Genomic DNA, 56420 nt, shown 5'->3' with positions numbered 1-56420 from the left:
CCCTGGGCCTGGCGGCACTGGGCGGCGCACTGGAAATCTACGATTTCATCATCTTCGTGTTCTTTGCCCTGACCCTCAGCCAGCTGTTCTTCCCGCCTCAGATGCCCGAGTGGCTGCGCTTGCTGCAGAGCTTCGGCATCTTCGTCACCGGTTACCTGGCAAGGCCGTTGGGCGGCATTCTGATGGCCCACTTCGCCGACCATCTCGGGCGCAAGCGGGTGTTCAGCCTGAGCATCCTGATGATGGCCTTGCCATGCTTGCTGATCGGGGTGATGCCGACCTATGCCGACATTGGCTATGCGGCGCCGCTGATTTTGTTGGCGCTGCGCATCCTGCAGGGTGCCGCCGTAGGGGGTGAGGTGCCGAGCGCGTGGACCTTCGTCGCCGAGCATGCGCCAAACGGACGTCGTGGTTATGCGTTGGGCTTCCTGCAGGCGGGGCTGACCTTTGGCTACCTGCTGGGGGCGCTGACGGCCACAGCGCTGGCGCAAGTGTTCACGCCGCAGGAGATTCTCGATTACGCCTGGCGTTACCCATTCCTGCTCGGTGGGGTGTTTGGCGTGATCGGTGTGTGGCTGCGCCGCTGGCTCAGCGAGACGCCGGTGTTCCTGGCCTTGCGTGAGCGCCAGGAGCAACCCGTCAGGTTTCCGCTGCGGCGGGTGCTGGGCGAGCACCGCTCAGCGTTGATCCCGGCGGCACTGCTGACCTGCGTACTGACCTCCGCGGTAGTGGTACTGGTAGTGATTACCCCGACAGTCATGCAGCAACGCTTCGGCATGACGGCGGGGCATACCTTCGCCTTGAGCAGCGTGGGCATCGTCTTCCTCAATATCGGCTGTGTGCTGGCCGGGCTGCTGGTCGACCGTCTGGGCGCCTGGCGCGCACTGATGATCTACAGCGTGTTGCTGCCGTTGGGCATCGGTGCGCTGTACGCCAGCCTGGTGGGGCAGTGGGGCGTGACCTGGCTGGCCTATGCGCTGGCTGGGCTGGCCTGCGGTGTGGTGGGCGTGGTGCCGTCGGTGATGGTCGGGCTGTTCCCGGCCGAAATCCGCGTTTCAGGGATTTCCTTCACGTACAACGTGGCTTATGCCCTGTGGGCCAGCACCACGCCGCTGGCGTTGATTGCACTGATGCCGTGGAGCCCGTGGGTGTGTGTCGGTTTCTGTCTGATCATGGGCACGGTGGGGCTGTTGACTGCCTTGTATTTCGGGCGTCGTGAGCCATTGGCATTTGCTGCCGAGCCTATGCCGATCATGTGCGGTGACAAATGAGTCAGTAGGGGTGGCGGGGCGTTGAGGCAGACTTCCAGGCGGTGGTTATTGGAATAACCTATTAGCCAAATTTAACCTGGAAGGTTAATTTCTCATGGAAAAGAGAACGCCTCATTGCCCGCTGGAGCACGTACAGGCGCTTTTGAGCGCGGGCAAGGTACGTACTACTCGCGCTGCCACTCGCGGGGCGCAGGCGCTAGGGGTAGGCCCCTATGAAATGCTAAGCATCGTACGAAAGCTTTTGCCCAGTGATTTTTACAAGAGCATGACGACTTACACCGATCACCGTGTTTGGCAGGACGTCTACCGTGCTCAAACAACGGTTGGCAGGGTCTACCTCAAGTTGATGGTGGTTGACGATCTGCTCATCGTGTCTTTCAAGGAGCTGTGATATGAAATGTCCTCTGTGCGGAGGAGCGGAGCTGGTTGCTCAGTCCCAAGGCATGCCCTATCGCTACAAAGGCGAATCGACCGTCATCCCCGATGTTTTCGGTGATTACTGTCCGGCCTGTGGTGAGGCCGTCTTGAGCATGGAAGAAGCGCAGCGGATCAGCGACTTGATGTCGGCCTTCGAGCGAAGAGTCAATGCAGCCGTTGTCGATCCCTCGTTCATCGCATCCATGCGTAGAAAGTTCGACCTCGACCAGCGTGAGGCGGGTGAAATCTTCGGTGGCGGGGTCAATGCCTTCTCTCGTTATGAAAACGGCAAGACCACACCACCTGTGGCGCTGGTGAAACTGCTCAAGCTGCTGGATCGCCACCCAGAGCTGTTTGAGGAAGTGCGCACTGCCTGATGGTGCCAGGCAACAAAAAGCCCCCGGCTCGTGAAAGCCGGGGGCTTTTTTTGTTGCTGCAAGCAGCGGCCTTACATGTTCGGGTAGTTCGGCCCACCAGCGCCTTCAGGGGTGACCCAAGTGATGTTCTGGGCCGGGTCCTTGATGTCGCAGGTCTTGCAGTGTACGCAGTTCTGCGCGTTGATCTGGAAGCGCTTGCTGCCGTCTTCCTGGCTGACCACTTCGTACACGCCTGCCGGGCAGTAACGCTGGGCGGGTTCGTCGTACAGCGGCAGGTTGCTGGCGATCGGTACGTTCGGGTCGGTCAGCTTCAGGTGGCAGGGTTGCTCCTCTTCGTGGTTGGTGCTGGAGAGGAATACCGAGCTGAGCTTGTCGAAGCTGAGCTTGCCGTCCGGTTTCGGGTAGTCGATCTTCTTCGACTCGGCGGCGAGCTTGAGGCAGGCGTAGTCTGGCTTGGTGTCGTGCAGGGTGAACGGCAGCTTGCCGTTGAACCAGTTCTGGTCGACATAGTTGAAGGCGCCACCGAGCAGCGGGCCGAACTTGTGCAGTGCCGGGCCGAAGTTGCGGCTGGCGAACAGTTCTTCGTACAGCCAGCTGGCCTTGAACGCGCTGACATAGCCATCGAGCAGGTCGCCACCTTCGCGGCCGGCAGCCAGTGCGTCAGCCACTGCCTCGGCGGCGAGCATGCCGGACTTCATCGCGGTATGGCTGCCCTTGATCTTGGAGAAGTTCAGGGTGCCGAGGTCGCAACCGATCAGCGCGCCGCCGTTGAAGACCATTTTCGGCAGCGAGTTCAGGCCGCCCTTGCAGATGGCGCGGGCACCATAGCTGATGCGCTTGCCGCCTTCGAGGTACTGGCTCATCACCGGGTGGTGCTTGAGGCGCTGGAATTCATCGAATGGCGACAGGTACGGGTTGGCGTAGGAGAGGTCGACGATGAGGCCGACCACCACCTGGTTGTTTTCCAGGTGATAGAGGAACGAACCGCCGGTGTTGTCCTTGCTGGTCACGTCCAGCGGCCAGCCAGCAGTGTGCACCACCAGGCCTTGCTCGTGCTTGGCCGGGTCGATTTCCCAGATTTCCTTCAGGCCGATGCCGTAGTGCTGGACGTCGGCTTCGCTGTCGAGGTTGAAGCGCTTGATCAGCTGCTTGCCGATATGGCCGCGGCAGCCTTCGGCGAACAGGGTGTACTTGGCACGCAGTTCCATGCCCGGGGTATACAGGCCGTCCTTGGGATTGCCTTCGCGGTCGACACCCAGGTCGCCGGTGACGATGCCGCGAACCACGCCGTTTTCGTCGAACAGCGCTTCCTGGGCGGCGAAGCCCGGGTAGATTTCCACGCCCAGGTTTTCGGCCTGCTGGGCCAGCCAGCGGCACAGGTTGCCCAGGGAAATGATGTAGTTGCCGTGGTTGTGCATGGTCTTGGGCACGAACAGGTCGGGGACCTTGGTCGAGCTGTCGGCACTTTTCAGCACATAGATATCGTCGCGCTTCACTTCGGTGTTGAGCGGCGCGCCAAGTTCCTTCCAGTCGGGGAACAGCTCGTTCAGGGCGCGGGGTTCGAACACCGCGCCTGAGAGAATATGAGCACCTACTTCGGAGCCTTTTTCCACCACGCAGACGCTGATCTCGCTACCGGCTTCGGCGGCCTTCTGCTTCAGGCGGCAGGCGGCGGACAAGCCCGCAGGGCCTGCGCCGACGATGACCACGTCGAATTCCATGTATTCGCGTTCCACAGGTTCTCTCCTACTCATCAAGGCTCGTGCTGTTGCTTTGTCTTATGGGTGCTTGCGTGCAGCGGCGCTTCACTGGCGCGAAACTGTAGCTACGCAAAGGGCGGACTACACCGTTTTGTCTTGGCGCGCATTATATCTACACCACTTGGCGGGTCCAATACAAACGTTTGTTTGAATTTGCCGGAGCCCAGTAAAATCACTGGAACGCGGCTGGAAGGTGACCGATTTGCCGTATTGACCGGATTGGGTGTTGCGGTCAAGATACGAGCGGTTTTACGTTCGCCGTAGGCTTGCAGCCGGGCGCAGGTACACCTCTAAAGACCAGGTGTGGAGCAGGGTTTTGCGGCCTTTGGCCGGTTTGTAGTGGAGTTTACACGCCACCACAGAAAATGACCCGTGGGTATTTGCCGCAACAGTCGCGACAAGACTGTTCGGTCAGCATGAAGTTTGCCCCTCCCGGTACGTTTTCAGAGGTGCCCTTGTACCCACGCGCATCGCCGGGCTCTGCCCCAGGCGACTATCTATTCACCGGAGAGTAACGAGGAATCCATGAAGGTTCTTGTAGCTGTCAAACGAGTGGTCGACTACAACGTCAAGGTTCGCGTCAAGGCGGACAACTCCGGCGTCGACCTTGCTAACGTCAAGATGTCCATGAACCCCTTCTGCGAAATCGCCGTCGAAGAAGCCGTCCGCCTGAAGGAAAAGGGCGTGGCGACCGAGATCGTCGTGGTTTCCGTTGGCCCGACCACCGCCCAGGAGCAACTGCGTACCGCCCTGGCCCTGGGTGCCGATCGCGCCATCCTGGTCGAAGCCGCTGACGAGCTGAATTCCCTGGCCGTGGCCAAGGCGCTGAAAGCCGTTGTCGACAAGGAGCAGCCTCAGCTGGTCATCCTCGGCAAGCAAGCCATCGACAGTGACAACAACCAGACCGGCCAGATGCTGGCCGCGCTGACCGGCTTCGCCCAGGGCACCTTCGCCTCCAAGGTCGAAGTCGCTGGCGACAAGCTGAACGTCACTCGCGAAATCGACGGCGGCCTGCAGACCGTTTCGCTGAACCTGCCGGCCATCGTCACCACCGACCTGCGCCTGAACGAGCCACGCTACGCGTCGCTGCCGAACATCATGAAGGCCAAGAAGAAACCGCTGGAAACCCTCACTCCAGACGCGCTGGGCGTTTCCCTCGCCTCCACCAACAAGACCCTGAAAGTCGAAGCGCCGGCTGCACGCAGCGCTGGCATCAAGGTCAAATCGGTGGCCGAACTGGTCGAGAAGCTGAAGAACGAAGCGAAGGTAATCTAAATGACTATCCTGGTTGTCGCTGAATACGAGAACGGTGCCGTAGCCCCGGCCACCCTGAACACCGTCGCCGCTGCCGCCAAGATCGGTGGTGATATCCATGTACTGGTCGCGGGCGCAAATGTCGGTGGCGTCGCCGAAGCCGCCGCCAAGATCGCTGGCGTTGCCAAGGTGCTGGTTGCCGATAACGCCGCCTACGCCCATGTGCTGCCGGAAAACGTCGCGCCGCTGATCGTCGAGCTGGCCAAGGGTTACAGCCACGTACTGGCTCCGGCCACCACCAATGGCAAGAACATCCTGCCACGCGTCGCTGCGCTGCTGGACGTGGACCAGATCTCCGAGATCATCTCGGTCGAGTCCGCCGATACCTTCAAGCGCCCGATCTACGCCGGTAACGCCATTGCCATCGTGCAATCGAGCGCCGCCATCAAGGTCATCACTGTGCGTACCACTGGTTTCGACGCCGTGGCCGCCGAAGGTGGTTCGGCTGCCGTGGAGGCTGTCAGCGCTGCGCACAACGCGGGTATCTCGGCCTTCGTTGGCGAAGAGCTGGCCAAGTCCGACCGCCCAGAGCTGACCGCTGCCAAGATCGTCGTGTCCGGCGGCCGTGGCATGGGCAACGGTGACAACTTCAAGCACCTGTACAGCCTGGCCGACAAGCTCGGCGCTGCTGTCGGTGCCTCGCGCGCCGCGGTCGACGCAGGCTTCGTGCCGAACGACATGCAGGTCGGCCAGACCGGCAAGATCGTCGCACCTCAGCTGTACATCGCCGTTGGTATTTCCGGCGCGATCCAGCACCTGGCGGGCATGAAGGACTCCAAGGTGATCGTCGCGATCAACAAGGATGAAGAAGCACCGATCTTCCAGGTGGCCGATTACGGCCTGGTTGCCGACCTCTTCGAGGCCGTTCCAGAGCTGGAAAAGCTGGTCTGATCCGCCTGCTTCACTTATAAAGAAGCCCGGCCCTCGCACTGAGGGCCGGGCTTTTTTGTTGCAGGGCAAGGAGTGAAGGATGGTATTGCGCGAAGCGGGCAGGGTGCTGGCATGCATGGTGGCGCTGCTGTCGCAGACGGTGATGGCGGCAGGCAAATGCGAGCGCCTGGTGGCCACTGGCAGCCCGGACGCACCACCCTATTCCTGGCAGGACCCGCTCGACCCGAAACACCTGGTTGGCGCCAATGTCGACCTGTTGCGCCAGGTCCTCGGCGAATTGGGCGTGAAAGTCGAGGTGCTCAGTGCCGGTCGGCGCGATCAGGCGCTGGAGGAGGTGCGCAGCGGGCGCATGGATTTGCTGCTCGACACCCCCATGCAAGTGGAGCAGTTGACTGCGCTGGACTACATCCATCCGCCGTTGCAGCTCAATGAATACCTGGTTTGGACCCGCCACGATGCCACGCTGGAGTTCGACGGCCCGGCAGACCTGGCCAGGTATCAGGGCAGCCTCTCCGAACGCGCGCGCCTGACGCCGGCATTCACCGCTTTCGCCAAGGCCCAGCTGAAGCTGGATCCGGCGCAGAACCTCACCCAGGCCTTCCAGAAACTGGTGCTGGGCCAGGTCGATTATGTGCTGGCCGGGCGTTACTCGGGCATGGCAATGACCCAGAGCCTGGGCATGAGCAATAACCTCATCGCCCGCGGCTTGCCGGTCGACCGCCCAGGCCTGTACCTGGCCGTGTCGCATAATTCGGCTTGCAATGATGCGTGGCTGCGTGGGCAATTGGCGAAAAAACTGACAGAATTGCCGGTCTCCGGTGCGTCCGAAGCCGTGCTGCAGCGTAATGTCGAGCGCTGGAAAGCGCAGATGCAAGTGCAGGCGGACGCCCCAAAACATTAGGAAGAGTGCGTGAGAACCCAATCCCTTATCCTGGCCGTGGCCATGCTCGGCCTGGCAGGCTGCGCCAACGACCCGGCGCCCAATGAGCAGATGCGCATTACCGAGCAGGCGCTGGAGCAGGCCAAGGCAGTTGGTGCCAGCGACCAGGTCGAGGCGCTCAAGCTGGCCGAAGACAAGTTCGCCCGGGCCAAGACCAACATGCTGACCGAAGACTACCGTGACGCACGCATGCGTGCTGAGCAGGCCGAACTGGACGCCCGCCTGGCCGAGGCTCAGGTGCTGAACCAGAAGAGCGAGGAGCAGCTTCAGTTGCTGCAGTCGCGGGTCAAGCGCTTGCGCAAGCAGTTGGAGGTGCAGCCATGATCAACCTCAATGCGAAAGCCGTACTGGCACTGCTGGTGCTGTCGGCTGGCTTGCAGGGCTGTGCCAGCCAGCGCAGTGCGGCGGCGCTGGATGATGCGACGGTGGCCTTCCAGAAGGTCAAGGACGATGCCGACGTACTGCGCAGCGCCCCGCGTGACGTGCTTCGTGCCGGTGAATCGCTGTCCCGCGCCGAGCGCCTCTCTGGCTACATTGGTACGGGCAGCGACGTGCGCCACTATGCCTACCTGAGCCAGCGCTACAGTGAGATCGCCAGCGAGCATGCCAAGCTGGCGCTGAGCGAGGAGCGTCGGGCCAAGCTCGACCTTGAGCGCCAGCGTCTCCAGCTTGCCTTGCGAGAAGCCAAATTGGCCAGTGTGCAGCAGCAGGGCAAGTGGGTGGAGAACCAGATTGCCGCATTGGCCTCGGAGCAGGCCGACCGAGGTCTGGTGATGACCCTGAGCGATGTGCTGTTCGATACCGGCAGTGCCGACCTGAAGAACTCGGCCAGCCGCACCGTGCTCAAGCTGGTGCAGTTCCTCCAGCTCAATCCGCGCCGCGTGGTGCGGATCGAAGGCTATACCGACAGCACTGGCGCGCCTGAGGACAACCTCAAGCTGTCGCGCGATCGTGCCCAGTCGGTGGCTGACATGCTGGTCGACCTGGGGATCGATGAGAAGCGCATGCAGGTCGAAGGTTATGGCGACCAATACCCGATCGAGGCCAATGCGTCGGAGCGGGGCAGGGCGCAGAACCGCCGGGTGGAAATCGTCTTCTCTGACGATAAGGGCAGGCTTGCGCCAGCACGCTGACTTCGAAACACCAAGGGCCGCTTAGCGGCCCTTTTCGCGAGTGCGGGTCGGTCCTGAGGTTAATCATTTAGATGGTGGTCACACACTGTATTGTTGACTTACTTGCCATCTGTCCCAGTACACTTTTCAACTGTTACGGTATGCTCTACCGTCAGTAAGTCGTACAAGAACAACAGGCCGCCTGCGCATCGAGATACCGCCATGACCAACCTGCTGCTGTACCAGCGCATCGCCCAGCAACTGGCCGATGACATCCGTCGCGGTGTCTATCAGCCAGGTGAGCGCGTACCGTCCGTGCGCAAGATGAGTGCCCAGCTCAACGTCAGCCATGCCACGGTGTTGCAGGCCTACGCCAATCTCGAGGATCAGGGTTTGATCCGGGCCCGGCCGCAGTCGGGCTACTATGTGCACCAGACCCCCGCCCTGACTGCGCAGACCCCGGATATCGCTCGCGTCGAACGCCCTGGGCTGGTTACCCGGGCCAGCATCATTCAGCAGGTGCTGACCGAGGCGCGTCGCGATGGTGTGTTCCCGTTCGGTGCCGCCGTGCCGCACGTAGACTACCTGCCGGTGCGTGCGCTGCATCAGCAGATCGCCAAGGTCACCCGCTTTCACAGCCCTCGTGCCTTCAGCTATATGTTCAGCCCTGGCTTCGAGCCACTGCGCAGGCAGATCGCAATCCGCATGCGCGATGCCGGTGTGCTGGTCGACCCGCGTGAGGTGATCGTCACACATGGTTGTGTCGATGCCTTGCAGATGTCGCTGCGGGTACTGACCCGCCCGGGGGACCTGATCGCAGCCGAGTCGCCTACCTATTACGGGCTGTTGCAGTTGGCGGACCTGCTGGGGCTGAAGGTCATCGAAATCCCCAGTGACCCGTCCACTGGCATCAGCCTTGAAGCATTGCAGTTGGCCGCCAACCAGTGGTCGATCAAGGCCTTGGTGCTCACCACGCGCCTGAGCAATCCGCTGGGTGGTACGGTGCCTGAGGAGCGACAGAAACAGTTGCTGCGCCTGGCGTCGGACTTCGATATCCAGATCGTCGAAGACGACATCTATGGAGAGTTGATGTTCGAGCAGGGCAAGACCAAGGCGCTCAAGGCCTTCGACCGGCTGGACCGGGTCATCTATTGCTCGAGCTTTTCCAAGACCCTTTCGCCCGGGGTGCGGGTTGGCTGGATGGTGGCAGGGCGTTACCAGGATGAAATCCAGCGCCTGCAGACCTTCACCACTCATTCTGCGTGCAGCGTGACGCAGATGGGCGTGGCGGCGTACCTGGAGAACGGTGGCTACGACCGGCACCTGCGCTATATCCGCCAGGAGTACCGCAAGAACCTCAGCGCCTACCAGCTGGCGGTGCAGCAGCACTTCCCGGAGGGCACCCAGATGACCCGGCCAACCGGCGGTTTCATCCTCTGGGTCAGCCTGCCGGGGCGGGTCAATACCCAAGAGTTGCATGTGCGTGCGCTGGAGCAGGGCATCAGTATCGCGCCCGGGTTGATCTTCAGTAACACCGAACAGTTCAACCATTGCATCCGGCTCAACTGTGGCATTCCATGGAACAAGGAGGCCGAGCGAGCGGTTATCACGCTTGGCCTGTTGGCCCAGCAATTATGCAGAGAATCGCAGTCCTCACTTTTGTAGGCTTGCCAGCGGCGGGCGGAACGGGGAGCATACGCACTTTTCCAGCCCCGTCTGCCTGTCGATCTCCATGAACCTGTTGCGTAGTGCTGCCCTGCTTATCTGTATTGCCCCGTTCTGCCTGCCTTGTGGTGTGGTTCAGGCTGCCCAGCCTGCTGGCCAGGTGCAGGCGGGGCATGGCAAGGCAGCAGGCAAGGTGCCAGCGAAGCCGGCAGCAAAGGCCAAGCCGGCCGCCAGCAAGGCCAAAGCCAAAGTCAAAGCCAAGCCGGTCAGCAAGGCAGTCACGCAGCCGTTGCCCAAGGCCAGGCTGGACTTGAGCCTGCCGACCGACATGGTCAACAATCTCGAGCCTGAAGTCGGCGATCCAACGACTCGTCGCAAGCCGTTGCTACCCGCCATGTTCGCGGAAAAACCGGAATCCAGCGACAGTCCGTTCCAGCTCAATGGCCGTTTGATCAGCAACGAGATGCAGCTGCAGCTGCGCAACGATAGTCGCCACGATGTGGAAGGTGCGGCAATCGATTTCCAGTTCCGCAATTGATCAGGCGCAACTGACTGCTGGGTCACGGCAGATTTCATCGGGCCAGCAATTTCAAACGTATGTTTGAGCGGTTACTATCCAGGGACGTTCGTCCCGTTTTGTTCCAGGGAGTCCTGATTCAGCCATGAAGTGTCGTGAGGGTTGTGGTGCCTGCTGCATCGCCCCATCCATCAGCTCGGCGATGCCGCGCATGCCTCAGGGCAAGCCGGCGGGCGAGCGCTGCCTGCACCTGACGCCTGAAAACCTTTGTGACCTGTTCGGCAAGCCCGAGCGGCCGGCGGTGTGCGGTGGGTTCAAGGCCGATATCGAGGTGTGCGGCAGTAACCGCGACGAGGCAATCAGGATTCTGGGCTGGTGGGAGCAGATAACGGCGGCGTGAGAGGCTGGATCTTCGACAACAAGGATAAACATGATGAGATCGTTCAAGCGTATTGCACTGCTGTGTGGCATGGGTGTCCTGATGGCGCCGGCTGCCTGGGCCGAGAACTGGCAGGTGGCCAAGGACGAGGAGGGTATCAAGGTCTCGCTCAGTGAGGTGCCGGGCTCCAAGTACAAGGCCTACCAGGGCGTGACCGTCATCAAGGCGCCATTGGCCAAGGTGCAGGCGCTGCAGGAGGATGCGGCAGGGGCTTGCTCGTGGATTCACGAATGCAAGTCACAAAAGCTGCTCAAGCACGAAGGCGACCAGAGCTGGACCTATACCCAGTTCAATACGCCGTGGCCGGTGACGCCCCGGGACTCGGTGTTGCACGTGACCACGGTCAAGGGTGCGGATGGCAGCTTGACGCGAAACCTCAAAGAAGAGCCAACGTATATCCCGGAAGAAAAGGGCTTTGTGCGGGTGGCGAAGGTGGAAGGTTTCTGGAAGCTGGTGCCCAAGGGTGACAGTACCGAAGTGACTTACCAGGTGCACACCGAGCCGGGCGGCAGCGTGCCCTCGATGATCGCCAACAAGTTCGTGGTCGATTCGCCGTTCAATACCCTCAAGGCGCTGCGCGAGCGGGCCGAGAAGAACTGAAGCCTGGCGCGGTTCATGTGGGAGCGGGCGAGCCCGCGAAACAGGCGATGCAGTGCATCGCACCGGCTTTGCCGGTGTTCGCGGGCTCGCCCGCTCCCGCAGAGTCCGCGAAAGCGTTCAGATTTTGAACAATAAAAAAGGCTGCCCGAGGGCAGCCTTTTGCGTTCGGCTGGTAAGGCTTACTTGCGGTCCTTCAGTTCGACGATGTCGCGCTGCAGTTCGCCGGTGTAGAGCTGGCGAGGGCGGCCGATCTTGTACGGGCTGGAGAGCATTTCTTTCCAGTGCGAGATCCAGCCCACGGTGCGTGCCAGGGCGAAGATCACGGTGAACATGCTGGTCGGAATGCCGATCGCCTTCAGGATGATGCCCGAGTAGAAGTCGACGTTCGGGTACAACGAGCGCTCGATGAAGTACGGATCGGTCAGGGCGATCTCTTCCAGGCGCATGGCCAGTTCCAGCTGCGGATCGTTCTTGATGCCCAGCTCGCCCAGGACTTCGTCACAGGTCTTCTTCATCACGGTGGCGCGCGGGTCACGGTTCTTGTAAACGCGGTGACCGAAGCCCATCAGCTTGAACGGGTCGTTCTTGTCCTTGGCCTTGGCGATGTACTTGTCGATGTTCGAGACATCGCCAATTTCATCGAGCATGGTCAGCACCGCTTCGTTCGCGCCGCCGTGGGCCGGGCCCCACAGTGCGGCGATGCCGGCAGCGATACAGGCGAACGGGTTGGCACCCGAGGAGCCTGCCAGGCGCACGGTCGAGGTGGAGGCGTTCTGCTCGTGGTCGGCGTGGAGGATGAAGATCCGGTCCATTGCCTTGGCCAGTACCGGGCTGATCGGTTTGATCTCGCACGGAGTGTTGAACATCATGTGCAGGAAGTTTTCCGCGTACGACAAGTCGTTGCGCGGGTACATCATCGGCTGGCCCATGGAGTACTTGTAAACCATTGCGGCCAGGGTCGGCATCTTGGCGACCAGGCGCACCGCGGAGATTTCGCGGTGTTGCGGGTTATTGATGTCCAGGGAGTCGTGGTAGAACGCCGAGAGGGCGCCGACCACGCCGCACATCACCGCCATCGGGTGTGCGTCACGGCGGAAACCGTTGAAGAAGGACTTCAGCTGTTCGTGAACCATGGTGTGGTTCTTGACGGTGCTGACGAACTGGGCCTTCTGCTCGGCATTCGGCAATTCGCCGTTGAGCAGCAGGTAGCAGGTTTCCAGGTAATCCGATTGCTCGGCGAGCTGTTCGATCGGGTAGCCGCGGTGCAGCAGCACGCCCTTGTCGCCGTCGATATAGGTGATCTTCGACTCGCACGAGGCAGTCGCCATGAAACCAGGATCGAAGGTGAAGTGACCAGTGGCCCCCAACCCGCGGACGTCGATTACATCAGGACCAACGGTGCCGGTTAAAATGGGCAGCTCGACGGGGGCAGCGCCCTCGATGACCAACTGCGCTTTTTTGTCAGCCATGTGGCCTCCTATTAATGCTTGAAATCATCAGACAGCCCCCCACGCAGGGCCCGCACCACTATAGAGAAGTAAATTCGAATGTCAATTTGCCTAAAGGCTGGTTGAAACGGCCTTCGAGGCCTGATTTTTCACGAAATTCTCGCCCATTTACGCCTTTTGTTCGCTAAAGGCAATCCGCTATTTGGGCTACCCCGTCACGTTGTCATAAGCAGCCTAACTGTCTATACTCGGCACCCGACTCCCATGGGCTTGCAAGCCCGAACTGCTGGGGTCGCCGTTCCCTGGGTGGTGGGTACCTGACCAGTACACTTACCAACAACTTTGCCCTGATTCGCTAGGGGCTCTTCAGTGTGAAAAAAGCCGTGAAAAGCCAACGACCTGTAAACCTAGACCTAAGGACCATCAAGCTTCCTGTCACTGCGTACACGTCCATTCTGCACCGTATCTCCGGCGTCATCCTGTTCCTCGGCCTTGCCATCATGCTTTATGCACTGGGCAAGTCACTGGGTTCCGAGGAAGGCTTCGGTGAGGTGAAGGCGTGTCTGACCAGCCCGCTGGCCAAGTTCGTGACCTGGGGCCTGCTGTCCGCCCTGCTTTATCACCTCGTGGCAGGTGTACGCCACCTGATCATGGACATGGGCATCGGTGAGACGCTGGAAGGCGGCAAGCTGGGCTCGAAAATCGTGATCGTCATCTCCGTGGTGCTGATCGTTCTGGTGGGAGTTTGGGTATGGTAACCAATGTCACGAACCTGTCGCGTTCGGGCCTCTATGACTGGATGGCGCAGCGCGTATCGGCGGTCGTTCTCGCGGCTTACTTCATTTTCCTGATCGGCTACGTGGTCTGCCACCCAGGCATCGACTACACCCAGTGGCATGGTCTGTTCTCCAATAACGCGATGCGGATCTTCAGTCTGCTGGCCCTGGTTGCCCTTGGCGCTCACGCCTGGGTCGGCATGTGGACCATCGCCACCGACTACCTGACGCCGATGTCGTTCGGCAAGTCGGCGACTGCGATTCGTTTCCTGTTCCAGGCGGTATGCGGCGTTGCGATGTTCGCTTACTTCGTCTGGGGTGTGCAGATTCTCTGGGGTATCTGATCCATGGCTAGCATTCCAACCATTTCCTTTGACGCCATCATCATCGGTGGCGGCGGTGCCGGCATGCGCGCAGCGCTGCAGCTGGCCCAGGGCGGTCACAAGACTGCCGTAGTCACCAAGGTCTTCCCGACCCGTTCGCACACTGTATCCGCCCAGGGCGGCATCACCTGCGCCATCGCTTCGGCCGACCCGAACGACGACTGGCGCTGGCACATGTACGATACCGTCAAGGGTTCCGACTACATCGGTGACCAGGACGCTATCGAATACATGTGTCAGGAAGGCCCGGCTGCGGTCTTCGAGCTGGACCACATGGGCCTGCCGTTCTCCCGTACCGAAACCGGCCGCATCTACCAGCGCCCGTTCGGTGGCCAGTCCAAGGACTTCGGTAAAGGTGGCCAGGCCGCCCGTACCTGTGCTGCATCCGACCGTACCGGTCACGCGCTGCTGCACACCCTGTACCAGGGCAACCTCAAGGCCGGCACCACCTTCCTCAACGAGTACTACGCTGTTGACCTGGTGAAGAACCAGGACGGCGCATTCGTGGGTGTGATCGCGATCTGCATCGAAACCGGCGAAACCCTGTACATCAAGTCCAAGGCCACCGTACTGGCCACTGGCGGTGCCGGCCGTATCTACGCCTCCACCACCAACGCCCTGATCAACACCGGTGACGGTATCGGCATGGCCCTGCGTGCAGGCGTACCGGTACAGGACATCGAAATGTGGCAGTTCCACCCGACCGGCATCGCCGGCGCCGGTGTACTGGTCACCGAAGGTTGCCGCGGTGAAGGTGGCTACCTGATCAACGCCCACGGCGAGCGCTTCATGGAGCGTTACGCGCCGAACGCGAAGGACCTGGCCGGCCGCGACGTGGTCGCCCGTTCCATGGTCAAGGAAATCATCGCCGGCAACGGTGTGGGCCCGAACAAGGACCACGTACTGCTGAAGCTGGACCACCTGGGCGAGGAAGTGCTGCACAGCCGCCTGCCAGGCATCTGCGAACTGTCCAAGACCTTCGCCCACGTCGACCCGGTCGTCGCGCCGGTCCCGGTCGTTCCGACCTGCCACTACATGATGGGCGGCGTTGCCACCAACATTCATGGCCAGGCCATCACCATGGACGCCGAAGGCAAGGACCAGATCATTCCAGGCCTGTTCGCCGTAGGTGAAGTGGCGTGCGTATCGGTACACGGTGCCAACCGCCTGGGCGGCAACTCGCTGCTCGACCTGGTGGTGTTCGGCCGTGCCGCCGGCCTGCACCTGGAGAAGTCGCTGAGCGAAGGCGTGGAATACCGCGACGCCAGCGATACCGATATCGATGTGGCCCTGAACCGCCTGAACAAGCTCAACGAGCGTACTTCCGGTGAAGACGTTGCCAGCCTGAAGCGTGAGCTGCAGAGCTGCATGCAGAACTACTTCGGTGTATTCCGTACTGGCGAATACATGCAGAAGGGTATCGAGCAGCTGGCTGGCCTGCGTGAGCGCATCGCCAACGTCAAGATCAACGACAAATCCCAGGCCTTCAACACCGCGCGTATCGAAGCGCTGGAGCTGCAGAACCTGCTGGAAGTCGCCGAAGCTACCGCCATTGCGGCCGAAGCCCGTAAAGAGTCCCGCGGCGCTCACGCCCGTGAAGACTTCGAAGACCGTGACGACGAAAACTGGCTGTGCCACACCCTGTACTACCCGGGTGAGAAGCGCGTCGCCAAGCGTGGTGTCAACTTTGCGCCGAAGACTGTTCCAGCCTTCGAACCAAAAGTCCGGACTTACTAAGGGTGGCTGCTATGTTGAAAGTCGAAGTTTATCGTTACAACCCGGACACCGACTCGGCGCCCAAGATGGAGTCGTTCGACGTCGATACCGGTGGCAAGGACCTGATGGTGCTGGACGTGCTGGCGCTGATCAAGGAAAAGGACGAGGGCTTCTCGTACCGTCGCTCCTGCCGCGAAGGCGTTTGCGGTTCCGATGGCATGAACATGAACGGCAAGAACGGCCTGGCCTGCATCACCCCGCTGTCGGGCGTGGTCAAGGGCAACAAGCTGGTTCTGCGTCCACTGCCAGGCCTGCCGGTCATTCGTGACCTGGTGGTCGACATGAGCATCTTCTACAAGCAATACGAGAAGGTGAAGCCGTTCCTGCAGAACGATACGCCGGCTCCGGCCATCGAGCGTCTGCAGTCGCCGGAAGACCGTGACAAGCTGGACGGTCTGTACGAGTGCATCCTGTGCGCCTGCTGCTCGACCTCCTGCCCGTCGTTCTGGTGGAACCCGGACAAGTTCCTGGGCCCGGCCGCTCTGCTGCAGGCCTACCGTTTCCTGGCCGACAGCCGTGACACCAAGACCCAGGAGCGCCTGGCGTCCCTGGATGACCCGTTCAGCGTATTCCGCTGCCGCGGGATCATGAACTGCGTCAACGTTTGCCCGAAGGGTCTGAACCCGACCAAGGCAATCGGTCACGTACGTAACATGCTGCTGCAAAGCGGCACCTGATACAAAGCGTTGTAACTGCAGTAAGCCGAGGTGCGGGCGCTGAGCCCGCACTGAGGTAAAACCTGAGCAAGGACCCAAAAAGCCCGCGCTCGATACCTATGAAGATATGAGACCAGCAGGGGCTTTCCGGGCTGGTACCCGGAAAATCAGCAGGATCCAAGTGGCGTGGTTCAGTCGCTTTATTTGGACTTTTCCAGGTTTGCTGTGGCTCTCGCCGATCAGTCCCCTAACCGAGGGTGACCAAGCATGCAAGAAAGCGTGATGCAGCGCATGTGGGATAGCGCCCACCTTTCAGGTGGTAACGCTGCATATGTGGAAGAGCTCTACGAGCTCTACCTGCACGACCCTAACGCTGTGCCAGAAGAGTGGCGCACTTACTTCCAGAAGTTGCCAGCCGACGGCAGCACCGCTACCGATGTATCGCACTCGACGATCCGCGACCATTTCGTACTGCTGGCAAAGAACCAGCGCCGCGCACAACCGGTTTCCGCCGGGAGCGTGAGCACAGAACACGAGAAGAAGCAGGTTGAAGTTCTGCGACTGATCCAGGCCTATCGTATGCGCGGCCATCAGGCTGCCAAGCTCGACCCGTTGGGGTTGTGGCAGCGACCTGCGCCTGTAGACCTGTCGATCAATCACTACGGCTTGACCAATGCCGATCTTGATACGACCTTCCGTGCCGGCGACCTGTTCATCGGCAAAGAGGAGGCGAGCCTACGCGAGATCTTCGAGGCGCTCCAGAAGACATATTGTCGCACCATTGGCGCCGAGTTCACCCACATCGTCGATTCCGAGCAGCGCAGCTGGTTCCAGCAGCGTCTGGAAAGCGTGCGCGGCCGTCCGGAGTTCTCGGTCGACGTGCAGACGCACCTGCTCGAGCGCGTGACCGCCGGTGAAGGTCTCGAGAAGTACCTGGGCACCAAGTATCCGGGCACCAAGCGTTTCGGCCTCGAGGGCGGCGAAAGCCTGATCCCGATGCTGGACGAGATGATCCAGCGCTCCGGCTCCTACGGCACCAAGGAAGTCGTGATCGGCATGGCCCACCGCGGCCGTCTGAACGTTTTGGTCAACACCTTCGGCAAGAACCCGCGCGAGCTGTTCGACGAGTTCGAAGGCAAGAAGATGAACGAGCTGGGCTCCGGTGACGTGAAGTATCACCAGGGCTTCTCCTCCAACGTGATGACCCCAGGTGGCGAAGTGCACCTGGCCATGGCGTTCAACCCGTCCCACCTGGAAATCGTCTCGCCAGTGGTGGAGGGTTCGGTGCGCGCCCGTCAGGACCGTCGCAACGACACCGTGGGTGACAAGGTTCTGCCGATCTCGATCCACGGCGACGCTGCGTTCGCTGGCCAGGGCGTGGTCATGGAAACCTTCCAGATGTCGCAGACCCGCGGTTTCAAGACCGGCGGTACCGTGCACATCGTGATCAACAACCAGGTCGGTTTCACCATCAGCAACCCGCTGGACGCACGTTCCACCGAGTATGCAACCGATGTCGCCAAGATGATTCAGGCGCCGATCCTGCACGTTAACGGTGACGATCCGGAAGCCGTGCTGTTCGTGACCCAGCTGGCTATCGATTACCGCATGCAGTTCAAGCGTGACGTGGTCATCGACCTGGTCTGCTACCGTCGTCGCGGCCACAACGAGGCCGACGAGCCGAACGGCACCCAGCCGCTGATGTACCAGCAGATCTCCAAGCAGCGCACCACCCGTGAGCTGTATGCCGATTCGCTGATCCAGGCCGGTCGCATCGACGCTGAGCGCGCTCAGGCCAAGATCGACGAGTACCGCAACGCCCTGGACAACGGCCTGCACGTGGTGAAGAGCCTGGTCAAGGAGCCGAACCGCGAGCTGTTCGTCGACTGGCGTCCATACCTGGGCCATGCCTGGACTGCACGTCACGATACCCGCTTCGACCTCAAGACCCTGCAGGACCTGTCGGCCAAGCTGCTGGAACTGCCGGAAGGCTTCGTCGTCCAGCGTCAGGTCGCGAAGATCTACGAAGATCGCCAGAAGATGCAGGCCGGCGGCTTGCCGATCAACTGGGGTTATGCAGAGACCATGGCCTACGCCACCCTGCAGTTCGAAGGTCACCCGATCCGCATGACCGGCCAGGACATCGGTCGTGGCACCTTCTCGCACCGTCATGCGGTGCTGCACAACCAGAAGGACGCGAGCACCTACGTACCGCTGAAGAACCTGTTCCCGGGCCAGCCGCGTTTCGAACTGTACGACTCCTTCCTGTCGGAAGAGGCGGTATTGGCGTTCGAATACGGCTACTCGACCACCACGCCGAACGCGCTGGTGATCTGGGAAGCTCAGTTCGGCGACTTCGCCAACGGTGCCCAGGTGGTGATCGACCAGTTCATCACCAGCGGCGAGCACAAGTGGGGCCGCCTGTGCGGTCTGACCATGCTGCTGCCACACGGTTATGAAGGGCAGGGGCCGGAGCACTCCTCCGCGCGTCTGGAGCGTTACCTGCAGCTGTGCGCCGAGCACAACATCCAGGTCTGCGTACCGACCACCCCGGCACAGATCTACCACCTGCTGCGTCGTCAGGTCATCCGTCCGCTGCGCAAGCCGCTGATCGTGCTGACGCCGAAGTCGCTGCTGCGCCACAAGCTGGCCGTCTCGACCCTGGAAGACCTGGCCGAAGGCTCGTTCCAGACCGTGATCCCGGAGATCGACAGCCTCGATCCGGCCAAGGTCGAACGTCTGATCCTGTGCGGCGGCAAGGTGTACTACGACCTGCTGGAAAAACGCCGTGCCGAAGGCCGCGAAGACATCGCGATCCTGCGTCTGGAGCAGCTGTATCCGTTCCCTGAGGACGACCTGGTCGAAATCCTGGCGCAATACACCAACCTCAAGCATGCGGTCTGGTGCCAGGAAGAACCGATGAACCAGGGCGCCTGGTACAGCAGTCAGCACCACATGCGCCGTATCCTGGGCCGCCATAACAAGGCACTGGTCCTGGAATACGCCGGCCGCGACGCTTCCGCCGCGCCAGCCTGTGGTTACGCATCGAAGCACGCCGAGCAGCAAGAAAAACTGCTGCAAGACGCCTTCACTGTTTAATGCCTTCGCGCACCTGAAACCGAATTTAAGGAAACACAGATAATGGCTATCGAGATCAAAGCCCCAACCTTCCCGGAATCGGTTGCCGATGGCACCGTTGCCACTTGGCACAAGCAGCCGGGCGATGCCGTCAAGCGTGACGAGCTGATCGTCGACATCGAGACCGACAAGGTCGTCCTGGAAGTGCTGGCCACCGCCGATGGCGTGCTGGGCGCCATCGTCAAGGGCGAGGGCGACACCGTCCTGTCCGACGAAGTGCTGGGTTCGATCGTTGAAGGTGGTGCTGCTGCCGCTGCCCCAGCAGCTGCTCCGGCCGCCGCTGCCCCGGCTGCCGCTGCTACTGCCGATGCTGGCGAAGATGACCCGATCGCTGCACCTGCCGCACGCAAGCTGGCCGAAGAAAACGCTATCGACCTGGCTACCGTTGCCGGCACCGGCAAAGGCGGGCGCATCACCAAGGAAGACGTTGTCGCCGCCGTCGCCAACAAGAAGTCGGCCCCGGCCCCGGCGGCCAAGCCGGCTGCCGCCGCCGCTGCTGCCCCGGTTGTCGTTGCCGCTGGCGACCGCACCGAGAAGCGCGTGCCGATGACCCGTCTGCGCGCCAAGATCGCCGAGCGTCTGGTCGAAGCCCAGTCGAACATGGCCATGCTGACCACCTTCAACGAAGTCGACATGACCGAAGTCATGGCCCTGCGTTCGAAGTACAAGGACCTGTTCGAGAAGACCCATAACGGCGTACGCCTGGGCTTCATGTCGTTCTTCGTCAAGGCCGCCACCGAAGCCCTGAAGCGCTTCCCGGCGGTCAACGCCTCGATCGACGGCAACGACATCGTCTACCACGGCTTCGCCGACGTCGGCGTTGCCGTGTCGAGCGATCGTGGCCTGGTGGTTCCGGTTCTGCGTAACGCCGAGTCGATGAGCCTGGCTGAAATCGAAAACGGCATCGCCACCTTCGGCAAGAAGGCCCGTGACGGCAAGCTGTCGATCGAAGAGATGACCGGTGGTACCTTCACCATCACCAACGGCGGTACCTTCGGCTCGATGATGTCGACCCCGATCGTCAACCCGCCGCAGGCTGCCATCCTGGGCATGCACAACATCATCCAGCGCCCGATGGCCGTCAACGGCCAAGTGGTCATCCGCCCGATGATGTACCTGGCACTGTCCTACGATCACCGCCTGATCGATGGCAAGGAAGCGGTAACCTTCCTGGTCACCATCAAGAACCTGCTGGAAGATCCGTCTCGCCTGCTGCTGGACATCTAACCCTCTGGCTGCGTACCGTGCCGGCCCTGGCTTCGCAAGAAGCCGCGCCGCGCGGTCCGCGGCCTGTAGCTTGTAGCTGATAAGGAATCTTTTATGACCCAGAAATTCGACGTAGTGGTAATCGGTGCAGGTCCTGGCGGCTATGTTGCTGCCATCAAGGCTGCACAACTTGGTCTGAAGACTGCCTGTATCGAGAAGTACACCGACGCCGAGGGCAAGCTGGCCCTGGGCGGCACCTGCCTGAACGTAGGCTGCATTCCGTCCAAGGCGCTGCTGGACAGCTCCTGGAAGTACAAGGAAGCCAAAGAGAGCTTCAACGTCCACGGTATCTCCACTGGTGAAGTGAAGATGGACGTCGCCGCGATGGTGGGTCGCAAGGCCGGCATCGTGAAAAACCTGACCGGTGGCGTCGCCACCCTGTTCAAGGCCAATGGCGTGACCTCGATCCAGGGCCACGGCAAGCTGCTGGCTGGCAAAAAGGTCGAAGTCACCAAAGCTGACGGCACCACTGAAGTCATCGAAGCCGAGAACGTGATTCTGGCTTCCGGCTCGCGTCCGATCGACATTCCGCCGGCTCCGGTCGACCAGAACGTCATCGTCGACTCCACCGGCGCCCTGGAATTCCAGGCCGTACCGAAGCGCCTGGGCGTGATCGGTGCTGGTGTGATCGGCCTGGAGCTGGGCTCGGTATGGGCTCGCCTGGGTGCTGAAGTCACCGTCCTGGAAGCCCTGGACACCTTCCTGATGGCTGCCGACACCGCGGTGTCGAAAGAAGCCCAGAAGACCCTGACCAAGCAAGGCCTGGACATCAAGCTGGGCGCTCGCGTCACTGGCTCGAAAGTCAACGGCAACGAAGTCGAGGTGACCTACACCAACGCCGAAGGCGAGCAGAAGATCACCTTCGACAAGCTGATCGTCGCGGTCGGCCGTCGCCCGGTGACCACCGATCTGCTGGCTGCAGACAGCGGCGTGACCATCGATGAGCGTGGCTACATCTATGTCGATGACTACTGCGCTACCAGCGTACCGGGCGTCTACGCCATTGGTGACGTGGTGCGTGGCCTGATGCTGGCCCACAAGGCTTCGGAAGAGGGCATCATGGTCGTCGAGCGCATCAAGGGCCACAAGGCTCAGATGAACTACGACCTGATCCCATCGGTCATCTACACCCACCCGGAAATCGCCTGGGTCGGCAAGACCGAACAAGCCTTGAAGGCCGAGGGTGTTGAGGTTAACGTAGGCACCTTCCCGTTCGCGGCCAGCGGCCGTGCAATGGCAGCCAACGATACCGGTGGTTTCGTCAAGGTCATCGCTGACGCCAAGACCGACCGCGTCCTGGGTGTTCATGTGATTGGCCCATCGGCTGCCGAACTGGTACAGCAGGGCGCGATCGCAATGGAATTCGGCACCAGTGCCGAGGATCTGGGCATGATGGTCTTCAGCCATCCAACCCTGTCCGAAGCGCTGCATGAAGCAGCGCTGGCAGTGAATGGCGGCGCCATTCACGTGGCCAACCGTAAGAAGCGTTAATTATAAGAAACCACGGCGGGCTGCCCGTCGTGAGTCTTGCGTGCATGACTCACCGCGGAACGTCCGCCGGACCGGACAACACGGGAAAACCCGGGGTCAATGGTCACAGGTGGTGCGGCGCCAGCAATGGCGCAGCGCCGAAGCGCAGTACCTAACGAAGACGGTAAAAAGCATGAATCTTCACGAGTATCAGGGTAAGCAGCTGTTCGCTGAGTACGGCCTGCCAGTTTCCAAGGGTTTCGCAGTCGACACCCCTGAAGCTGCAGCAGAAGCCTGCGACAAGATCGGCGGGAACGAGTGGGTAGTCAAAGCCCAGGTTCACGCAGGTGGTCGCGGCAAGGCGGGCGGCGTCAAGCTGGTTCGCAGCAAGGAAGACGCCAAGGCGTTCGCTGCACAGTGGTTGGGCAAGAATCTGGTTACCTACCAGACTGATGCCAACGGTCAACCCGTCTCCAAGATTCTGGTCGAATCCTGCACTGACATCGCCAAAGAGCTGTACCTGGGCGCTGTAGTGGATCGTTCGAGCCGCCGTATCGTGTTCATGGCTTCCACCGAGGGTGGCGTGGACATCGAGAAAGTGGCGCACGACACGCCTGAGAAGATCCTCAAGGCTACCATCGACCCACTGGTTGGCGCTCAGCCGTTCCAGGGTCGTGAGCTGGCGTTCCAGCTGGGCCTGGAAGGCAAGCAAGTTCAACAGTTCGCCAAGATCTTCGTGGGTCTGGCCAAGCTGTTCAAGGATCACGATCTGGCCCTGCTGGAAGTGAACCCGCTGGTGATCAAGGCCGATGGCGACCTGCACTGCCTCGATGCCAAGATCAACATCGACGCCAACGCCATGTACCGTCAGCCCAAGCTGAAGACTTTCCACGACCCGTCGCAGGACGACGCCCGTGAAGCCCACGCTGCCAAGTTCGAACTGAACTACGTTGCCCTCGAAGGCAACATCGGCTGCATGGTCAACGGTGCCGGCCTGGCCATGGGTACCATGGACATCGTCAACCTGCACGGCGGCAAGCCAGCCAACTTCCTCGACGTGGGCGGCGGCGCTACCAAAGAACGCGTTACCGAAGCGTTCAAGATCATTCTGTCCGACACCAACGTCGCGGCCGTTCTGGTCAACATCTTCGGCGGCATCGTTCGCTGCGACATGATTGCCGAAGGCATCATCGGTGCAGTGAAAGAAGTCGGCGTTAAAGTTCCGGTTGTCGTTCGCCTTGAAGGCAACAACGCCGAACTGGGCGCTAAAGTACTGGCAGAAAGCGGTTTGAACATCATTGCGGCCACCAGCCTGACCGACGCTGCTCAACAAGTTGTCAAAGCTGCGGAGGGCAAGTAATGAGCGTCCTGATCAATAAAGATACCAAAGTCATCTGCCAGGGCTTCACCGGCTCGCAGGGTACTTTCCACTCCGAACAGGCCATCGCCTATGGCACCAAGATGGTCGGCGGCGTTACGCCAGGCAAGGGTGGCACCACCCACCTGGGCCTGCCGGTGTTCAACACCGTCAAGGAAGCCGTGGAAGCTACCGGCGCTGACGCTTCGGTCATCTACGTTCCGGCTCCTTTCTGCAAGGACTCGATCCTGGAAGCAGCCTTCGGCGGCATCAAGCTGATCGTCTGCATCACCGAAGGCATTCCTACCCTGGACATGCTGGATGCCAAGGTCAAGTGCGACGAGCTGGGCGTGACCCTGATCGGCCCTAACTGCCCAGGCGTGATCACTCCGGGCGAGTGCAAGATCGGCATCATGCCAGGCCACATCCACCTGCCAGGCAAGGTCGGTATCGTTTCGCGTTCCGGCACCCTGACCTACGAAGCGGTCAAGCAGACCACCGACGCCGGCTTTGGCCAGTCGACCTGCGTGGGTATCGGTGGCGACCCGATCCCGGGCTCCAACTTCATCGACATCCTGAAGCTGTTCCAGGAAGACCCGAAGACCGAAGCGATCGTCATGATCGGTGAAATCGGCGGTTCGGCTGAAGAAGAAGCGGCAGCCTACATCAAGGCCAACGTCACCAAGCCAGTCGTTTCCTACATCGCCGGTGTTACTGCCCCGGCGGGCAAGCGCATGGGCCACGCTGGCGCCATCATTTCCGGCGGCAAAGGCACTGCGGACGAGAAGTTCGCCGCGCTGCAGGACGCTGGTGTGAAGACCGTGCGTTCCCTGGCTGACATCGGTAAGGCCCTGGCCGAGCTGACCGGCTGGGAAGTCAAGAAGTAATACCTGCTACACCCCCCACGCGCACAGAGGCCACCTTCGGGTGGCCTTTGTCGTTTTTGGGTTTTGATTTTTCCTGTGCCGCCTTCGCGGGTTTACCCGCGAAGAGGCCGGAACAGGCAATAAAGAATTTTCGATGGGTTTGATAGGGATTTTCGTGCGGACGAAAGTTTCAATATGGTGATAATTCCTACTGTCTCCGGTCACACAGACGACAAACATGTACGCACATCGGACAAGCAGCACTGTATCAGTGCGTTTACCGGGTAAAACGGTTAATCTACGCGTTCACTCTGTGCCCGTACCCCACAAGGGAACGACACGCTAAACGGGTCTGGCCTACCAAGCCGGGCAGCATTTCCCCTCATCCAAAGGGAAATCCCCTCTCGAATCCCGATTTCAGCAGTGTGGTACTACCTTAAATGAAAGTTCTCAAAGGCCAGGATATCCTGGCGCTTGGCTTTATGACGTTTGCGCTTTTCGTAGGCGCTGGCAACATCATCTTCCCGCCTATCGTTGGTCTGCAGTCTGGCCCGCACGTTTGGATGGCGGCCCTGGGCTTCCTGGTCACCGCCGTGGGCCTGCCGGTCATCACCGTGGTCGCCCTGGCCAAGGTCGGCGGCGGCATGGATGCCCTGAGCAGCCCGATCGGCAAGTTCTTCGGTGGCCTGCTGGCGGCCGTGTGCTACCTGTCGGTCGGCCCGCTGTTCGCGACGCCGCGAACCGCGACCGTGTCGTTCGAAGTGGGTGTGGCGCCGCTGACCGGTGAAAGCCCGACCGCGCTGTTCATCTATAGCCTGGTGTACTTCGCCGTGGTACTGGCTGTGTCCATGTATCCGGGCAAACTGCTCGACACCGTCGGTCGCTTCCTCGCGCCACTGAAGATCATTGCCCTGGCGGTGCTGGGCATCGCTGCCTTCGCGCTGCCGGCCGGAACCATCGGTGAAGCTCAGCCGGCCTATGCCGCCGCTGCGTTCTCCAAAGGCTTCTCCGATGGCTACCTGACCATGGACACCCTCGGCGCCCTGGTATTCGGTATCGTCATCGTCAATGCCATCCGCTCGCGCGGTGTCGAGTCGCCGAAGTTGATCACCCGGTATGCCATCATCGCCGGCCTGATCGCTGGTGTTGGCCTGGCGCTGGTGTACATCAGCCTGTTCCGCCTGGGTGCCGGCAGCCACGAGATTGCCGCCGGTGCCACCAACGGTGCCGCTGTCCTGCATGCCTATGTGCAGCACACCTTCGGCTCGCTGGGCAGTGGTTTCCTCGCCGTGCTGATCGCGTTGGCATGCCTGGTGACTGCGGTCGGCCTGACCTGTGCCTGTGCCGAGTACTTCAGCCAGGTCCTGCCGCTGTCGTACCGTGCTCTGGTGGTGATCCTGGCAGGCTTCTCGTTGCTGATCTCCAACCTGGGCCTGACCAAGTTGATCATGTTCTCGATCCCGGTCCTGACCGCCATCTATCCGCCCTGCATCGTGGTGGTGGGGCTGAGCTTCGTGAAGGAGCTTTGGCATTCGCCGACCCGCATCCTGGCCCCGGTGATGCTGGTATCGCTGGTGTTCGGTATCGTCGACGCGATCAAGGGCAGCGAGATTGCCCATGTGCTGCCAGACGTTCTGGCGCATTTGCCGCTGAGCGATCAAGGCCTGGCCTGGCTGGTGCCTTCGGTGGTAACCCTGGTTGGCGCAGTGGCCTGCGACCGCCTGCTCGGCAAGCCGCGCGAAGCCTTGGCCTGATGGCATAGGTTGAAGCCTGAGGGCAGCACCGGTCACGAGCCGCAGGGTGCTGGCCATGGGTCGAAACCCGCAAGCCCCGTATCCGTATGGATGCGGGGCTTTTTCGTTTCAGGTTGTGCCTTTTGCCGCTCGTGGGCGTCGAAACCCGGTCACTATCCTTTGTGCACCTGGCCCTCGGGAATCCTGCATGAACTTCATCCAAAGCAATCTACACAACCTCCTGGCCGTCTGCTGGTTCGCCCTCTGCTGGGGCGGCTACACCCGCTATGCCATCTGGAAAGGCCGAGACACTGCCTGCCTGGCCAGCGTGCTGCATCTATACCGGGAAGACTGGATGCGCCGCATGCTGCTGCGCGACAACCGCATCGCCGATGCCAGCGTGATTGGTAACCTGGAGCGCAACGCCTCGTTTTTCGCCTCCAGCACCCTGATCATCCTTGCCGGTATTCTCACCGTGCTAGGTGCTTCGGATCGCGCCCTGTCGCTGCTTGCAGACCTGCCGCTGGTGCAGCAGGCGTCCCAGGGTATGTCGGAAATCAAGCTGCTGTGCCTGGCAATGGTCTTCGTCTACGCCTTCTTTACCTTCAGCTGGTGCATGCGCCAGTACAACTTTGCCGCGGTATTGGTGGGGTCCGCACCAATGATTGGTGAACGCCAGGTCAACGAACTGGAACGCAAGGCGTTTGCCTCGCGTGCGGCGCGGGTGCTTTCGCTGGCGGCCAACCAGTTCAACTTTGGCCTGCGCTCTTATTACTTCGGCATGGCCATGCTCACGTGGTTTATCAGCCCGTGGCTGTTCATGATCGTGAGTGTCGGTGTAGTGCTGATTCTGTATCGCCGAGAATTCCATTCCGACGTATTGGACGTCATGGTGTTCACCCCCACCGAAAGTGTTCAGACAGAGGTGCTCAGTACCAGGACTGAAACGATTAACTCGTAAGTTGCAGGTACAAAAAAACCCGACAATGTCGGGTTTTTTTGTACCTGTCGTTTACTGCTTGGCAGGTTCGGCAGGCGCGGTGGCCGGTGCCGGAGTAGTCGGGGCAGCCTCTTCGGCGGCCTTCTGCTCGGCTTCGGCCTGATCTTTGGCGGCTTCGGCGTTTTCCTTGGCAGCGTCGTTCATCTTATCCTGAGCATCACCCATCTTTTCTTGGGCTTGTTCACGGTGTTCTTGTGCGTCCTGGGCTTTGTCTTCGCTCGCTTTATCGCAAGCAGCCAGGCCCATGGCAGCAGCCAGCATCAGAGCAAAAGCAAAAGGTTTACGCATGGGGGTGTTTCCTCTTGGTGAATAACTGAGTTGTTCCTTCGAGTTCGGCGGTGTGGAATAAGTTCCACGTTTTTTACAGATATATAACGCCGTGTTCTATATGGACTTTTTACTGTTTTTGTGCCGTAACGGCAGCGATCCTGGGAGCTGCATATGAACGAATCAAGCTTGCAGGCCATGGCTGAACGCTTTCTTTCAGCATTGAAGCATTGCCAGTTGTTACAGATGAGTGTGGCCCATGCCGACCGCGACGGCATGACCCTGATGCTGCCTTGGTCAGCGTCGATTGTCGGCAACCCGCAGACCGGCGCGGTGCATGGCGGCGCCCTGACCACGCTGATGGACACCACCTGCGGCATGGCCACGCTGTGCGTGCTACCGCGCTTCGAGGTGTGCCCGACCCTCGACCTGCGCATCGACTACATGCACCCGGCCGAAGCGGGTAAGCCCATTTATGGACATGCACAATGCTACCGGGTCACCCGCGATGTGATCTTCACCCGCGGTAGCGCCTACCAGGACGACCCGGATCAGCCGATCTGCCAAGTGGTCGGCACCTTCATGCGCCTGGGCCAGCAGATCAGAGGCGGCATCGGTTTCGGCAACAACCTGAAGGAGGGCGGGGCATGATTCCTGAGAGCATTCGTCAGCAGTTGAATGCGGCCCACGCTGTCGGTGATTACCGCCCGTTACTGGCCTTGATCCCTTATGCAGGCCTGATTGGCATCGAGTGCGAGCGCGAAGGCGATGACCTGCTGTTTCGCCTGCCGGCCAACCAGGACAACATCGGCAACCCCTTGCTGCCGGCCATCCATGGCGGCGTGATCGCCGGGTTCATGGAATTGTCCGCAGCGCTCTACCTACTGATCTACAGCGAAAGCGCGAGCATTCCGAAGATCATCGATTTTTCCATCGACTACCTGCGCGCCGGTCACTTGCGCGACACCTACGCCCAGTGCCAGCTCTGGCGTCAGGGGCGGCGGGTCACCAACGTCGCCATCACTGCCTGGCAGGCTGACCGCCAGTCACCGATCGCCACCGCCCGCGCGCACTTCAAGATCGAACCGGAAAAGCCCTTGAAATCGCCTGGGCAGCCCCCATCTGCATGACATCCGCCGTAAACGTTGGCCATATCGGCCGCGGGGCGCCACTGCCATCAGATCGGAGTTTTGAAGACCATGAGTGTGGAGACTCAAAAAGAAACGCTGGGCTTCCAGACCGAGGTAAAGCAGCTGCTGCACCTCATGATCCATTCGCTGTACTCGAACAAGGAGATCTTCCTGCGTGAGCTGATCTCCAACGCCTCCGACGCCGCCGACAAGCTGCGCTTCGAGGCCCTGGCCAAGCCAGAGCTGCTCGAGAACGATGCCGACCTGAAGATCCGCCTGAGCTTCGACAAGGACGCCGGTACCGTGACCCTCGAGGACAACGGCATCGGTATGAGCCGCGAGGATGTCATCGCCCACCTGGGCACCATTGCCAAGTCCGGCACCGCCGACTTCATGAAGAACCTCACCGGGGACCAGAAGAAGGACTCGCACCTGATCGGTCAGTTCGGTGTCGGCTTCTACTCGGCCTTCATCGTTGCCGACAAGGTCGATGTATATAGCCGCCGCGCTGGCCTGCCAGCCGCTGAAGGCGTGCACTGGTCGTCGAAGGGCGAGGGTGAATTCGAAGTTGCCACCATCGACAAGCCGCAGCGCGGCACGCGTATCGTCCTGCACCTGAAGAAGGGCGAGCTGGAGTTCGCCGATGGCTGGCGCCTGCGCAATGTGGTCAAGAAGTACTCCGACCATATTGCCCTGCCGATCGAACTGCCCAAGGAGCAGGCTCAAGCCGCTGAAGGCGAAGAAAAGCCAGCGCAGGAATGGGAAACCGTCAACCGCGCCAGCGCCCTGTGGACCCGTTCGCGCTCCGAGGTGAAGGACGAGGAATACCAGGAGTTCTACAAGCACATCGGCCATGACTTCGAGAACCCGCTGGCCTGGAGCCACAACAAGGTCGAAGGCAAGCTTGAGTACAACTCGCTGCTGTACGTGCCGGCCCGTGCGCCGTTCGACCTGTACCAGCGCGAAGCGCCACGTGGCCTGAAGCTGTACGTCCAGCGCGTGTTCATCATGGACCAGGCCGAGTCGTTCCTGCCGCTGTACCTGCGCTTCATCAAGGGTGTGGTGGATTCCAACGACCTGTCGCTGAACGTGTCCCGCGAGATCTTGCAGAAAGACCCGATCATCGACTCGATGAAAACCGCGCTGACCAAGCGCGTGCTTGACATGCTGGAGAAGTTGGCCAAGAACGAGCCTGAGCAGTACAAGAGCTTCTGGAAGAACTTCGGCCAGGTGCTGAAGGAAGGCCCGGCTGAAGACTTCGCCAACAAGGAAAAGATCGCCGGCCTGCTGCGTTTTGCCTCCACCCAGGACGACAGCGGCGAGCAGAGCGTTGCCCTGGCCGATTATCTGGCACGCGCCAAGGAAGGTCAGGACAAGATCTACTACCTCACCGGCGAATCCTACGCTCAGGTCAAGAACAGCCCTCACCTGGAAGTCTTCCGCAAGAAAGGCATCGAGGTCCTGCTGCTGACCGACCGTATCGACGAGTGGCTGATGAGCTACCTCAACGAGTTCGATGGCAAAGCATTCGTCGACGTCGCCCGTGGCGATCTCGACCTGGGCAAGCTGGACTCGGAAGAGGACAAGAAGGCCCAGGAAGAAGTGGCCAAGGACAAGGAGGGCCTGGTCGAGCGTCTGAAAGGTGCCTTGGGTGACAGCGTCGCCGAAGTACGCGTCTCGCACCGCCTGACTGACTCGCCGGCGATCCTTGCCATTGGCGAACAGGACCTGGGCCTGCAAATGCGCCAGATTCTCGAAGCCAGCGGCCAGAAGGTGCCGGAATCGAAGCCGATCTTCGAATTCAACCCGACTCATCCGCTGATCGAGAAGCTGGACAACGAGCAGAGCGAAGACCGCTTTGCCGAACTGTCGCACATCCTCTTCGATCAGGCCGCGCTGGCGGCCGGTGACAGCCTGAAGGATCCGGCAGCTTACGTTCGTCGCCTGAACAAGCTACTGGTCGAGCTGTCTGCTTGAGTTGATGCACAGGAAAGCCCGCTTCGGCGGGCTTTTTTATAGTCAGTGCCTAAGGAGTGCTTGATGAGCAAGGTAATCGTCGAATCGCTGGTCTATCACCTGTCCGGCAAGACCTATGAAAGCCGCCTGGTCTACGAGCCAGGTGCACGGGGTCGCCCGGGCCTGGTGATGGCGCCGAACTGGATGGGCATCGGCGAAGGCGCGGAACGTATCGCCAAGGAAGTGGCCGAGAAGGGTTATGTGGTGCTGATTGCCGACCTGTATGGGCAGTCGGTCCGGCCGTCCAATGCCGATGAGGCAGGGGCGGCGATGATGCCGCTGAAGAATGACCGTGGCGAGCTGCGCAAGCGCATGCAGGAAGCCCTGGCGCAACTGCTGGGCCAATCCAAGGCCCTGCTGGAGCCGGGCAAGGTGGCCACCTTCGGCTTCTGCTTCGGTGGCTGCTGTGCCCTGGAGCTGGCCCGTACCGGGGCCGACCTGAAAGCGGCGGTGTCGTTCCATGGCACACTGGACACCCCGAACCCGGAAGATGCCAAGCGTATCAAGGGTTCGGTGCTGGTACTGCACGGTGCTTCCGACCCGCTGGTGCCGAAGGAGCAACTGCCGGCGTTCGAAGACGAAATGAACGCCGCGAAGGTGGACTGGCAGCTGCTGAGCTACGGCGGCGCGGTGCATTCGTTCACCGATCCGAACGCCAATGTCCCGGGCAAGATGCAGTACGACCGTCGCACTTCGGAGCGGGCGTTCCGCTCGATGCACAACCTGCTCAGCGAAGTGTTCCAGCGCTGATACTGCAGGGGGCCGCTATGCGGCCCTTTCGCGACACAAGGCCGCTCCTACAGAATTGCGCAGTCCCCCTGTAGGAGCGGCCTTGTGTCGCGAAAGGGCTGCAAAGCAGCCCCAGATTATCGCGGCAACTCGATTCTTGAAGTTTCCCCAGGCACCGTCGGCCAATCCCCGACAGCCCATTTGGCCCTGGCCCGCTCGATCAGCTCCCCATCACTGGCCACAAAATTCCAGTTCATCCGCCGTGGCCCATCCAACCGCTCCCCGCCAATCAGCACCAGCTGGCATTCCTCCTCGGCATACAACGTCACCTCTTCGCCCTCCGGCAGCACGACCAGGCTACAGGCCTCGACCTGTTCACCGTCCATGAACAGCTCGCCGTCGAGCAGATACAGCGCACGTTGTGCATGTTCGTCAGGCACCACCAGCGTGGTAGCCGGCTGCATCTGCACATGCGCATAAAGGGTAGGGGAGAGCACCGGCACTGGTGATTTCAGGCAGAACCCGCTGCCGGCAATCATGCAGATGCGCACGCCCAGGTTGTCGCTGACCGGCAGGCTCGCCGCCGGATGGTGGCTGTAGCTCGGCTCGCCCTGTTCCAGCGCCTTTGGCGCGGCCAGCCACACCTGCAGCCCGTGCAAGCGTGAGCCATGGGCCAGGGCGTCCGCAGGCGTGCGCTCGACATGCGCCACCCCTTTGCCGGCGGTCATCCAGCTTACGTCTCCAGGCAGCACGCGCTGCTCCGAGCCCAGGCTGTCCTTGTGCAGGATCGCGCCTTCGAACAGGTAGGTGAGGGTAGAAAGGCCAATATGCGGGTGCTGGCGGATATCCATGCCATGGCCCGGCGCATAGTCGGTTTCGAGCATATGGTCGAAGAACACGAAGGGGCCGACGCTGCGGCATTGGGCCGAGGGCAGCGGGCGCAGGATCGGCTGGCCCTCGACCGATTCGGTGCGTGGGCGGATGATCAGGGGGCTGCTCATGGCGGGCTCCGGGCGAGGTGGAATTGCCCCAAGCATAGCGGTTTGCCGAGCAATGCTGAACCGTTGCGCTGGCTATCCGGTCTACCCTGCTGATGCCCGGATAAGGAGGTTGCCCATGATTGCCAGAGCGCTGGCCTGCATGCTGTTGTCAGGCTGGCTGTGCCAGGCGGCCCAGGCCCGTGAATATCGCTACAGCGATGCCCATCTGCACTATGTGGACTTCTTCCAGGAGACCGAGGGCATGTCGGCGCTGATCAAGGCCATGGATGATGCCGGTGTCGAGCATTCGATGATATCCGGCATTCCGGTGGCCAAGAAATGGCACGAAGATGAGCCAAAGCGACCACGCTATTACGCGGGCGACGACGCCGATGCTTATTGGTACAGCGCGACCGATACCTATGTGGCTGCGGCGCTGGGAAAACTACCGGTCGAACAGCGAAAGCGTTTCCATCCGTTTCTGACCGGTTTCAACCCGGTGGACAAGAATGCCGTCAGCCATATCGAGCGCATGCTCGAACTGAACCCGGGGTTGTGGCAGGGGATCGGTGAGGTGTTCACCCGGCATGACGACCTGACCGCGCTGACCAGTGGCGATACACCGCGCGCCAACAATGAAGCGATGACCCGTATCTATCACCTGGCGGCCGAACGCGATATGCCGGTGTTGCTGCATTCGAACATCACCTCCAAGCGCGAGCGCAATCCGCTGTACCTGGCCGAACTCGAAGAGCCCCTGCGTAATCATCCGCATACCCGCTTCATCTGGGCGCATGCGGGTAGCAGTGCGGAGATCCATCGGCATCAGACCCGGATGGACTTTCTCTTGCCTGTGTTGACGCGATTGCTGGCGGACTATGCGAATTTGTATGTGGACTTGTCGTGGAGTGTGCTGGAACCCTATCTGCTGGACGAGCAGGGCGTACCGCGCCAGGAGTGGGTGGCGCTGGTCGAGCGCTATCCGGACCGGTTCATGCTGGGGTCGGATGTGGTGGGGCGGTTTGGCAGCCTTGGCGAGCAGATGCATGGCTTCAGGCCGTTCCTGGATGCGTTGCCTGAAGACGTGGCCAGCAAGGTGGCTCGGGATAACTTCCTGGCGGTATTGCCCAAGGGGAAGCAGTAGTTGCCTGTACGGCCCTCATCGCGGGTGAACCCGCTCCCACAGGGGGCGCGCAAGCCTTGGCAGCTGACTACTCAAATGAAAACGCCCCGAACCAGTCGGGGCGTTTAACGTGTTGCAGCAGCGTCTTACTTGCCTTCCCAGCGCTTGAGCACCAGGGTGGCGTTGGTGCCACCGAAGCCGAAGCTGTTGCTCATCACGGTGGTGAGCTTGGCGTCTTCGGTCTTGCGCACGATCGGCAGGTCCGCGACTTCAGGGTCCAGCTCGTCGATGTTGGCGGAGCCGGCGATGAAGTTGTTTTCCATCATCAGCAGGCAGTAGATCGCCTCGTGTACACCTGCGGCACCCAGCGAGTGGCCCGACAGGCTCTTGGTCGAGCTGATCTTCGGCGCCTTGTCGCCGAACACTTCACGAACACCCTTCATTTCTGCCACGTCACCGACCGGGGTCGAGGTGCCGTGGGTGTTCAGGTAGTCGATCGGGGTGTCGACGGTGGACAGCGCCTGCTGCATGCAGCGGATGGCGCCTTCGCCGCTTGGTGCAACCATGTCGTAGCCGTCGGAAGTGGCGCCATAGCCGACGATTTCCGCGTAGATCTTGGCGCCACGGGCCAGGGCGTGCTCCAGTTCCTCGACCACTACCATGCCGCCGCCCCCAGCGATGACGAAGCCGTCACGGTCGGCGTCGTAGGCGCGCGATGCCAGTTCCGGGGTTTCGTTGCGCTTGGTCGACAGGGCGCCCATGGCATCGAACAGGAACGACTGGCTCCAGTGCTCTTCTTCACCGCCGCCGGCGAAGACGATGTCCTGCTTGCCCCACTGGATCTGCTCCAGGGCGGTGCCGATGCAGTGTGCGGAAGTGGCACAGGCCGACGAGATCGAGTAGTTGATACCCTTGATCTTGAACGGGGTCGCCAGGCACGCCGAAACGGTGCTGCCCATGGTCCGGGTGACGCGATACGGACCGACACGCTTGACGCCTTTTTCGCGCAGGGTATCCAGCGCTTCCATCTGGTTCAGGGTCGAGGCGCCGCCCGAGCCGGCTACCAGGCCGGTACGCGGGTTGGAAATCTGCTCTTCGGTCAGGCCGGCGTCCTTGATCGCGTCCTGCATCGCCAGGTAGGCGTAGGCAGCGGCGTGGCCGACGAAGCGGTAGACCTTGCGGTCGATCAGTTCTTCGAGGTTGAGGTCGATGGAACCGGAAACCTGGCTACGCAGCCCCATTTCCTTGTATTCCGGGTTGTAACGGATACCCGGACGGCTGTTGCGCAGGTTTTCGGTGACGGTAGCTTTGTCATTGCCCAGGCACGATACGATGCCCAGACCAGTGATAACGACGCGGCGCATGCGAATAACCCTTAGAAATTGTCAGTGGAGGTGAACACGCCGACCCGCAGGGCCTCGGCGGTGTAGATCTCGCGGCCATCGACGCTGACCGAACCATCGGCGATGGCCATGTTCAGCTTGCCCTTCAGGACGCGCTTGATGTGGATGTTGTAGGTGACTTTCTTGGCGGCAGGCAGCACCTGGCCGAAGAACTTCACTTCGCCCGAACCCAGCGCACGGCCACGGCCCGGCAGGCCCTGCCAGCCGAGGAAGAAACCGACCAGCTGCCACATGGCGTCAAGGCCCAGGCAGCCCGGCATCACCGGGTCGCCTTCGAAGTGGCAGGCGAAGAACCACAGGTCCGGGTTGATATCCAGCTCGGCGACCAATTCACCTTTGCCGTACTTGCCGCCTTCTTCGCTGATGTGGGTGATGCGATCGACCATCAGCATGTTCGGCGCGGGCAGTTGCGCATTACCTGGGCCGAACAGCTCACCGCGACTGCAGCGCAGCAGGTCTTCCCGAGTAAAGGCGTGTTGTTTGGTCATGCGAGCTCCTCAATAACCCCCTGTGGCAGGGGATGAATCTTCCCGGCCGACCCTTCTGCTTCTGGGACGGCAGCCTACAGGTAGACTATTGCGTTGTGGTGAAAGTCACAGCGCACCTGGTGAAAGAAGTACAGGTGTGCACTGAAACGCTATTTTCAGGTCCGAACAAGGTCCTGTCCAGTACTTAAGACTGCCGCAATTTAGCATTTATCGCCAGTCGCATCGCCAGTTGCAGCTGTCTGTCCAGGCAACCAGCGCTGCAATACCCGCTGCAACTCGGTGCGGCGGAACGGTTTGCTCAGGTAATCATTCATGCCGGCGGCCATGCAGCGCTCGCGGTCACCCTGCAGGGCATTGGCGGTCAAGGCGATGACCGGTAACTGCGCGCAAGCAGGCAACAGGCGGATACGCCGCGTCGCTTCGTAGCCATCCAGCTGCGGCAGGCGGCAATCCATCAGCACGGCGGCGAACGGCTGCTGGCTGACCAGCTCCACCGCTTGAAGCCCGTCGTGGGCCACGCTGACCTCCATCCCCAGGCTGCGCAACATGGCTTCGATGACGCTCTGATTGACCGGATTGTCCTCCACCAACAGGATGCGCTTGCCGACCTGAAGTGGCGCGCTGGCCGCCGAGTTGCCGGGCAGCGTTGCTGGCACGGTGCTGGCCAGCGGCAGCGGCATTTCCAGGGTAAAGGTCGAACCCAACCCCTCGCGGCTTTCACCGCGCAGCTTGCCGCCCATGCGTTCGGCCAGGGTGCGGGCGATCGACAGGCCCAGGCCGGTGCCGCCATAGCGCCGAGAAATCGAACTGTCGGCCTGCTGGAAGGCAACGAACATCATTTCCAGGCGTTCGCTGTCGATGCCGATGCCGGTGTCACGCACGCTGCAGGTGAACCACAGTGATTGCCGATCCAGCAACTGCCAGCGCGCTTCGACCTGGACCTGGCCGCGCTCGGTGAACTTCAAGGCGTTGCCGATCAGGTTGAGGAGGATCTGGCGGATGCGCGTAGGGTCGCCGATCACGTGTGGCTGTGCGCCGTCGGCCGGCAGTTGCAGGCGCAGTTCCAGGCCGCGCTGCTGTGCGCTGTGCTGGAACGACTGCACGCTGCTGGTGATCAGCTCACCCAGGTTGAAAGCGATGTGTTCCAGTTCCAGCGCAGTGCGTTCGATCCGCGAGAAATCGAGGATGTCATTGATGACCTTCAGCAGGTGCCCGGTGGACTCGCTGGCCACGGCGGTGTAGTCGGCCTGCTCGCTGGTCAGCTGGGTGGTCTCCAGCAGTTGCAGCATTCCCAGCACGCCGTTCATGGGGGTGCGCAGTTCATGGCTCATCATTGCCAGGAACTCCGACTTGGCGCCGTTGGCCTGCTCGGCTTCCTCGCGCGCCTGGATCAGCTGGGCGATGGCCCGTTTCTGCTCGGCGCTGGCCTGCTCCAGGGCGTTGGCGAGGTTGTTGATATGGCGCGCCAGGTGGCCGAGTTCGCTGTCATCGACGACCGGCAGCGGAGCGTTGTATTCGCCCTGCTGGATGGCCTTGACCGCATGGCCCATGTCACTGATCGGCTTGGCCAGGCTCATGGCCAGGCGGCGAGCGAGGAGAAAGGTGAACAGCAGGGCGAACAGCGCGAGAATGCCGGCCTTGATCACGATTTCCTGTTGGCGCTGGCTGAAGGCATCGTCCGACATGCCGACGATCACCCGCCCCAGGTAGTCGTCACCGATGGCCGGTGTCGGCGCCTTGCCCTGTTGCAGGAAGTCGCTGTCCAGGCGGATTTGCTGGAGGCGGATCGGTGCCTGGAACACTTCCACCTGCTGCGCCCGGTTGTTGCTCTCGTCCTGCTGCTCGACGTACACCAGGATGTGGTTACGGCTGTCCTGCACCTCGAGGAAGCGCACGTGCGGGATGCTCAGGGTGGCGCGCATCAGGCCTTCGAGGACTTCATTGTTACCGGAGATGACGCCGTATTCGGATGCCGGGGCCAGTTGGTTGGCAATCAGCTGCCCGGTGTGGTTCAGCTCCTGGCGCAGATCCTGGATCCTCACGAAGGTGAAAAAACTGATCAACAGCAGGGTCAGCAGCAGTGCCGGGCCTAGGCTGATGATCTGGGTGCGGGTGTGGATATCCCAGCTGAGGCGTTTGCTCATGGGGTGGGTTCTCCTTCGGCCAGGGCCTTGGCAGTGGCGTTCGGATCGATCGGTTCAAGGCCCAGGGCACGCGCTACCTGCTGGTTGCCGCTGACCCCATAGCGTGCCGGATACAGGCTGCGTGGCCAACGTGCTGGCGGCTGGTCGAGCAACTGGTCGAGCACGGCCAGCCAGTCGTCCTGGTCGCTGTAGGTACTGGCCAGGGCGCCGGCGCGAACGAAGCCGGCGTTCGGGCCGATCAGTGCCATCTGCCGGCCGTAGCTGCTGAGCAACAGGTTCTTCGCGGTCTTGGAGTTGTACAGGTCGGGGTCATCGAGGCCTAACAGTACGTCGCTGTTGGCCAGCAGATGTTGCAAGGGCCGGCTGTCGCGCTGGTCTGGCCAGTCCTGGGCGACGATCTCAAGGCCCAGTGGGCGCGCCGCCTGGCGTAGCTCGTCAAGCAGGAAGTGGCTGTGCTCACCGTACAGTACGCCGATGCGCTGGGCCTGTGGCAACAGGTAGCGGGCCAGGCGCAGTTGCCGCGCCAGCGGCGGGTCGCTCCACAGCAGGGTCAGGTAAGCAGGACGCGACTTTCCCAGGCGTTGTTCAGCCTGTACCCGGCTGATACGCATGGCCAGCGCAGGCGGCCCGCTGCTTTCGCTCAGGCGCCAGTCCAGCGCGCTGGCGTCGAGCAGCACCAGGCGCACGTCAGCCTTGAGCTGAGCGGGGCGGGGCAACGCGGCGGTGCTCTGGAAACGCACCTGGTCGTGGCCGCGGCGGCCTTGCAAGGCTTCGACGAAGCTGCGCACGCCGGGCTGCTCTTCGCTGCCGACCAGCAGGATTTCGCTGGCGGACAGCGTACCCAGTGGCCACAGGCAGAACAGCAGCAGGCGCAGCAGCCGGGCCATCAGAACTCCAGCTCCGCGCTGACGCTCAGGCGGTGGCGGCTGTCATAACGGTTCTGTTCCACCGTGGTGGGCTGGTCGTCAAGGCGTTGCTGCCACAGTGCGGCCAGCTCCAGGGTGCTGCCCTGGATGCGGAAGCGCTTGGCCACGCGCAGGTCGATGCGTTCATAGCGATACTGGTTGAGGGCGTCGTCGCCGTAATAGAACAGTGCGCTTGACCAACCCTCGCCCCATTCGCGCATCCACCCGGCCGAGCCACTGTTGCGTGCGCTGAGGCGACGGTCGGCAGGGTTGCTGGCCCAGGCATCGACATAGGCATAGGTCAGGCGCAGGCGGTCACGCGGAGCCAGGCGCCAGTCAAGTTGCGCCTCGCTACCGCTGAAGCGGGCCTTGTTGGCATTGCTGGCGATGTACTGGTTGTTCTTCAGGGGTTCGCTGATCATTCCGGTGATCTCGTCGTAGAACAGCTTCACATCCATGTTCAGGTCGAAGTCGCTGAAGTAGCCGTTATAGCCCAGCTCGCGCGAGCGCATGCGTTCCTGTTCGAGGTCTCCCGGGCCGCGGGTCTTGACGAAGTATTCGGCGTTGCGCTGGCCGAAAGCGGCCGGGCTGAGGTTCTTGACCGTGTAGCTCCAGTTGACGTTGTTCTCGAACATGTCTGGCGAACGCACGGCTTCGGAGTACACCGCACGCAGGCCGTGGCGCGGGGTGATCAGGTAGTTGACCGCCATGCGCGGAGTCAGCGAGCTGCCGGACAGTTGCGAGTTCTCGAACATCGCGCCGCCCTGAACAATCCAGTGCTCGTCGGCGCGCCATTCCAACTGGCCGAACAGGCGCCAGGTCTGGTCGTCGATACTGCCGTTGAAGTAGGTCTGCGAATCGGCGCGATCATAGCGGTAGTTGATGCCGCTCAGCAGGCGCAGGCTGTCGGTCAGGCTGAGCGTGTCCTGGACTTCCAGGTCGTACCGGGTCTCACGGGTGCTCTGGTCGACATCGCCGCAGACCACATTCTTGCCGCCCTGGTTGTTCCACTGGTCCTTGATCGCATCGACCAGCGCCTGTTCTTCGGGGTTGCTGCTGCTTGGTGGGTTGTTCGCCCCGCGGGCGACCTTTTCGGCGAAGTCGGGGTTCATCTGCCACAAGCGGGTCAGCTCGGGGCTGAACGACAGCGCCGCGTCGCAGGCGCGCCAGACCTGCTGGCGGTCGAATTGTTGGGCAGAGCCCTGCACATACAGGCTGTGCTCGGGGTTGAAGTCGATGTTCCAGCGTACCGAGCCGGCATAGTCCTTGGCGTTGACGTCGGCGTTGTTGCCGGTCTGGGTGACGTAGGGGAAGACCGGCTGATAGGTATACGGCCGCTGGTTGCTCCCTTCCTTGGCTGCCAGTTGCCATTCCAGGGTCTGGTCTGGCGCAAGAACGTGGCTGACACTGAGGTTGAAGCGGTTCAGGCGGCGGCTGTCGCGGTAATCCTGGCCGAACTGGTTCTCGTCGAAGCCATCGTCCTGCTGGCCGGACACCGACAGGCGCAGGTCGCCGCCATCCCAGCCGAAACCATGGCTGAGGTAATAGTCGTTGATGCCATCCTGGCCGCGGGTCAGTTTCATCCGCGTGCCGTGGCTGTCGGCCGGGTTGCGGGTAAGGATGTTGACCACCGCCATCAATGCGTTGGCGCCGTAGCTGACGGTGTTGGGGCCGCGGAACACCTCGATGCGCTCGATGTCTTCGATGGCGACCGGGATGTCGCTCCAGTCCACCGTGGCCAGGCCGGCCCGGTACACCGAGCGGCCGTCGATCAGTACCTGCATGCGTCGCGCATCGTTGACGTTGCTGCCGTGGTAATTGACGGTCGGCTGGTTGCCGGCGCCATAGCCGATCATCATGCCCGGCACCAGGCGCAGCAGTTCGGGAATATCGCGGGCGCCGCTGGCGCGGATCAGCTCGTTGTCGAGCACGGTCATGCTGCCCGGTACCGCAGCAGGGGATTGTTTCAGCCGCGTGGCGGTCAGAACCTGCGGCAGGTCGGTGTTGTCGATGAACAAGTCATCGGCCATGGCCGAGCCGCCGAGCAAGGCAGTCAGCAACAGCAGGCGAGGGTAAGGGGGCGGGCCGGGGAACACAGGACTGCCTTGTCTCAGGATTGAAACAGGCATGGTAACTGACCGAGGCGGTTTGCCAGTGGGATGCGTTGGATTTACCGGCTTGGGAGGGTATTTGGGTTGGGAGGTGCCTGCCTTGGGCCTTTCAGCGCCTGTGAGATCGAGCGCCGCCCGCGCGGCGCATCGCGGGCAAGCCCGCTCCCACATCTGTTTCGGGCCAGTATCTCCTGTGCCGCCAACAGGATCCGCCTTGTTCGCATGGCGATACATCTCGGTGGGCGTTGATGCCGCTCCACCTGTCTCCTGTCATGCACCAAGGCGGTCCCTGTTGGCTTCACAGGAGGGATTGGCCCGAAACAGATGTGGGAGCGGGCTTGCCCGCGATGCGCCGCGCGGGCGGCGCTCGATCTCACAGGCGCTGAAAGGCCCAAGGCAGGCACCTCTCGACCCACCACTGGTTCTGTAGCAGGCGACCCGTATAATGTTCAGGTCGCCACTAACTTAATGGCTTTAACGGATTGATTATGACTGAACAGCAACCTGTTGCAGTTCTGGGAGGCGGCAGCTTCGGCACCGCCGTGGCGAACCTGTTGGCCGAAAATGGCGTGCCGGTGCGCCAATGGATGCGCGACCCCGAGCAGGCCGAGGCGATGCGGGTCAACCGCGAGAACCCGCGCTACCTCAAGGGTATCCGCCTGCAGGACGGTGTCGAACCGGTCAACGACCTGCTGGCCACCTTGCAAACCAGCGACCTGATCTTCGTCGCGCTGCCGTCGAGTGCCCTGCGCAGTGTGCTGGCGCCCCATGCCGAGCTGCTGCGCGGCAAATACCTGGTCAGCCTGACCAAAGGCATCGAGGCGCAGAGCTTCAAGCTGATGAGCCAGATCCTCGAGGAAATCGCCCCCGAGGCCCGCATCGGCGTGCTTTCCGGCCCCAACCTGGCCCGCGAGATCGCCGAACACGCCCTGACCGCAACCGTGGTCGCCAGTGAAGACGAGCAGTTGTGCCAGCAGGTGCAGGCCGTGTTGCATGGGCGCACCTTCAGGGTCTACGCCAGCAGTGATCGCTTCGGTGTCGAGCTGGGTGGCGCGCTGAAGAACGTCTACGCGATCATCGCTGGCATGGCCGTGGCCTTGGGGATGGGTGAAAACACCAAGAGCATGCTCATCACCCGCGCCCTGGCCGAGATGACCCGCTTCGCCGTGAGCCAGGGCGCCAACCCCATGACTTTCCTTGGCCTGGCCGGTGTCGGTGACCTGATCGTCACCTGCTCCTCGCCCAAGAGCCGCAACTACCAGGTCGGTCACGCCCTGGGTCAGGGCCTTAGCCTGGAGCAGGCCGTCAGCCGCCTGGGCGAGGTGGCCGAAGGGGTCAATACGCTCAAGGTGCTCAAGGCCAAGGCCCAGGAGGTGCAGGTCTACATGCCGCTGGTGGCCGGCCTGCACGCCATCCTCTTCGAGGGGCGCACGCTGAACCAGGTGATCGAGCACCTGATGCGCGCCGAACCAAAGACCGACGTCGATTTCATTTCCATCAGTGGTTTCAATTAAGCCAAGGAGCAGCACATGAACGATACCCCCGAACGCGCCCAGCGCGAGTCGATCATCCTGCGGGTGCTGTGGATGCTGGTGTTCCTGGTGGTTTGGCAACTGGCCGAGCTGCTGCTCGGCGGCCTGGTACTGGTGCAGCTGGTCTACCGCCTGGTCTATGGCGCACCGAGCGCCAGCCTGATGAACTTCGGTGACAGCCTTAGCCAGTACCTGGCGCAGATCGGCCGCTTCGGGACCTTCCACACTGACCAGAAGCCTTGGCCGTTCGCCGATTGGCCGACTGCACGTGCCCCGGAAGGCGAGGCGCCCCACGTCGTGGCCCCGGCGCCGCACCCGGTGCGTGACGAGGAGCCCAAGCTGTGAAGCTGTGGGTGCTGCGCCACGGTGAGGCCGAGCCACGCGCCAATACCGATGCCGAGCGGCGCCTGACCGGCCATGGCCGCGAGCAGGTACTGCACAGTGCAGCCCGGCTGCTTGGCCAACCGTTGCAGGCGATCATTGCCAGCCCATATGTCAGGGCACAACAGACAGCGGCCTTGGTGCATGACACCCTGGGCTTCGCTGAAGCCGTGCGCACCGTGCCGTGGCTGACACCTGACAGCGAGGTGCGGCTGGTGATCGGCGAGATCGAGCGCCTGGGCCTGGAGCATGTGTTGCTGGTCAGCCACCAGCCATTGGTAGGTTCGCTGGTGGGCATGCTCGAGCATGGCCACCTGCAGCAGCCGGCGCCCATGAGCACTGCCAGCCTGGCGGAACTGGAAGGCGACTGGCCGCTGGCAGGGCTGATGACATTGCTCGCCCTCAATTCCCCTGAGTGAGCGAAAGCAACTGGCATTTTTGCCAGTTGCCAGCCATGTGCCGCCGGCGGATGCTTGGCACCAGATTGTTGAACAGGTGACAGGGCAGGGAGCTTTGGATGAGTGGTTTGATGCACGAGCTTCTGCGCTCTCTGGATCTGCAACCCACTATTGAATCCGTACAGCGTGACCAACCACTCGATTTCGCCCGGCACGCCCTGTTGCGCGAGGCCGCCGACGCCAAGCTCCGGCACCTGCAGGGCAAAATCCGTAGCCAGACAGTGCCCCCTGCTCAAGACAAGCTGGTACTCGAACAGGATCTGCTTGAACTGCAACAGTCGTGCATGCGCATGTCCCAGTTGCTGCAAACCAGCTGCCTGGCCTTGCGCCGGCTGCAACTGGATGTCCATGACCAACGCCTGGCCCGTGAGGCGTTGGAAAGCCAGATCGCCTACATGCAAGCCTGTCTGCGCCGCTCGCTGGCGAGTTTCGACGAGTCGGCATGACCTGATTGCCCTTGGCGATGACATATACAGACGTTGCCGAGAACCGGTGCGATGCCGACAATGGGCCATCATCCCGTCCGGACCAGGCGCCATGTCGCAGCAGATCTTCTTCGCCCATGCCAACGGTTTTCCCTCGGCCACCTACGGCAAGCTGTTCGCCGCCCTGGCGCCGGATTATCAGGTCAGTCACCTGGCCCAACATGCCCATGACCCGCGATTTCCGGTCAACGACAACTGGCAGAACCTGGTTGACGAACTGCTGCACCACCTGGCGCAGCAGGCGGCGCCGGTGTGGGGTGTCGGCCATTCGCTGGGCGGCGTGCTGCACCTGCACGCCGCCTTGCGCCGGCCTGAACTGTACCGCGGCGTGGTGATGCTCGACTCGCCGGTATTGACCCGAGCTGACCAGTGGCTGCTGCGTACCGCCAAGCGCTTTGGCTTCATCGACCGCATCACCCCCGCTGGCCGGACCCTCGGGCGGCGTGAAGCCTTCACCGACCGTGACAGTGCACGTGACTACTTCGCCAGCAAATCGCTGTTCCGTCACTTCGACCCCGATTGCCTGGAGGCCTACCTCGAGCATGGCCTGCAGCCGGCCGAGCAGGGCTTGCGCCTGCGCTTCGACCCGGCCACCGAGATCAGCATCTACCGCAGCATCCCGCACGCCAGCCCGGCGCCTGCGCGCCAGTTGCAGGTACCCTTGGCGATGGTGCGCGGCGAACGCAGCAATGTCATCCGCCGGCACCATGCACTGGCGGTGCGCGGCATGGCTCGGGGCGAATACCACAGTGTGCCGGGCGGGCATATGTTCCCGCTGGAACGGCCGACCGACACGGCCAGCCTGATCAAGGGCCTGTTCGACCGCTGGAGCCAGGCATGAGCGCGCAGGTCGAGGAAATCCGCCTGAGCCTGGGCCATATCGAGCTGGCTGCGCACCTGTTCGGCCCGGCCGATGGGCTGCCGGTGCTTGCTCTGCACGGCTGGCTGGACAACGCCAACAGCTTCTCCCGCCTGGCCCCGCAGTTGAAGGGGCTGCGCATCGTTGCCCTCGACCTGGCCGGGCACGGTTATTCCGAGCACCGCCCGTTGGGCGCGGGTTACGCCTTGGCCGATTACGCGCACGATGTGTTGCGGGTGGCCGAACAGCTGGGCTGGCAACGGTTTGCCCTGCTCGGGCATTCGTTGGGCGCGATCATCTCGGTGCAGCTGGCCGGTGCCTTGCCCGATCGGGTCAGCCACCTGGCTTTGATCGACGGTGTCATTCCCCCGACCGGCGCCGAGCAGGATGCCGCCGAGCGCCTGGGCATGGCCCTGCAGGCCCAGCTGCGCCTCGATGGCAAGCGCAAGTCGGTTTACCCGACCCTGGAGGAGGGCGTGCAGGCGCGTATGAAAGGCATGGTTGCGGTCAGCCGCGATGCTGCCGAGCGGCTGGCCCAGCGCGGCCTGATGCCAGTGCCCGGCGGTTACAGCTGGCGCAGCGACAGTCGCCTGACCTTGCCATCGCCCGTGCGCCTGAGCCAGGCCCAGGCCATGGCCTACGTGCGACGGGTGAGCTGCCCGGCGAGCCTGGTGGTGGCGGCCGACGGCATGCTGGTGCGCCACACCGAACTGCTGGAGCAGCTACCCTTTGAGCAGACGGTGTTGCCCGGTGGGCATCACCTGCACCTGAACGACGAACAGGGCGCGGCCCTTGTCGCAGACTGTTTCAATCGCTTCTTTGGCTTTACTTGACTTGCACCGGACAAGTGTCGAGGCTTGGCGGGTTGAACAGGGAGACAACCATGCAACTGCCAGACATCCTGGAGCTTCAACCCGGCGCGCTGCGCCCTCTGGTTCGCCGATGAGCGCGCCCCTTTCCATCCGTGCCGCCGTTGCCGCCTGCCTTGCACTGGCCAGCCCCTTGCTGTGGGCCGGCAGCCTGCCTGTACCCGTGGACGCCAAGGTGGTCGACCAGCGCCCGGCCGTGGAGCAGGAGCGCGTCTACCCCATGGGCCCGCTGCGCAAGATCAGTGGCCGCCTGCGCGTCGAAGACAAGATCGAAAGCCGTGGCCAGGTCAGCTCGGTCACCTATGAACTGCCGGTCGAGCGTAGCGCCCGCGAAGCCTTCACCAGCGCCCGTGAAGCGCTGCAGCACGATGGCGGTTATCCGTTGTTCTGGTGCCAGGGCCGCGATTGCGGCGAAGGCAGCCTGTGGGCCAACGACGTGTTCGCCAATGCGCGGCTGAACGGCGGCGACGAACAGCAGGCGTTCATCCTGCTGCGTCGCTCGGCCGAAGAGGCCGACACCCTGGTGGCGCTGTACAGCGTCACCCGTGGCAACCGCCGTGCCTACCTGCATGTGGAAGAATTCGTCGCCAGCAGCCCGCTGGGCGAGATACTGCCCACGGCCGCCACGGTGCTGCGTGAAATGCGCGACACCGGCAAGCTTGACTACCCAGACCTGGCCGCGCCACAGGCAGGCTGGGTGACCTTGCTGGCGCGCAGCCTGAACCTCGACAGCACCTTGCGGGCAAGCCTGAGTGGCGCCCAGGCCGAGGCATGGCGCGAGCAACTGGTCAAGGCTGGCGTGCGAGATGGCCGGCTCGAACTCGGCAACGCAGCCACCGACGGCCTGCACCTGGAACTGATCCGTTGAGTGAGCGCCGCCATGGCCAACAATGACCGCCTGCTGATCCAGATTTTGCTGCTGACGCTGCTGGGCGCTGCCCTGTGGGTCATGGCGCCGTTCATATCCGCGTTGCTGTGGGGCGCCATCCTGGCCTTCGCCAGCTGGCCCCTGATGCGCTTGTTGACGCGTGTGCTGGGCGGGCGTGAAACCCTGGCCGCCAGCCTGTTGACCACGGCCTGGATCCTGATCGTGGCCTTGCCGCTGGTGTGGCTGGGCTTCAACCTGGCCGACCACATCCGCGACGCCACCGCTTTTGTGCGTGACGTGCAGGTCGATGGCCTGCCCGATGCACCTGACTGGCTCGGCGGTATTCCCTTGGTCGGCGAACGCCTGGCCAATTGGTGGCAATCCCTCGATCAACAGGGCGCGGCCTTGCTGGCGTCAGTCAAGCCGTATCTGGGGCAGGTCGGCAACTGGTTGCTGGCTCGCAGTGCGCAGATCGGCAGCGGTGTGCTGGAGCTGACCCTGAGCCTGGTATTCGTGTTCTTCTTCTACCGCGACGGGCCACGCCTGTCGGCCTTCGTGCTGCGGCTGCTGAACCGGCTGGTGGGCGAGCGGGCCGATTACTACCTGGAACTGGTGGCAGGTACTGTGCAACGGGTGGTCAACGGCGTGATCGGCACGGCGGCGGCCCAAGCCCTGCTGGCACTGATCGGCTTCCTGATCGCCGGGGTACCCGGGGCGATCGTGCTGGGGCTGGTAACCTTCATGCTCAGCCTGATCCCGATGGGGCCACCGCTGGCCTGGATCCCGGCGACCGGCTGGCTGGTGTGGAAGGGCGAGTACGGCATGGCCGTGTTCCTGGGGATCTGGGGCACCTTCGTCATCAGCGGCGTGGACAACGTGCTCAAACCGTACCTCATCAGCCGCGGCGGCAACTTGCCGCTGGTGATCGTGTTGCTCGGCGTATTCGGCGGGTTGATCGCCTTTGGCTTCATCGGCCTGTTCATCGGGCCGACCCTGCTGGCGGTCGGCTACAGCCTGCTGCTGGACTGGAGCCGTAACTCGGCGCAAGCCCCGCAATAACCTGTACGGGCCTCTTCGCAGGCATGCCCCCACCAGGGTTACGCGAACCCTGTGGGAGCGGGCTAGCCCGCGAAGAGGCCGGCACAGAAAACCCTGTACTTTGATTTTTACGCATTCTTTATTGCCATCCCCACCCCCCGATCTCGCCCCTTTACGCCCCTCCCTCGGACAATTCCCTCAAAGCGGCCCAGGCCGCACTACGGGGGAGTCTCACTCATGTACATGCTCGACGGGTTGTCACTGCTGCTGGCAGTGGCCTTGGCGGTTTACCTGCTGGTAGCGCTGCTGCGCGCCGATCGCAGCTAGGGAGCGGCCATGCACAGTTACGATTACCTTTTGCTGTTGGCCTTCTTCGCCATCGTGCTGTTGCCGGCACCCTGGCTCGGGCGCTTTTATTACAAGGTCATGGAAGGGCAGCGCACCTGGCTGACCCCCGTGCTTGGGCCTGTGGAGCGTGGCTGTTACCGCCTGGCCGGCGTGCGCGCCGATCAAGAGCAGAACTGGAAGCAGTACACCCTGGCCCTGCTGGCCTTCAACCTGGCAGGTTTCCTGCTGCTGTTCAGCGTGCTCCTGCTGCAGGGCTACCTGCCACTCAACCCGCAGCATCTGCCCGGCCAGGAATGGTCGCTGGCATTCAACACGGCGGCGAGCTTCGTCACCAACACCAACTGGCAGGCCTACAGCGGTGAGGCTTCGGTCAGCTACCTGAGCCAGATGCTCGGCCTGACCGTGCAGAACTTCGTCAGTGCCGCCACTGGCCTGGCCGTGCTGGTTGCGCTGTGCCGGGGCATCGCCCGGCGCTCCGCCACCCACCTGGGCAACTTCTGGGTCGACATGACCCGCGCCACTCTCTACGGCCTGCTGCCGCTGTGCCTGCTGCTGGCGCTGCTATTGGTGTGGCAGGGCGTGCCGCAGACCTTCGCCGACTATGCCCACGCCGTGACCCTGCAAGGCGCTGACCAGACCATCCCATTGGGCCCGGCCGCCAGCCAGATCGCCATCAAGCAGCTGGGCACCAATGGCGGTGGCTTCTTCGGCGTCAACTCGGCACACCCATTCGAAAACCCTACGGCCTGGAGCAACCTGTTCGAGGTAGCCTCGATCATCCTGATCCCGGTGGCGCTGGTGTTCACCTTCGGCCACTACGTCAAGGACCTGCGCCAGAGCCGCGCCATCATCGCCTGCATGCTTGGCCTGTTCCTGCTTGGCGGCGCCACGGCGCTGTGGTCGGAATACCAGCCGAACCCGGCGCTGGAGAGCGCCCAGGTGCAGCAGAGCGCGCCCATGGAGGGCAAGGAAAGCCGTTTCGGCACCACCGGCTCGGTGTTGTGGACGGTGACCACCACGGCGGCCTCCAATGGCTCGGTCAACGCCATGCACGACAGCCTCAACCCGCTGACCGGCATGGTCGCGATGGTCAACATGATGGTCGGTGAAGTGATCTTCGGCGGTGTCGGTGCCGGGCTCTACGGCATGCTGCTGTTCGTGCTGATCGCTGTGTTCCTGGCCGGGTTGATGATCGGCCGGACGCCAGAATACCTGGGCAAGAAACTGCAGGCGCGGGAAGTGCAGCTGCTGGTGGCTACCTTGCTGGTGATGCCGGTCGGCGTGCTGGTGTTCGCCGCCATCGCCGCCAGCCTGCCAGGGCCTGCCAGCGCGGTCAGCAACCCAGGCGCCCATGGCTTCAGCCAGCTGCTTTACGCCTATACCTCGGCCACTGCCAACAACGGCTCGGCGTTCGCCGGGTTTGGTGCCAACACGGTGTTCCACAACGTGATGATCGGCCTGGCCATGCTGATCGGCCGCTTCGGCTACATCCTGCCGATCCTGGCCCTGGCCGGCAGCCTGGCGGCGAAGAAGAGCGCGCCGCAGAGCAGCAACAGTTTCCCCACCCACGGCCCGCTGTTCGCCTGCCTGTTGCTGGTGACCATCCTGCTGGTCGGTGGCCTGACCTTCCTGCCGACCCTGGCCCTCGGGCCGATCGCCGAACAACTGAGCCTGGGTTTCTGAGGAATCATCCATGAACATGCCCATTCCTGAAGTGAAAGCCTCACACAGCGCCAAGGATCAGACCCGTTTCGCGGCCCTGTGGCGCCCGGCGCTGGTGCAGGCCTTCGTCAAACTCGACCCGCGCCAGCTGAAGCGGGCACCGGTGATGTTGGTGGTCGCCCTGACCGCCATCCTCACCACCGCATTGTGTTTCGCGCCTGACAATGGTGTCAGCAGCGGCGTCGCCGCGCAGATTGCCCTGTGGCTGTGGTTCACCGTGCTGTTCGCCAACTTCGCCGAAGCCCTTGCCGAAGGCCGTGGCAAAGCCCGCGCCGACAGCCTCAAGGCGGGTAGCCAGGGGCTGACGGCACAGCGCCGCAAGCGCGATGGCAGTTTCGAAAGCGTCGCCGCCACGGCGCTGCGCAAGGACGATGTGGTGCGGGTGGTGGCTGGCGAGATGATCCCTGGCGACGGCGAGGTACTCGAAGGCATCGCGGCGGTCAACGAAGCGGCCATCACCGGCGAATCCGCACCGGTCATCCGCGAATCCGGCGGCGACCGCTCGGCCGTGACCGGCAACACCCGGCTGGTCTCGGACTGGCTGCTGATCCGCATCACCAGCAACCCTGGCGAGTCGACCCTGGACCGCATGATTGCCCTGGTCGAAGGCGCCAAACGGCAGAAGACCCCCAACGAAATCGCCCTCGACATCCTGCTGATCGGCCTGACCCTGATCTTCCTGATCGTGGTGGTGACCCTGCAGCCGTTCGCCCACTTTGCTGGAGGCAGCCTGCCGCTGATATTCCTCGCTGCGCTGCTGGTGACGCTGATCCCCACCACCATCGGCGGCCTGCTCTCGGCCATCGGCATCGCCGGCATGGACCGCCTGGTGCGCCTGAATGTGATCGCCCGCTCCGGCCGCGCGGTCGAGGCGGCCGGCGACGTGCACACGTTGATGCTCGACAAGACCGGCACCATTACCTTCGGCAACCGCCGCTGCAGCGCCCTGCATGCGGCCCCGGGCGTGACCGCCAAGGAACTGGGGGAGGGGGCCTTGCTTGCTTCACTGGCCGACGACACGGCCGAAGGCAAGTCGATCGTCGAGTACCTGCGCCAGTTGCACGACTTCGTCGAACCGTCAGCCGGGCAGTACCAGGCCATCGCCTTCAGTGCCGAAACCCGCCTGTCGGGCATCGACTTCCAGCAGCGCCGCTACCGCAAGGGTGCCGTCGATGCCGTGTTGGCCTTCGTCGGCATGCAGCGCCTGGACTTGCCTGCCGCCCTGGCCCGTGAAGTGGAGCGCATCGCCCAGAGCGGTGGCACCCCGCTGCTGGTGTGCCTGGACAAACGCCTGCTCGGCGTGATCCACCTCAAGGACGTGGTCAAGCCGGGCATCCGCGAACGTTTCGCCGAGCTGCGCAAGCTGGGCATCCGCACCGTGATGGTGACCGGTGACAACCCGCTGACCGCCGCCGCCATCGCGGCCGAGGCCGGGGTGGACGACGTGCTCGCCGAAGCCACGCCGGAGAAGAAGCTGGCACGTATCCGCCAGGAGCAGAACGATGGCCGCCTGGTGGCGATGTGCGGCGACGGCGCCAACGACGCCCCGGCGCTGGCCCAGGCCGACGTCGGCATGGCCATGAACGATGGCACCCAGGCCGCGCGCGAGGCGGCCAACATGGTCGACCTGGACAGCGACCCGACCAAGCTGCTGGACGTGGTACAGGTGGGCAAGGAACTGCTGGTGACCCGCGGTGCGCTGACCACCTTCTCCATCGCCAACGACGTGGCCAAGTACTTCGCCATCCTGCCGGCGCTGTTCGCCGCCATCTACCCGCAGCTTGGCGTGCTCAACCTGATGCACCTGGCCAGCCCGCAGAGTGCGATCCTCTCGGCGATCGTGTTCAACGCGCTGATCATCATCGCGCTCATCCCGCTGGCCCTGCGCGGCGTGCGCGTGCAGGCGGCGAGCGCGGCGCACCTGCTGCGGCGCAACCTGCTGATCTATGGGCTGGGCGGCATCCTGGTGCCGTTTGCCGGGATCAAGCTGATCGACCTGCTGCTCACCGCCCTGCACCTGGTCTGAGGAGGCCATCATGAATCGTTACGTACGCCCGGCGCTGAGCCTGATCCTGCTGATGACCGTGGTCACCGGCGCCCTTTACCCGCTGGCGGTGACCGGGGTTGCGCAACTGGCGTTCCCCGAGCAGGCCAATGGCAGCCTGGTGCGCGATGAGCACGGGCAGGTGCGGGGTTCGGCCTTGATCGCCCAGGATTTCCAGGGTGATGGCTGGTTCCATTCAAGGCCTTCGGCCGGTGCCTTTGCCACCGTCGCCAGTGGCGCGAGCAACCTGGCACCGAGCAACCCGGCGCTGGCCGAACGGGTCAAGGGCGATGCGGCGGTGCTGTACCAGGCGCAGCTGGGGCCGGTGCCGCAGGCGTTGCTGACCACCTCGGGCAGCGGTCTGGACCCGCACTTGCCACCGCAAGCCGTGGCCTACCAGATTCCTCGGGTAGCGGCAGCGCGGCAGGTGCCGGTAGAGCGCTTGCAAGCCTTGCTGGAAGAGGCCACCCTCCACCCATTGATCGGGCCACCGGTGGTCAATGTGCTGGCCCTGAACCAGGCACTGGAACATCTTTGACCGGGGCCGCGCTGCGGCCCTTCGCGGGCTTGCCCGCTCCCACAGGGATACCACTGGCATGAAAGCTGTGGTGATCCCTGTGGGAGCGGGCAAGCCCGCGAAGGCCTGCAGAGCAGCCCCAGGTAATACGCAATAGCGCAGATTCTGAAGGATGAAACATGAGTGACTCCACCCGCGCAGACGCGCTGTTGGCCACCCTCCCACACAGCGGTCGCGGCCGGCTCAAGGTCTTCCTCGGCGCCGCCCCCGGCGTGGGCAAGACCTTCGCCATGCTCCAGGCCGCCCACGCCCAGCAACGCCAGGGCGTGCAAGTGTTGGCCGGGGTAGTCGAAACCCACGGCCGCAGCGAAACCGAAGCGCTGCTCGGCGGCCTGCTCCAGCAACCCCTGCTGCGCAGCGAATACCGTGGCGTCACCCTCGAGGAAATGGACCTGGACGGCCTGCTCAAGGCTGCCCCGACCTTGGCCCTGGTCGACGAACTGGCCCACACCAACGCCCCCGGCAGCCGCCACGCCAAGCGCTGGCAGGACGTGCAGGAACTGCTCGCCGCCGGTATCGACGTGTACACCACGGTCAATGTCCAGCACCTGGAAAGCCTCAATGACAAAGTCCGCGGCATTACCGGCGTACAGGTGCGTGAAACCCTGCCTGACTGGGTGCTGCAGGAAGCCTTCGAACTGGTGCTGATCGACCTGCCGCCACGCGAACTGCTCGAACGCCTGCGCGAGGGCAAGGTGTACGTGCCGGAGCAGGCACGCGCCGCCATCGACGCCTATTTCTCGCAAACCAACCTCACCGCCCTGCGCGAGCTGGCCATGCAGACCGCCGCCGCCCAGGTCGACGCCGACCTTGCCCATGGTTATCGCCTGCGCGGCGAAGCGGCGCCGGCCTTGCGTGGGCGCCTGCTGGTGGGCGTCGATGGCGATGAGCAGGCCGAGCGCCTGGTGCGCCACGCCAGCCGTGTTGCCCAGCGCCGCCACCTGCCGTGGAGCCTGGTGCACGTCGACAACGGCCGGCTGCGTGACGAAGCCGCCCGCCAGCGCCTGCAGGCGGCCCAGCAACTGGCCGAGCGCCTGGGCGGCGAGGTGGTGTTGCTGCGTGCCGGCGAAGTGGCGCGGACCTTGATTCAGCACGCCGCCGAGCGTCGCGCCAGCCTGGTGCTGGTCGGGCAATCCCGTGACCGCCTGCGCAGGCGCCTGTTCGGCGCCGGCGTCGCCACCCGACTGCTGCGGGAAAGCCACGGCCTGGAGATCAACGTGCTTGACCGCGACAGCCAGGCACGGCCGGCGCGCACGGCGGTCAGCCGGGTTTGGGTCTGGCGCCACTACCTGCTGGCGCTGCTGGCCACGGCGCTGGCAGCCGGCCTGGCCTGGGGCGTGTCGAGCGTATTGGCGTTGCCCAACATCTCGCTGGTGTTCCTCGCCGCCGTGCTGCTGGTGGCGGTGCGCAGCAGCCTGGGGCCGGCGCTGGCCTGCGCGGCGCTGTCGTTCCTGACCTATGACTTCCTGTTCATTCCGCCGAACTTCTCGTTCAGCATCCAGCGCGAGGAAGACGTGCTGACGCTAGTGTTCTTCCTGCTCATGGCAGCCCTCACCGGCAACCTCGCGGCCCGCCAGCGCAGCCAGTTGCAGGCCCTGCGCGAAACCCAGGCGCAGACCAACCAGCTGCTCGACCTGTCGCGTCGACTGACCGTGGCCACCGACCGCCAGGCGGTGTTCAACGCTGCCGGTCGCCACCTCAATGGCTGGAAGGATGTGCAGGTGTGCCTGCTGGAGCGCAACAGCGAAGGGCTGCTGCACCTGGCGAGCGGCGAAGCCCAGGCGTTGAGCGACAACGAGCGTGCCGCCGCCGAGTGGGCCTGGCAGCATGGCCAGGCCGCTGGCCACGGCAGTGATACCTTGCCCAACGGGCGCTGGTGGTGGTGGCCGCTGGCGGTTGACGATCAGCCCCTGGCGCTGCTCGGTGTGCGGCCGCGTTCCGGCGAGCCGTTGAGTGCCCAGCGTCGGCGCCTGCTGATGGCCCTCGGCCAACCCCTGGCCCAGGCCCTGGCCCGTGCCAGGCTGGCCGAACAGCTTGAAGCCGCCCGCCTGCACGGCGAAACCGAACAGCTGCGCAGTGCCTTGCTCGCCTCGGTGTCCCACGACCTGCGCACCCCGCTGACCGCCATGCGCGGCAGCATCGACAGCCTGCTGGCGCTGGGTGAGGCGATCCCCGTCGAAGACCGCCGCGAGCTGCTCGAAGGCACGCGTAACGAAGCCGAACGCCTGGACCGCTACATCCAGAACCTGCTGGACATGACCCGCCTCGGCCACGGTGGCCTCAAGCTGGCCCGCGACTGGGTGGCCCCGGCCGACATTGTCGGCAGCGCCCTCAACCGCCTGCGCGCGGTACTGGCGCCCTTGCAGGTACATACCGAGGTGCCCGGCGAGCTGCCACTGCTGTTCGTGCATGCGGCGTTGATCGAGCAGGCGCTGATCAACGTGCTGGAAAACGCCGCACGCTTCTCGCCCGCACAAGGTCGCCTGGACCTGCAGGTCTCGGTACACGGTGAGCAGCTGCACTTTGCCGTCAGCGACCAAGGCCCCGGCATCCCGCTGGCTGAACGCGAAAAGATCTTCGATATGTTCTACACCGCTGCCCGCGGCGATCGCGGCGGGCAGGGCACCGGCCTGGGGCTGGCGATCTGCCAGGGCATGATCGGTGCTCACGGCGGGCAGATCCTGGTCGGTGAAGGCATCGATGGCCACGGCACCTGCATCACTCTATGCTTGCCGCTGCCCCAGCAACCAGAAGCCGAAAGCGAAACCCCATGAGCCAGTCCGCCACCCTGTTGGTCATCGACGATGAACCACAGATCCGCAAGTTCCTGCGCATCAGCCTCAGTTCCCAAGGCTACAAGGTGATCGAAGCCGCCACCGGCAGCGAAGGCCTGGCCCAGGCCGCGCTGGCCAAGCCCGACCTGGTGGTGCTCGACCTGGGCCTGCCCGACATGGACGGCCAGCAGGTGCTGCGCGAGTTGCGCGAGTGGAGCGCGGTGCCGGTGCTGGTGCTGTCGGTGCGGGCCAGTGAGGTGCAGAAGGTCGACGCGCTGGATGGCGGCGCCAATGACTACGTGACCAAGCCTTTCGGCATTCAGGAATTCCTGGCCCGGGTGCGCGCGTTGTTGCGTCAGGTGCCGCAGTCCGGTGGTAGCGAAGTGACGGCAAGCTTCGGGCCGCTGGTGGTGGATTTCGCCTTTCGCAAAGTGACCCTGGAGGGAGTGGAGATCGCGCTGACGCGCAAGGAGTATGCCCTGCTGGCGCAACTGGCCGGGCATCCGGGCCGGGTGATTACCCAGCAGCAATTGCTCAAGGACATCTGGGGGCCGACCCATGTCGACCACACCCATTACCTGCGGATCGTGGTGGGGCATTTGCGGCAGAAGCTCGGCGATGACCCGACGGCGCCACGCTTTATCATTACCGAAGCGGGGGTGGGTTATCGGCTGGTGGCACCTCAGACCTGATGTGAACCCTGTGGGAGCGGGCATGCCCGCGAACACCGGCAAAGCCGGTGCCATACTCCGCGGTGCTTGCTTCGCGGGCACGCCCGCTCCCACAAGGATCGTGTGTTTCAGGCCCTGGGGGGTTCCTTTTCGAACAGCTGGCGCATGACCTCCAGATAGCGCCTGGCACCCAGGCCCAACGGCCGCGGCTTCAGCCAGATGATGTCCACCCACAGCCGCAAGCGGCTGGCCATGTTGTCAAACCGCACCTCGGCCAGCGCACCCGAGGCAATCAGGGGCTCCACCAGCGGCTGCGGCAAGTAGGCCCAGCCCAGGCCGGACTGCACCAGGTCGAGCGTTGCCAGGTAGCTGTCGGTCAACCATATCCGCCGCGACAGCACCATGCGCGGGTCCGAGCCGGTGGCCTTGCCCGAAGCCACGATGATCTGCCGCTGTTCGGCAAACGCTTCTTCAGGCAGCGGCGTGCCACTGTTGCTGCCAGCCGGATGACGCGGTGAAGCGACAGCCACCAGCAACTGGCTGCCCGCTTCGAGAAAGGACTCGCGCTCATCGATCCCCGGGCGTTCGAACACCAGCGCCAGTTGCACGCTGCCTTCATGCAGCAAGCGCACCGCTTCGGTCTGGGTCGCCGAGCGCACTTCGATCTCCAGGCTGGGAAATTCCTTCGCCAGGGTTTCCAGCGGCTGGCTCCAGCGGCCGGTCTGCAGCTCCGGGGCCATGGCGATGCTCAGGCGCTTTTCCAGCCCTTGGTGCAACTGCAGGGCCTGGGCGTCGAGCAGGTTGAGCTGGCAGATGACCTGCCTGGCTTGCGGCTCCAGCGCCAAGGCAGCACTGGTAGGCAGGGCTTTACGTGTAGCGCGGTCGAACAGGGCCAAGTCCAGCTCTGCCTCCAGTTGCGCGATGGCCATGCTCACGGCCGACGGCACCCGCCCCAGTTTGCGCGCGGCGGCAGAGAACGAACCCGCTTCCAGCACTGCGAGGAAAATTGCCAGGGAGTCGCTGCTGAAGGCCATGGTGATTGAACCTGGGGATGGGAGAACTTGGTGATGAAGATTAATGGAGGATGTGTCAGGGCTGCTAGAGGCTGGCCTTGAGAGGTTCAGCGCCTGTGAGATCGAGCGCCGCCCGCGCGGCGCATCGCGGGCGGCGCTCGATCTCACAGGCGCTGAAGCTCTCGCGCCCAACACTTCCAACCCTCACCTGCCCCTACAGGCCTTCGCCAAGCACCCGGTCAATGCTGTCGACGAAGTAGTCGACGCTGGCCCGGGTGGTGCACATCGGCGGCTTGATCTTGAGGATGTTCAG

At 62.8% G+C, this 56420-nt stretch carries 53 protein-coding genes (2 of these 53 cut by a window edge); 42 read left to right on the top strand and 11 right to left on the bottom strand.

Annotated features, from left to right (window positions below; all coding sequences use genetic code 11):
- The 3 genes from CQW31_RS06855 to CQW31_RS06845 all read left to right on the top strand — a co-directional run.
- Window positions 1-1271 carry the 3' portion of an MFS transporter gene (locus CQW31_RS06855; RefSeq protein WP_054884072.1) on the top strand. It extends 55 nt beyond the left edge of the window, so the window shows 1271 of its 1326 coding nt (coding positions 56-1326); its start codon lies beyond the left edge, outside the window; it ends in the stop codon at window positions 1269-1271.
- 94 nt (window positions 1272-1365) lie between these two features.
- On the top strand, window positions 1366-1662 hold the full coding sequence (locus CQW31_RS06850) for a type II toxin-antitoxin system MqsR family toxin (protein ID WP_054884071.1): 297 nt from the start codon (window positions 1366-1368) through the stop codon (window positions 1660-1662).
- 1 nt (window position 1663) lies between these two features.
- Window positions 1664-2065, top strand: a complete 402-nt coding sequence (locus tag CQW31_RS06845; protein ID WP_054884070.1) for a type II TA system antitoxin MqsA family protein — start codon at window positions 1664-1666, stop codon at window positions 2063-2065.
- A gap of 71 nt (window positions 2066-2136) precedes the next feature.
- On the opposite strand, the gene CQW31_RS06840 is transcribed toward CQW31_RS06845, so the two are convergent.
- On the bottom strand, window positions 2137-3819 hold the full coding sequence (locus tag CQW31_RS06840) for an electron transfer flavoprotein-ubiquinone oxidoreductase (RefSeq protein ID WP_099814148.1): 1683 nt from the start codon (window positions 3817-3819) through the stop codon (window positions 2137-2139).
- 531 nt (window positions 3820-4350) lie between these two features.
- Between CQW31_RS06840 and CQW31_RS06835 the strand changes: the two genes are divergently transcribed.
- The 9 genes from CQW31_RS06835 to CQW31_RS06795 all read left to right on the top strand — a co-directional run bounded on the left by CQW31_RS06835 (window position 4351) and on the right by CQW31_RS06795 (window position 11303).
- Window positions 4351-5100, top strand: a complete 750-nt coding sequence (locus CQW31_RS06835; RefSeq protein ID WP_054884068.1) for an electron transfer flavoprotein subunit beta/FixA family protein — start codon at window positions 4351-4353, stop codon at window positions 5098-5100.
- Window positions 5101-6030 carry an electron transfer flavoprotein subunit alpha/FixB family protein gene (locus CQW31_RS06830; RefSeq protein WP_099814147.1) on the top strand — a complete coding sequence of 310 codons (930 nt, stop codon included), beginning with the start codon at window positions 5101-5103 and terminating at the stop codon, window positions 6028-6030. It begins immediately after the preceding gene.
- Between the two features lie 79 nt (window positions 6031-6109).
- Window positions 6110-6931 (top strand): ABC transporter substrate-binding protein, encoded by an 822-nt coding sequence (locus CQW31_RS06825; RefSeq protein ID WP_099814146.1) that lies wholly within the window; start codon window positions 6110-6112, stop codon window positions 6929-6931.
- A 9-nt stretch (window positions 6932-6940) separates the two neighbouring features.
- Window positions 6941-7294: a DUF4398 domain-containing protein gene (locus CQW31_RS06820; protein WP_054884065.1), complete on the top strand. Its 354-nt coding sequence runs from the start codon at window positions 6941-6943 to the stop codon at window positions 7292-7294.
- Window positions 7291-8103 (top strand): OmpA family protein, encoded by an 813-nt coding sequence (locus CQW31_RS06815; protein WP_099814145.1) that lies wholly within the window; start codon window positions 7291-7293, stop codon window positions 8101-8103. Before CQW31_RS06820 ends, CQW31_RS06815 begins: the two co-directional genes overlap by 4 nt.
- A 201-nt stretch (window positions 8104-8304) precedes the next feature.
- Window positions 8305-9747 (top strand): PLP-dependent aminotransferase family protein, encoded by a 1443-nt coding sequence (locus tag CQW31_RS06810; RefSeq protein WP_054884063.1) that lies wholly within the window; start codon window positions 8305-8307, stop codon window positions 9745-9747.
- Window positions 9748-9814: 67 nt separating this feature from the next.
- Window positions 9815-10285: a hypothetical protein gene (locus CQW31_RS06805; protein ID WP_099814144.1), complete on the top strand. Its 471-nt coding sequence runs from the start codon at window positions 9815-9817 to the stop codon at window positions 10283-10285.
- Between the two features lie 124 nt (window positions 10286-10409).
- On the top strand, window positions 10410-10664 hold the full coding sequence (locus CQW31_RS06800) for a YkgJ family cysteine cluster protein (RefSeq protein WP_054884061.1): 255 nt from the start codon (window positions 10410-10412) through the stop codon (window positions 10662-10664).
- Between the two features lie 33 nt (window positions 10665-10697).
- Entirely contained in the window at window positions 10698-11303 is a 606-nt protein-coding gene (locus CQW31_RS06795) for an START domain-containing protein (protein ID WP_054884060.1), read from the top strand.
- A gap of 179 nt (window positions 11304-11482) precedes the next feature.
- On the opposite strand, the gene gltA is transcribed toward CQW31_RS06795, so the two are convergent.
- On the bottom strand, window positions 11483-12772 hold the full coding sequence (gltA, locus tag CQW31_RS06790) for a citrate synthase (protein WP_054884059.1): 1290 nt from the start codon (window positions 12770-12772) through the stop codon (window positions 11483-11485).
- A gap of 350 nt (window positions 12773-13122) precedes the next feature.
- Here gltA and sdhC point away from each other — a divergent pair, with 350 nt between their 5' ends.
- From sdhC to CQW31_RS06735, 11 genes are all read left to right on the top strand, one after another.
- The gene (sdhC, locus tag CQW31_RS06785; RefSeq protein WP_012315350.1) at window positions 13123-13509 is read left to right on the top strand and encodes a succinate dehydrogenase, cytochrome b556 subunit; all 387 of its coding nucleotides are present in this window, start codon (window positions 13123-13125) and stop codon (window positions 13507-13509) included.
- Window positions 13503-13871, top strand: coding sequence for a succinate dehydrogenase, hydrophobic membrane anchor protein (gene sdhD, locus CQW31_RS06780; protein WP_027921320.1), 369 nt, complete (start codon window positions 13503-13505; stop codon window positions 13869-13871). The genes sdhC and sdhD overlap by 7 nt, the downstream gene beginning before the upstream one ends.
- 3 nt (window positions 13872-13874) lie before the next feature.
- Window positions 13875-15647 (top strand): succinate dehydrogenase flavoprotein subunit, encoded by a 1773-nt coding sequence (gene sdhA / locus CQW31_RS06775; protein WP_099814143.1) that lies wholly within the window; start codon window positions 13875-13877, stop codon window positions 15645-15647.
- Between the two features lie 11 nt (window positions 15648-15658).
- Complete coding sequence (locus tag CQW31_RS06770; protein ID WP_012315348.1) at window positions 15659-16363, top strand: succinate dehydrogenase iron-sulfur subunit; 705 nt, start codon at window positions 15659-15661, stop codon at window positions 16361-16363.
- A 246-nt stretch (window positions 16364-16609) separates the two neighbouring features.
- The gene (locus CQW31_RS06765; protein WP_054884057.1) at window positions 16610-19441 is read left to right on the top strand and encodes a 2-oxoglutarate dehydrogenase E1 component; all 2832 of its coding nucleotides are present in this window, start codon (window positions 16610-16612) and stop codon (window positions 19439-19441) included.
- A gap of 42 nt (window positions 19442-19483) precedes the next feature.
- Window positions 19484-20707, top strand: coding sequence for a 2-oxoglutarate dehydrogenase complex dihydrolipoyllysine-residue succinyltransferase (odhB, locus tag CQW31_RS06760; RefSeq protein ID WP_099814142.1), 1224 nt, complete (start codon window positions 19484-19486; stop codon window positions 20705-20707).
- 93 nt (window positions 20708-20800) lie between these two features.
- Complete coding sequence (gene lpdA / locus CQW31_RS06755; RefSeq protein ID WP_054884055.1) at window positions 20801-22237, top strand: dihydrolipoyl dehydrogenase; 1437 nt, start codon at window positions 20801-20803, stop codon at window positions 22235-22237.
- A 172-nt stretch (window positions 22238-22409) separates the two neighbouring features.
- Window positions 22410-23576 (top strand): ADP-forming succinate--CoA ligase subunit beta, encoded by a 1167-nt coding sequence (gene sucC, locus CQW31_RS06750; protein ID WP_054884054.1) that lies wholly within the window; start codon window positions 22410-22412, stop codon window positions 23574-23576.
- Entirely contained in the window at window positions 23576-24460 is an 885-nt protein-coding gene (gene sucD / locus CQW31_RS06745) for a succinate--CoA ligase subunit alpha (protein ID WP_004376004.1), read from the top strand. Before sucC ends, sucD begins: the two co-directional genes overlap by 1 nt.
- Window positions 24461-24879: 419 nt before the next feature.
- On the top strand, window positions 24880-26193 hold the full coding sequence (gene brnQ / locus CQW31_RS06740) for a branched-chain amino acid transport system II carrier protein (RefSeq protein WP_054884053.1): 1314 nt from the start codon (window positions 24880-24882) through the stop codon (window positions 26191-26193).
- 187 nt (window positions 26194-26380) lie between these two features.
- The gene (locus tag CQW31_RS06735) at window positions 26381-27133 is read left to right on the top strand and encodes a DUF599 domain-containing protein (RefSeq protein ID WP_054884052.1); all 753 of its coding nucleotides are present in this window, start codon (window positions 26381-26383) and stop codon (window positions 27131-27133) included.
- A gap of 51 nt (window positions 27134-27184) precedes the next feature.
- On the opposite strand, the gene CQW31_RS06730 is transcribed toward CQW31_RS06735, so the two are convergent.
- Window positions 27185-27460 (bottom strand): hypothetical protein, encoded by a 276-nt coding sequence (locus CQW31_RS06730; protein WP_054884051.1) that lies wholly within the window; start codon window positions 27458-27460, stop codon window positions 27185-27187.
- Window positions 27461-27613: 153 nt separating this feature from the next.
- On the opposite strand from CQW31_RS06730, the gene CQW31_RS06725 reads away from it, so the two are divergent.
- The 4 genes from CQW31_RS06725 (at window position 27614) to CQW31_RS06710 (ending at window position 31335) form a co-directional block, all read left to right on the top strand.
- The gene (locus CQW31_RS06725) at window positions 27614-28090 is read left to right on the top strand and encodes a PaaI family thioesterase (RefSeq protein WP_054884050.1); all 477 of its coding nucleotides are present in this window, start codon (window positions 27614-27616) and stop codon (window positions 28088-28090) included.
- Window positions 28087-28569 carry a PaaI family thioesterase gene (locus CQW31_RS06720; RefSeq protein WP_054884049.1) on the top strand — a complete coding sequence of 161 codons (483 nt, stop codon included), beginning with the start codon at window positions 28087-28089 and terminating at the stop codon, window positions 28567-28569. Before CQW31_RS06725 ends, CQW31_RS06720 begins: the two co-directional genes overlap by 4 nt.
- A 69-nt stretch (window positions 28570-28638) precedes the next feature.
- The gene (gene htpG / locus CQW31_RS06715) at window positions 28639-30546 is read left to right on the top strand and encodes a molecular chaperone HtpG (RefSeq protein ID WP_054884048.1); all 1908 of its coding nucleotides are present in this window, start codon (window positions 28639-28641) and stop codon (window positions 30544-30546) included.
- Window positions 30547-30609: 63 nt separating this feature from the next.
- The gene (locus CQW31_RS06710; RefSeq protein WP_054884047.1) at window positions 30610-31335 is read left to right on the top strand and encodes a dienelactone hydrolase family protein; all 726 of its coding nucleotides are present in this window, start codon (window positions 30610-30612) and stop codon (window positions 31333-31335) included.
- A 116-nt stretch (window positions 31336-31451) separates the two neighbouring features.
- Here the strand turns inward: CQW31_RS06710 and CQW31_RS06705 are convergent, their stop codons facing one another.
- On the bottom strand, window positions 31452-32198 hold the full coding sequence (locus CQW31_RS06705; RefSeq protein ID WP_371858368.1) for a pirin family protein: 747 nt from the start codon (window positions 32196-32198) through the stop codon (window positions 31452-31454).
- 232 nt (window positions 32199-32430) lie between these two features.
- Between CQW31_RS06705 and CQW31_RS06700 the strand changes: the two genes are divergently transcribed.
- Window positions 32431-33438: an amidohydrolase family protein gene (locus tag CQW31_RS06700; RefSeq protein ID WP_099814141.1), complete on the top strand. Its 1008-nt coding sequence runs from the start codon at window positions 32431-32433 to the stop codon at window positions 33436-33438.
- A gap of 125 nt (window positions 33439-33563) precedes the next feature.
- Here CQW31_RS06700 and fabB read toward each other — a convergent pair whose 3' ends face one another.
- The 5 genes from fabB to CQW31_RS06675 all read right to left on the bottom strand — a co-directional run bounded on the left by fabB (window position 33564) and on the right by CQW31_RS06675 (window position 40486).
- Window positions 33564-34781 carry a beta-ketoacyl-ACP synthase I gene (fabB, locus tag CQW31_RS06695; RefSeq protein ID WP_054884044.1) on the bottom strand — a complete coding sequence of 406 codons (1218 nt, stop codon included), beginning with the start codon at window positions 34779-34781 and terminating at the stop codon, window positions 33564-33566.
- 11 nt (window positions 34782-34792) lie between these two features.
- Window positions 34793-35308: a 3-hydroxyacyl-[acyl-carrier-protein] dehydratase FabA gene (fabA, locus tag CQW31_RS06690; RefSeq protein ID WP_054884043.1), complete on the bottom strand. Its 516-nt coding sequence runs from the start codon at window positions 35306-35308 to the stop codon at window positions 34793-34795.
- Window positions 35309-35508: 200 nt separating this feature from the next.
- Window positions 35509-37452, bottom strand: coding sequence for an ATP-binding protein (locus CQW31_RS06685; protein ID WP_099814140.1), 1944 nt, complete (start codon window positions 37450-37452; stop codon window positions 35509-35511).
- Window positions 37449-38339 carry a hypothetical protein gene (locus CQW31_RS06680; RefSeq protein ID WP_054884041.1) on the bottom strand — a complete coding sequence of 297 codons (891 nt, stop codon included), beginning with the start codon at window positions 38337-38339 and terminating at the stop codon, window positions 37449-37451. Before CQW31_RS06680 ends, CQW31_RS06685 begins: the two co-directional genes overlap by 4 nt.
- Entirely contained in the window at window positions 38339-40486 is a 2148-nt protein-coding gene (locus CQW31_RS06675) for a TonB-dependent siderophore receptor (RefSeq protein ID WP_178075558.1), read from the bottom strand. The genes CQW31_RS06680 and CQW31_RS06675 overlap by 1 nt, the downstream gene beginning before the upstream one ends.
- A gap of 470 nt (window positions 40487-40956) precedes the next feature.
- On the opposite strand from CQW31_RS06675, the gene CQW31_RS06660 reads away from it, so the two are divergent.
- The 14 genes from CQW31_RS06660 (at window position 40957) to CQW31_RS06595 (ending at window position 55115) form a co-directional block, all read left to right on the top strand.
- Window positions 40957-41982 (top strand): NAD(P)H-dependent glycerol-3-phosphate dehydrogenase, encoded by a 1026-nt coding sequence (locus CQW31_RS06660; RefSeq protein WP_054884039.1) that lies wholly within the window; start codon window positions 40957-40959, stop codon window positions 41980-41982.
- Between the two features lie 15 nt (window positions 41983-41997).
- Window positions 41998-42345, top strand: a complete 348-nt coding sequence (locus tag CQW31_RS06655) for a DUF4389 domain-containing protein (RefSeq protein WP_099814138.1) — start codon at window positions 41998-42000, stop codon at window positions 42343-42345.
- The gene (gene sixA / locus CQW31_RS06650; RefSeq protein ID WP_099814137.1) at window positions 42342-42800 is read left to right on the top strand and encodes a phosphohistidine phosphatase SixA; all 459 of its coding nucleotides are present in this window, start codon (window positions 42342-42344) and stop codon (window positions 42798-42800) included. Before CQW31_RS06655 ends, sixA begins: the two co-directional genes overlap by 4 nt.
- A 110-nt stretch (window positions 42801-42910) precedes the next feature.
- On the top strand, window positions 42911-43285 hold the full coding sequence (locus CQW31_RS06645; protein WP_099814234.1) for a hypothetical protein: 375 nt from the start codon (window positions 42911-42913) through the stop codon (window positions 43283-43285).
- 91 nt (window positions 43286-43376) lie between these two features.
- Complete coding sequence (locus tag CQW31_RS06640) at window positions 43377-44165, top strand: alpha/beta fold hydrolase (RefSeq protein ID WP_054884036.1); 789 nt, start codon at window positions 43377-43379, stop codon at window positions 44163-44165.
- Window positions 44162-45016, top strand: a complete 855-nt coding sequence (locus CQW31_RS06635) for an alpha/beta hydrolase (protein ID WP_099814136.1) — start codon at window positions 44162-44164, stop codon at window positions 45014-45016. Before CQW31_RS06640 ends, CQW31_RS06635 begins: the two co-directional genes overlap by 4 nt.
- A gap of 109 nt (window positions 45017-45125) precedes the next feature.
- Window positions 45126-45920, top strand: a complete 795-nt coding sequence (locus tag CQW31_RS06630) for a DUF4892 domain-containing protein (RefSeq protein ID WP_099814135.1) — start codon at window positions 45126-45128, stop codon at window positions 45918-45920.
- Window positions 45921-45932: 12 nt separating this feature from the next.
- Entirely contained in the window at window positions 45933-46979 is a 1047-nt protein-coding gene (locus CQW31_RS06625; RefSeq protein ID WP_054884192.1) for an AI-2E family transporter, read from the top strand.
- 216 nt (window positions 46980-47195) lie between these two features.
- Entirely contained in the window at window positions 47196-47285 is a 90-nt protein-coding gene (gene kdpF, locus CQW31_RS06620; RefSeq protein ID WP_033696222.1) for a K(+)-transporting ATPase subunit F, read from the top strand.
- Between the two features lie 9 nt (window positions 47286-47294).
- Complete coding sequence (gene kdpA / locus CQW31_RS06615) at window positions 47295-48989, top strand: potassium-transporting ATPase subunit KdpA (protein ID WP_099814134.1); 1695 nt, start codon at window positions 47295-47297, stop codon at window positions 48987-48989.
- A gap of 10 nt (window positions 48990-48999) precedes the next feature.
- Complete coding sequence (gene kdpB, locus CQW31_RS06610; protein WP_054884032.1) at window positions 49000-51054, top strand: potassium-transporting ATPase subunit KdpB; 2055 nt, start codon at window positions 49000-49002, stop codon at window positions 51052-51054.
- 10 nt (window positions 51055-51064) lie between these two features.
- Window positions 51065-51610 carry a potassium-transporting ATPase subunit KdpC gene (kdpC, locus tag CQW31_RS06605; RefSeq protein ID WP_054884031.1) on the top strand — a complete coding sequence of 182 codons (546 nt, stop codon included), beginning with the start codon at window positions 51065-51067 and terminating at the stop codon, window positions 51608-51610.
- A gap of 158 nt (window positions 51611-51768) precedes the next feature.
- A complete protein-coding gene (locus tag CQW31_RS06600; protein WP_099814133.1) occupies window positions 51769-54423 on the top strand; it encodes a sensor histidine kinase KdpD in 2655 nt (884 codons plus the stop codon).
- Window positions 54420-55115: a response regulator gene (locus CQW31_RS06595; RefSeq protein WP_099814132.1), complete on the top strand. Its 696-nt coding sequence runs from the start codon at window positions 54420-54422 to the stop codon at window positions 55113-55115. Before CQW31_RS06600 ends, CQW31_RS06595 begins: the two co-directional genes overlap by 4 nt.
- A 107-nt stretch (window positions 55116-55222) precedes the next feature.
- Here the strand turns inward: CQW31_RS06595 and CQW31_RS06590 are convergent, their stop codons facing one another.
- Window positions 55223-56128: a LysR family transcriptional regulator gene (locus CQW31_RS06590; RefSeq protein WP_054884028.1), complete on the bottom strand. Its 906-nt coding sequence runs from the start codon at window positions 56126-56128 to the stop codon at window positions 55223-55225.
- Between the two features lie 193 nt (window positions 56129-56321).
- Window positions 56322-56420 carry the end of an aminotransferase gene (locus CQW31_RS06585; protein ID WP_099814131.1) on the bottom strand. 2832 nt of this gene lie beyond the right edge of the window, so the window shows 99 of its 2931 coding nt (coding positions 2833-2931); its start codon lies beyond the right edge, outside the window; its stop codon occupies window positions 56322-56324.

The organism is Pseudomonas sp. 382 (assembly GCF_002759075.1).
Taxonomy (GTDB): domain Bacteria; phylum Pseudomonadota; class Gammaproteobacteria; order Pseudomonadales; family Pseudomonadaceae; genus Aquipseudomonas; species Aquipseudomonas vlassakiae.
The sequence above is the reverse complement of the archived record's forward strand: the minus strand, read 5'-3'. Positions and strand labels throughout refer to the sequence as shown.

Excerpts from the sequence above, each read along its gene's own strand:
- kdpF (WP_033696222.1), top strand. The coding sequence starts at position 47,196 with ATGTACATGCTCGACGGGTTGTCACTGCTGCTGGCAGTGGCCTTGGCG.
- brnQ (WP_054884053.1), top strand. The coding sequence starts at position 24,880 with ATGAAAGTTCTCAAAGGCCAGGATATCCTGGCGCTTGGCTTTATGACG.
- CQW31_RS06705 (WP_371858368.1), bottom strand. The coding sequence starts at position 32,198 with ATGCTCGAAACCGACTATGCGCCGGGCCATGGCATGGATATCCGCCAG.
- odhB (WP_099814142.1), top strand. The coding sequence starts at position 19,484 with ATGGCTATCGAGATCAAAGCCCCAACCTTCCCGGAATCGGTTGCCGAT.
- CQW31_RS06685 (WP_099814140.1), bottom strand. The coding sequence starts at position 37,452 with ATGAGCAAACGCCTCAGCTGGGATATCCACACCCGCACCCAGATCATC.
- CQW31_RS06720 (WP_054884049.1), top strand. The coding sequence starts at position 28,087 with ATGATTCCTGAGAGCATTCGTCAGCAGTTGAATGCGGCCCACGCTGTC.
- sucD (WP_004376004.1), top strand. The coding sequence starts at position 23,576 with ATGAGCGTCCTGATCAATAAAGATACCAAAGTCATCTGCCAGGGCTTC.
- sucC (WP_054884054.1), top strand. The coding sequence starts at position 22,410 with ATGAATCTTCACGAGTATCAGGGTAAGCAGCTGTTCGCTGAGTACGGC.
- lpdA (WP_054884055.1), top strand. The coding sequence starts at position 20,801 with ATGACCCAGAAATTCGACGTAGTGGTAATCGGTGCAGGTCCTGGCGGC.
- CQW31_RS06765 (WP_054884057.1), top strand. The coding sequence starts at position 16,610 with ATGCAAGAAAGCGTGATGCAGCGCATGTGGGATAGCGCCCACCTTTCA.
- htpG (WP_054884048.1), top strand. The coding sequence starts at position 28,639 with ATGAGTGTGGAGACTCAAAAAGAAACGCTGGGCTTCCAGACCGAGGTA.
- fabA (WP_054884043.1), bottom strand. The coding sequence starts at position 35,308 with ATGACCAAACAACACGCCTTTACTCGGGAAGACCTGCTGCGCTGCAGT.
- kdpB (WP_054884032.1), top strand. The coding sequence starts at position 49,000 with ATGAACATGCCCATTCCTGAAGTGAAAGCCTCACACAGCGCCAAGGAT.
- CQW31_RS06680 (WP_054884041.1), bottom strand. The coding sequence starts at position 38,339 with ATGGCCCGGCTGCTGCGCCTGCTGCTGTTCTGCCTGTGGCCACTGGGT.
- CQW31_RS06835 (WP_054884068.1), top strand. The coding sequence starts at position 4,351 with ATGAAGGTTCTTGTAGCTGTCAAACGAGTGGTCGACTACAACGTCAAG.
- sdhA (WP_099814143.1), top strand. The coding sequence starts at position 13,875 with ATGGCTAGCATTCCAACCATTTCCTTTGACGCCATCATCATCGGTGGC.
- CQW31_RS06730 (WP_054884051.1), bottom strand. The coding sequence starts at position 27,460 with ATGCGTAAACCTTTTGCTTTTGCTCTGATGCTGGCTGCTGCCATGGGC.
- CQW31_RS06795 (WP_054884060.1), top strand. The coding sequence starts at position 10,698 with ATGAGATCGTTCAAGCGTATTGCACTGCTGTGTGGCATGGGTGTCCTG.
- CQW31_RS06595 (WP_099814132.1), top strand. The coding sequence starts at position 54,420 with ATGAGCCAGTCCGCCACCCTGTTGGTCATCGACGATGAACCACAGATC.
- CQW31_RS06675 (WP_178075558.1), bottom strand. The coding sequence starts at position 40,486 with ATGCCTGTTTCAATCCTGAGACAAGGCAGTCCTGTGTTCCCCGGCCCG.
- CQW31_RS06735 (WP_054884052.1), top strand. The coding sequence starts at position 26,381 with ATGAACTTCATCCAAAGCAATCTACACAACCTCCTGGCCGTCTGCTGG.
- CQW31_RS06625 (WP_054884192.1), top strand. The coding sequence starts at position 45,933 with ATGGCCAACAATGACCGCCTGCTGATCCAGATTTTGCTGCTGACGCTG.
- CQW31_RS06700 (WP_099814141.1), top strand. The coding sequence starts at position 32,431 with ATGATTGCCAGAGCGCTGGCCTGCATGCTGTTGTCAGGCTGGCTGTGC.
- CQW31_RS06710 (WP_054884047.1), top strand. The coding sequence starts at position 30,610 with ATGAGCAAGGTAATCGTCGAATCGCTGGTCTATCACCTGTCCGGCAAG.
- CQW31_RS06815 (WP_099814145.1), top strand. The coding sequence starts at position 7,291 with ATGATCAACCTCAATGCGAAAGCCGTACTGGCACTGCTGGTGCTGTCG.
- CQW31_RS06655 (WP_099814138.1), top strand. The coding sequence starts at position 41,998 with ATGAACGATACCCCCGAACGCGCCCAGCGCGAGTCGATCATCCTGCGG.
- CQW31_RS06640 (WP_054884036.1), top strand. The coding sequence starts at position 43,377 with ATGTCGCAGCAGATCTTCTTCGCCCATGCCAACGGTTTTCCCTCGGCC.
- kdpA (WP_099814134.1), top strand. The coding sequence starts at position 47,295 with ATGCACAGTTACGATTACCTTTTGCTGTTGGCCTTCTTCGCCATCGTG.
- CQW31_RS06660 (WP_054884039.1), top strand. The coding sequence starts at position 40,957 with ATGACTGAACAGCAACCTGTTGCAGTTCTGGGAGGCGGCAGCTTCGGC.
- CQW31_RS06725 (WP_054884050.1), top strand. The coding sequence starts at position 27,614 with ATGAACGAATCAAGCTTGCAGGCCATGGCTGAACGCTTTCTTTCAGCA.
- CQW31_RS06840 (WP_099814148.1), bottom strand. The coding sequence starts at position 3,819 with ATGAGTAGGAGAGAACCTGTGGAACGCGAATACATGGAATTCGACGTG.
- CQW31_RS06850 (WP_054884071.1), top strand. The coding sequence starts at position 1,366 with ATGGAAAAGAGAACGCCTCATTGCCCGCTGGAGCACGTACAGGCGCTT.
- gltA (WP_054884059.1), bottom strand. The coding sequence starts at position 12,772 with ATGGCTGACAAAAAAGCGCAGTTGGTCATCGAGGGCGCTGCCCCCGTC.
- CQW31_RS06810 (WP_054884063.1), top strand. The coding sequence starts at position 8,305 with ATGACCAACCTGCTGCTGTACCAGCGCATCGCCCAGCAACTGGCCGAT.
- sdhD (WP_027921320.1), top strand. The coding sequence starts at position 13,503 with ATGGTAACCAATGTCACGAACCTGTCGCGTTCGGGCCTCTATGACTGG.
- CQW31_RS06800 (WP_054884061.1), top strand. The coding sequence starts at position 10,410 with ATGAAGTGTCGTGAGGGTTGTGGTGCCTGCTGCATCGCCCCATCCATC.
- CQW31_RS06645 (WP_099814234.1), top strand. The coding sequence starts at position 42,911 with ATGCACGAGCTTCTGCGCTCTCTGGATCTGCAACCCACTATTGAATCC.
- CQW31_RS06830 (WP_099814147.1), top strand. The coding sequence starts at position 5,101 with ATGACTATCCTGGTTGTCGCTGAATACGAGAACGGTGCCGTAGCCCCG.
- CQW31_RS06805 (WP_099814144.1), top strand. The coding sequence starts at position 9,815 with ATGAACCTGTTGCGTAGTGCTGCCCTGCTTATCTGTATTGCCCCGTTC.
- CQW31_RS06845 (WP_054884070.1), top strand. The coding sequence starts at position 1,664 with ATGAAATGTCCTCTGTGCGGAGGAGCGGAGCTGGTTGCTCAGTCCCAA.
- CQW31_RS06635 (WP_099814136.1), top strand. The coding sequence starts at position 44,162 with ATGAGCGCGCAGGTCGAGGAAATCCGCCTGAGCCTGGGCCATATCGAG.
- CQW31_RS06770 (WP_012315348.1), top strand. The coding sequence starts at position 15,659 with ATGTTGAAAGTCGAAGTTTATCGTTACAACCCGGACACCGACTCGGCG.
- CQW31_RS06590 (WP_054884028.1), bottom strand. The coding sequence starts at position 56,128 with ATGGCCTTCAGCAGCGACTCCCTGGCAATTTTCCTCGCAGTGCTGGAA.
- CQW31_RS06600 (WP_099814133.1), top strand. The coding sequence starts at position 51,769 with ATGAGTGACTCCACCCGCGCAGACGCGCTGTTGGCCACCCTCCCACAC.
- kdpC (WP_054884031.1), top strand. The coding sequence starts at position 51,065 with ATGAATCGTTACGTACGCCCGGCGCTGAGCCTGATCCTGCTGATGACC.
- CQW31_RS06825 (WP_099814146.1), top strand. The coding sequence starts at position 6,110 with ATGGTATTGCGCGAAGCGGGCAGGGTGCTGGCATGCATGGTGGCGCTG.
- fabB (WP_054884044.1), bottom strand. The coding sequence starts at position 34,781 with ATGCGCCGCGTCGTTATCACTGGTCTGGGCATCGTATCGTGCCTGGGC.
- CQW31_RS06630 (WP_099814135.1), top strand. The coding sequence starts at position 45,126 with ATGAGCGCGCCCCTTTCCATCCGTGCCGCCGTTGCCGCCTGCCTTGCA.